This window comes from Pseudoalteromonas sp. Angola-4, from assembly GCF_028599265.1.
Taxonomy (GTDB): domain Bacteria; phylum Pseudomonadota; class Gammaproteobacteria; order Enterobacterales; family Alteromonadaceae; genus Pseudoalteromonas; species Pseudoalteromonas atlantica.
Genome location: NZ_JAQREK010000004.1, coordinates 115343 through 173013, shown reverse-complemented (window position 1 = coordinate 173013; position 57671 = coordinate 115343). Strand labels below are relative to the sequence as shown.

Below are 57671 nucleotides of genomic sequence, written 5' to 3'. Positions count from 1 at the left end.
CCACGTTTGGTTACTACACAGCTAGTACATCGGCAAACGATTGGTGGAGTTTAGGTAATACGGCTTACCACGTACTAGAAGCCGGCGGCGAGTCGCTAACTGGCATTGAGTGTAATCAAAGCACTGATGGCTGCGATTTTAACTACGATATTAGCTCAACAGGTGATGCGCGCACCCATGCGTTTTATGTAACAGCTCAATACAAATTTGCCGACGACTTTACATTAGATGCAGGCGTGCGCCACGAAAGTCATGAAGTAGAATACAGTGTTGATGAAGACCTTGATGGAATTATTACCAAAACAGTTAACTATGATGAAAGTAAAACATCGTGGACAACGGGGATAAACTATTCAATAAACGATGACATGGGTGTATTTGCACGCGTAAACCGTGGTTATAAAATGCCTTACTTTGACGACTTTAGAGATAACTTTAGCGCTTATGAAGGCGGCGAAAAGCTAATTAAAGAAGTAACCCAAGGCGAATTTGGCTACAAGCTAATTTCTGACTCTACAGACTTTTACGCTACCTTGTTTGTTAACGAAGTTAAGGGCGATACATTTGTACGCCGCCCTGGTGTACCTGCAGAAATTTTAACAAACGAAGCGTACGGTGTTGAGCTTGATTATAACTTTAATCATCAGTCGGGTTTTTCGGTTAATTTAAATACCACACTACAAGAAACTGAAATTACGCAAAGCCCAACCAATGAAGGAAATGAATCTCAGCGTCAGCCAAAGTGGCAAGTGCGTATCACACCTAGCTACGACTTTGAGCTACAAGGTATGTATGCCACGTTATATGGCACACTGTCGGCTGTTGATGACCGCTTTGGTAACAACGAAAACACGGTGACTCTTGATGGCTACGAAAAAGTAGACTTAGGTTTAATTTTAGAACCTATGGAAGGCATAAAACTACAACTGGCCATTGATAACTTAACGAATGAGCAAGGTATAACAGAGGGCGACCCACGTAATGCCGATGCCCCAAATGGCCGCTATATTATGCCACGCACTACGCGCTTTAGTGTAAGTTATGCGTTTTAAATACTCTTAATAATAAAGGGAGCTTGGCTCCCTTTATTTTATTTTTTCGTTTAGTTTATTAAGCGCCTCTACCGAAAAGCCCCTATCGTAAAAATGTAAAATTTTACCTTTGCTATCTATTAAAACAACGCGAGTATTGTTTGGGTTTTTATTACCTGTAAATTTTTGCACAGCTTCACCATCTTCATAAATAGTGATTACCCCGCCCCATAGCTCTTTTGGTATACCCTTGCGCATACCGCTGTCTATAAATGTACTAAACATACGCGGGGCCATACCTGCTATGGTAGGCAGTTCGTAAGTGGGTAATGTAACTCCTGTCATATCTAAGCCAATTAACCAACGGTCTATGTCAAATTGGCTATCTTGTTTATAGCCTATGAGTAACAAGGTTTTATCGGCTTTAAAATTACTCGGTATGGTTACGCTTTTCTCATCTAGGCTTTGGCCGCTAATGGTAGGAAACTGCTTACCGGTAATTTGCTGATTTGGGTATTGGGCTGAGCACGCACTAAGCATTAACACCATAAATGCACTGGCTATTATTTTAATCATTTTAAAACCTTACACTGTTATAAATATCATACTGATACGTATATGAGGTAAAACACGTTTAAACCGTTTGCAATTTTAAATACGCTTTAAACTCACGAAGTGCCATAGGCTTGGCATATTTCCAGCCTTGGCCATAATGTACGCCAGCTTGTTTTAGTATGGCTTCTTGCTCATTTGTTTCTATGCCTTCTGCTACACAGGTGTAGTTAAACTTACGTACCAACGCCATAATATTGGGGATCATTGAGGCCTTTAAGCCTTGTGTTGTTATGTCTTGTACAAAGGTGCGGTCAATTTTAAGCTGATGAAAGCTCAAGTTTTGTAGATTTTTTAAGTTAGAGTAACCCGTACCAAAATCATCTATCGATAAATTAAAGCCCGCCTCAACCAGCCTTTTAAAGTGGGCATGGGCAACTGTTGAGTCTAAGTATTCGTCTTCTGTTATTTCTAAACAAATAATAAAGCGCGAATCGGTGAGTGCAGGTATGTCTTTTAAAAGCGCAATATTGCCTGTTTCTACATCGTAGGGAAAAATATTAATAGAAATTTTAAAATTGCGCGGTAATACCTCAACGGTGGTTAGCTCATGTAGTACTTTTTCAATCATGGCTTGGGTAAAGCGCCACGTTAAATTGGTTTTTCTGATAATAGGAATAAATTGATCAGGAAATAAAACCCCGTATTTATCTTCAAAACGGGCCAACGCCTCACAGCCAACCACTTTACCTGTTTGCAAACAAATAATGGGTTGGTAGGTCCAATAAAATGAGCCTTTTTTAAGGCCTTTGCGCACACGCGTAATAGTTGAGCGCCTAGCCGCTAAGCTATAGTCAATTAACAGTCCACTTGATACACCCGCTAACGAAATTAAAATAAGCGAAATAATCAATAAAAATTGATTATCAGCAAAAAATTGGCTCCACGGAAGTTGTGCGGCTGCGCAGTACCCGGGGTTATTAGTACTGCATTTTATAATTGATTCATAAGGTAAAAATGAGTGATTTTTTACCTGCTCATAAACCCCTTTAGCCCCCGCTAAATGAAACGCCTCGAGCGTGTTTTTATAAAGTACTTCCCACTGAGGAGAAACAATTACTTTATCGTTAAAAGCGCGCGTATCGACTATTAAATTGTAATTACCTTGCCTTACAATTATCACTTCCATTGCTCGACCACTAAACAAAAGCAAATACAATTGCGGTTCGTACCTTACGCGCACAGGTTTATTATCGTATTTATCAATTCGAATATAGTCGGGAGGATTATCGGTAATTGTAGCTGCCAGCTTTCCTGCACCGGTGGTGCAAACCAGCTCATTATTTGTAAAAAAGCCAATATCTATCACGTATTGTGCATCAAACAACGCGCGGCGCATTTCTATCAATGTATTGTTATTACATTGTTTAGCGTTTGCGTTATTTAGGCGGGTTAAAATTTTTCTACGTTCTGTTGCGGCAGCATCTATGTGTTGAACAATATAATTTGAATCTCGCGCTAACTGCCTACTTAGCTTTTGTGCAGCAAAGTACATCAGTGTGCTAGCACATATAATAAAAACCACGACACCGCTTAATACTGCAATTAAAGACCTACGTTGATATTGTTTCATAACACCTTTTTAAAGAAGCTGTGTGTGAGTCAGGTGCAATAATAATTGCATATCTGGGCATAAAAGCAATCAAGCTTATAAAATAATTAAAGCAAATTACGTTTTTAATTTATTGATTTGTTTACATTATAATTGCAAAACCAGGTGGCTGAGTATATCGCTAAGCTGCTTATGGCCTTGGCTATTTAAATGTATACCATCACTCCCTAGGGGGCCGTTAAGGTGTAATATATCAACGTAATTAAGCGCGTGCTCGTGTGCTACACGTTTAAAGAGAGCGTTTAAGGGTTGTAACTTTTGACTACAGTTTAAATAAATATGGCTTAATCCATGCTGAGGGTTAATAAATAAAGGACCAATAACAATTATGTTCGGTAAGTTAGCAGGCGAGTAAAATTGCTTAATAGAGCCAATAAAATGCGTAAGGCCGGTGGCTATATCTGCTGGGGGTAAGTTAAAACGCTTTTTTAAATCGTTAGTGCCAAGTGCAATAATGAGCGTGTGTAAAGCGTATTGCTGCAAATCGGGTTTTAAATAGCGAATACCATTAAGCTCCCCCGTAAAAGGCGGGTTATTCACAAGCGTACGGTTTGGCTGCCCCGACTCTATTACGGTAAAGCCACTGCCTAGCTGTTGCTGTAACCGCGCCGTCCAACGGGTATTTTCATCATAGCGCTTACCTGTTTCGGGGTTTAAGCCCCACGTATTAGAATCGCCAAAGCAGAGTATATTTTTTGTTATTTGCGTCATTAAAATGGATTAAGCGTATAGCCTTGTTGTTGAAGTTGTGCGTGCGTGGTCATCGCAGAAAGCGACATTTTTACGCCATCAATAAGCAATTCAGGCGTTACTTTAAAGTGAGTTGCCGATTGCCCGCACACATACACCTGAGTGTTATTAGCAAGTAGCTGCTCAATTAACGCTTGGTTTTTATTGTCAGCACTAAAGCGTTTTTTATATTCGCTATTAGCTAACACATCAACACTCGCGCTGCCGTGCACAACTAATGCAAGTTGAATGTTTTTAAGCTTTACACCATGCGCTACATGCATGTTAATAAAACGCGCTAGCGAATTTATTGAGTTATTTTGCTCGCCTTTTTTAGCACCATCGGCAACATCAAATGCTATTTTAAATACCGTTGAGCTATTAATTTTGTCATGCTCGGGTACATTATAATAATTACCAAACCCGTTAATTGGTTGCTCATTAGCATTAATAAACGGGCTAAAAAGCAGCACTAACCCTAGTAAATATTTCATAAAACAATCCTGTGTTTTTAAGCGTATTACTAAACTACCAGAGACAACCAAAAAAGGCTGCAATTTAAGCAACCTTTTGGGTACTTTTATGGTGATGATTAATAAACTGCATACCTAAATAACTAAACGTATTTTTAAATTGCTCTACAAAACACGCCGGCGCTTCAGTTGATGACGCATTAGAAAGCACTGAAAAATGCTTACTACGCAGCGTTCGTAATTTTGGTTTTAATGCTTCATCGTCCATGTAGTCGGTTATTCTATCAATAAATAACTTCATTTGTACCGTGGTGCTGTACCAATAAACGGGTGAGGCAAACACCCAGTGGTCATACTTTAACAGTGCTTCAAATACAGCGTAAAAGTCATCGCTTTTATAGTTTTTGTTATAACAGTACGGCGCTATTTTATAATCATCTAAACATATTATCCTTACATCGTTTTGTTCAGCAAAGCTGTTAACGTGTGCCTGCGTATTACCATTTTTACGTGCGCTTGAATAAATAATAACAGTGCTCCGCTTAAGTTTTTGTTGCATTTAGTTAGCTCCTTTTTTAATGTTGAAAGAAGCTTAAAACCTCAACTTATATTGAGGTCAACTGGAAATTTAAAACAATGCCAATAGATCAAAAAAAACTAACCGAGGCTAACCTAACCGTAGGTTATGTCGCCAAGCGCAGCGGCGTAAAAGTATCAACCCTACACTTTTACGAAACAAAAGGACTCATACGTAGTTGGCGAAATAGCGGCAACCAACGCCGCTATAAAAAAGATGTGCTGCGCCGTATAGCGGTAATAAAAGCCGCACAAGCCATGGGAATAACACTTGATGAAATTAAACACACCCTGGCCACATTACCTGAGCAGCGCACTCCCACACAAAAAGACTGGTCAGCCCTTTCAAAGCAATGGCAAGCACAGCTTGATGAGCGCATAGCGTATATGCAGCGCCTACGCGACCGCGTAGATGGCTGTATTGGCTGTGGGTGTTTGTCTATAAGTAAGTGCCCTATTTATAACAAAAACGACCACTTAGGCGAAAACCAAAGTGGTGCTATTTTGTTAGAGCGAGATTGAGATTTAAGTTAAGGTTAATCTAGGCCGCTAAGCCCTTCTCTTGCAGCTCTGTATAAAGCGCCTAGGGTTGAGTCGAATACAGATTTTATAAAGCTATAAGTCAGCTCCACCGCTTTACTAATTACTTTGCCTGCAAACACTAACATATGCCCTAGTAAACCTAAGGTTTGTGTTGCAAACGAGGCGGACGCTTTAGCTATTTTATCAAGCGTTCGCGCCAACATATCGTAAAAAGTGAGCCCAGTACCAATAGCTGCTTGGGCAGCAACTGCGCTGTAGTAGCCAGCATCTTTTAAAAGGGTAATCAGTGCAGCACCTAGTTTATCTGCCCAATGTGAGGTAAATGATGCTTGATTTCTGTCTTCAAATTTTAAACGCACAGGCATGTTTAAAAAGTTATTAGCTTGTATAGTTAAGTTGTTCCAATTATTGCTATTGGCAGTGTTTAAGTAGCCAGGCGTACCAGCAAGAGTATGAGCAGCACCTTTTAAACCTTGTCCACTATCTAAACGTATTTCTTGGCCATTGTGCGGAGCATGCGAAAAAGGCCATAAAGGCACTTTAGCCACTGGGTCAGCCCCATGTGTACAGCGATAAATTTTATCGATTCTGGATGTTGCTGCGCGAGAAAAGTTTTCAAGCCCAACACGTGGCGAACCAAACGTATATAATTTTACAGGAAGTGAATACTCAGCTTTGATCCAATCAGCAGAAAGCGTCGCTAACGCACCACCCAAGCTGTGGCCAACTAAATGAACGCAACCCGTTACTTTATCTTGAATATTCGCTGCTATAAACTCTTGCAGCGCAGGCTTCATACTATAAAAGGTCTTATTAAAACCAGCATGCACCATACTGCCATTTGACCCACCACTCACACCAAAGTGCCCATCGGTTAATCCATCTCTTAGCGAGTTAGTCCCCCGAATAGTTATAACCGAATCGCCCTCATACGCGCCAAGCCCATGACCTACTAAGGCAAAGCCCGTGCTTAAATTAAATAAATGAGAAAAAAAGCTGCCCGTTACCCCTTGTACTGCGCCAGGGTTAACAGAAAAGTTAAAATTGTCGCGCAAAGAGGCATGAAGTGTGCGATTAAGTAAATTAGTGGTTTTAATACTTTTTGCTTTATAAGCAAGGTTTGCTAATTGTACGGCTTGAGTGGGTGTCAAAGTATTCATATAAGTTCCCTTTAAATAAATAGTTAAAGTTTACATGATGTGTATATCGCAAAAGTGTGGCTTGTATCTTCTTTAATTGGAATATCATAAGTTTGTGGCTCTTGGCCAATATCACACTCTAAGTGTGCAAGAAGCGCTTTGAGTGTATCGCTATCTTCATGAATTGAAACAAGTGTGTACCACAAAACAATCCCTTCTGGCGTGCCGTTTTCTAAATAAATATGTTGAACCAGCGAGTCGTTATCAAACATATTAGAAGGTTTACCTGTTTTTATTGTTTTTTCTGTGAAGGTAAAATAACCCTGTTCATCTGTTGTGGTTTCATCAACGTATTCATCGCCATAGGTAAGTGAGCGCATCACTTTAGTGTTTGCAACTGGCTGCCCATTATCTAATAACTGCCCTTTTACTGGAGCCGATAAATAAAATTCTTGTTTATTAAAAAAGCCAAACATATCTGCACAAGCCTGTGATGTAGTAAAAAAAACAACGGCAATAGAGACTATTACCAATACAAAAATTTTTAAGCGCGATAAAAACAAAGCAAACTCTCTCCCAAGGCCTAGCTATAAACTACTTAATATATATGGCTAATTAATTACACCAGCCATATTTATACTGAAAAAGTAGGGGTCTAATTAGGTACAATTATACTGCATGTTTTTTAATCAAAAAACAATCACTAATCTAATTATAAAATAGCGTATATATTAATTTACCAATGCCACTAAACATGATGCCGCCCATAAGCAAAAAAGCATACATAATACTAATAGCACCGGCTGAAGGATCGCTCTTTTTATCAATTTCTATGCATGCCGTACACACAACAAAAAATATAAAAAAGTTAGCTATCACACCTAAAATAAAAGCATTGCCAAATAACGGTGATACGCCAGCTAAAACTGCACCCAAAATTAACAGCGAGCCTGAAATTGAATGTTTATCAAACCGGCTTTCAATTATTTTTATAACTAAAGTGGTTAGCATAGATAGTGAAAAGTATAGCGTTGGCCAAAACTGATAATATAAATACCCCCAGTTTAAAAGCTCACCTGAAGTTGATGAAAAAGCTTGCTGGCCTATGTCGGCCGCTGAACCATTCGCGGCATTTTCGCTAAAAAGGTACCCTATCCCACCGATAATTAATTTTATAAGCCAAAAAAATAAAAAACTGGCAATTGTAAACCCGATAGCGTCATCCCTTGTTAATCGTTTTTTAGCTTTGCTTTTTACAATAATGGCGAGCATTAAACCTAATAGGCATACAGTTCCTAAATAAAGTACCGCCTGCCAAAAGTCATCAGGATAAAATACAGCTAACCCTGGCGCTATAAATAGATACATAGCATCTTCGTTATCTAGGGAACGGTTTCGGGCACTTTGCTCAGACTCTTTAAAAAGAGCTAAATATACAAATAAAGGCTGTAAAAACAGCATTAAAATACTCGTGGTAATAAGGCTCATACATCATCCTTAATGAGAAAAACAAATGCAGCACACGTGCTGCATTAAAATTAAAAATGTGGGTGCTCAATAAAAAAGAGAGGTAGGTATTAAAGGTTTATTTTTTGAAAGTATGTTTTAAGTTTTAAAAGCCCTGACTCAAGTTCAAATTTTTGTATTTTAGGATTTTTGAATTTAAACCCATTAGAAATATGGGTATTAATCATCGTCGCCATACCCTCAAACCCAGCTGGTGCTGTGGCAACTAAATCGCTCAACAAGGGCATGATAAGCACTTGATGCTCTTCTATTAAAGTTGGGTTTTCGTATATATCGTAAACAAGGTTAGTTAATGTTTGTTGGTTTTGTTGTTCCATAATAATTATAAAACACCTGAATTTTGGCGTTTATAGCTCCTTTTAATTATGTAGAATTGAAATGTGGATTTGTTAGTTAAATTTAATAATATAAAGGTCTTATCCTTAAAGTATGCATTTCAATTCAATCACTGCGATTACAAATGATATTTATAGTTGTACTTGAGCATAAATGAAAACACTCGCTTTTATAGTGAGTGTTTTCTCCATGTTAATATGTAGTGTCAAACGATAAAATTAAAATTGCTTAAGAAGCGTATATGGCGCATCCGCGGCTAGTCGTGTCACAACATAACTATAAGAAGAAGAATAACTTCCACGTTCGACTGCATTTGCCATATGCAACACAACATCCTCAATGCCATCTTGGTTATAATCGCCCTTCGCCATTATCGTTAACCTTTGGATACCACCACTGTTGTCGTAATAAATAGCTTGATCATCATTGACAGTTTCCATTTTTTGGATATGGCTCATTTCTTCCCAGCTATTCGCTTTTGCTAAGCGGCGCTCATCATCATTTGAAATGATTAAAGACAACTCAGGCGGCAGTTTTTTTGGTAATGCTGCACCGTGTTTAAATGAACCTAAAAAGCTTTCATTTGAAGGCTTTAACTTCCCCATATCAGCCCACGTAGTACATATTTTATTAGTAGCTATTAGTGCGTTCTGTTGTTTATAATCAGAGGATTTATAGCCCTCACGTAACGCTTTTGATAAAACTTTACAACTATCAACTTTAATAGCTGGCTTTCTATCTAAAACAACTTCATAGGAATAAAACCAGCTTTTACTAAATAAAGCGTTAACCTGCTCCCGCGTTTCTAAGACTTCCGGTTCCATAAAATATCCGTCAGTTTTATTCTCTAAACTATATGTTGGAGCTATTTTATTTTCTTTTATATTTGCACATGCAACGCTAGAAATACCAATACATACAAGTAAAATAGTTTTTTTTATCATTTTGCACTCTTGAATAAGTTTCGTACATAAGTATTACGTTCAGTTGATACATCTTTTCTATTTGATTCAATGGCTGCTTGGTTAAAATCACGAACTTTCATATGTTTATTAAAATTAGGAAACTTGTCTTTAAGTTCTGGCATACCTAAATTAAAAATCATATCAAATAGCGCTAATTTTACATCATTGGGATAACTTGAAAATTCTGATGCGCCATATATGCGCTTAAGCTCACTTTCAAATATTTTGATATGCTGTTCAACTTGTGCTTCCCTTACTGCCTCTGTAGTTACCAACTTTGTGAAAGGCTTGTAAAAAGCAGCTGCTTGACTACCAAAAGGTTTTGATTTAATGAGTTTAAATTCTTCTTCAATTTGTTTTACCGATGCTACGGCTCCAGTATCACGAATCGTAAAAGGAACTTTTTTTGCCGCTTCAACATCTTTTAATAAATGACCTACGCCCACGGTTACATACCCTTTTGTATCTAAATACATATGAGGAACATTACCTTCATATTTCATCATATTTTGTTTTAGTTTCGTTTTTAAATTGCCCGATATTGGTACAACAACTACTACTGCAGCACTAGCTAACTTTTCATTAATTTTACGAAAAGTAGCATCATTCGGATATATTTTTCCATCGGGTCGAACCATGTTTAAGACTTTGCTTTGGAACAACTTAATAGCAGCAATAGTTTTTGAGTTTTCTGGACGAGGGTTTAAGCGACCATCGACAATTAAAGTTTGAGTAGGCGGGATGAGTTTTAGTAATTTATTTAACGCGGTTTGTACCGTTTTTACATCACTTGAACTGTTAATCCCACCCAACCCAACAGAATGAGTTATTCTGATTACTGCCATCGAAACATCCTTTTCTTTAATGTTATATTTTTTAAATTAAAATTTATTAGTAGTAAATCGACACCTACTATTTAAAGTGTGTCTCCTAATTATTTGTTATTTGAATCGTCTAAGACAACCTCAGTACCAAATGGCACCATTAATGTTTTCTCTACCATCTGCTCTACTTTTTCATCGTTTAATCTCGATAACGAATAAAATAGTTCTTGATTAACGTGTTTTGGAGTAGAGCCTTCATCTTTATCAAATGCTAAAAATGGATTGCTATCGCATACTTCTGATACTTTAAAATTAAGTAAACTATCAACGTATGACTTTAAATCTTTAAAACTATAAAGCTCTTTCAAAGAAGCAAGGTCGTCGTACTCTTCTTTATCTTCAGGAAAGTCAAATAAAAATACTCCCTGAGTCGGCAAGGAATATTGCTGACAACAAAGTTCACAGTACCAAGTCAGAGTATAATGTTCAGCACTGACACCAATAATATATGGTTTTGGAATTATTTCGCTTTCTTTATCAATAAATTCATGTAAATGACTACACACTTTTTCACTTGAATTAATAGTAAAATTTAATTTTTTGCCTGGTTTCATCTACGACTTCCCAGTTTAAAAGGTTTAAGTCTAATAAAAGTGTTACTAGACTTAATTATAATACTCTACGTATTTATTAATATTACGTTAAAACTCAGTCAAACTTAGGACGAAGTTTCTCTCGCATTTCGAACATATTACTAGGTGTAATAGCCCACCGGTTTGGATTATCAAATTCAAAGTCTACTTTAAAGCGCTTTGTTTCATTCTCCATTTGAAACAATAGTTGATTGAACTTTTCACCGCATTGCTGATAAATATCTTCTCTTAATTGCTCTAAAGTATTATCTAATAGCAATTGTTCATCTTCAATTGAAGCTGCGGCAGGTGTAATCTCTTCACCATCATATAAAAAGCCGGAGTTAGAAGTACACCCCTCGCCAAACTCAAAAACAAAAGTAACTTCCTTCCACTCATAGTCAATAAGATCAGAACAGCGCAAAAATAATTGCGCAATATCCATGAGTGCTTCATCTTTTATATTCACATTTAACCTCTACATTTTTTGCATTACTTCTTTTGGGACTCGCACATAAGTTTGCCCATTTTGGTTATTAAACTTATGACGTTTTTTATATACCCTTTTTTTACTTTTAGGATCAAATACTTCATATTCACTAATTACATCAGTAGGTCGAGCTGTTCCAGGGGGCTCAAGCGAAACCTTTAGTTTGACCTCATATCCAGCTTCGGTCCAATCTGCCCACTCATTTTCCATCGACTTATAACTACCTCGATTAAAGTTAGAGTTTTGTGGAAATAAGTTTTTCTCTCCTTGATCACTCATAAAGCGATGGCCAACTAAATGACCGCCATCATCATCAGCTAACCTAGCCTCACCACCAGCTTCACTTTGTGCTTTTTTCTCTTTAGATGAGCGCTTACCATGATAAGTAGATTTTAACGTTGCCTCAACTGAAATAGGCCTACCTTTACTATCAATCTTCCAAGTTGCTTTGTTATCTTCAAACTCTTCCACAACTTCAGAAACCTCTTCTTCGCCAACTTTCCCATTCATCATATCACGTGTAAATTTACGGACCGATTTATCTCGAATAGAGGAACTTTTTGGCGTACCTTCTATCCCACCTGCCTCCAATACATCGAAAACATGCGTTAGGCAGCTTTGAGTAGCAGCATCATATAAAGGAGTTTGTAAATTATCAGGATCACCATCAGCAGCATCAAGAGCTATTTCACTATTGAGCATTAGCTGTCTTTGTAAATCAATCGCAGCAATCGCATTTGGTAGTTTTATTGTAGCTTTTTCTATTAATTTGCCAGCAAAATCTTCCTCTTCATCGTAGCTATCAATAAGAGTTCTACTACTAATACCATTATCATCAGTTCCACCTAGTTGATGAGTTTTAGTAACCTCAAATTTAGTTTTTATCTGAATAGCAAAATGAGTATCTTTGCCACGACCTATTCTTAGGACAGTCGCTACCCCTTCCTTACAACTCAACCCAAACGGATCCACCCAATTAACCGGATTCGGTGCATATTGATAATGATTTATTCCACCCACTAGGCCAATCGGATCTTGGTTTATAAAGCGTTGCTGCTTGGGGCTGTAGTAGCGATAACGGTTGTAATGCAGGCCGCTCTCTTCATCTAAATATTGCCCTTGAAAACGGATTGGCTGAGTGAAGCTGCTTTTTGTATTAAAGTCGGCTTCTGGCTCTTCATAACCATACGCATCGGCTTGGTTTTCCCAAACGACTTCTGCTTTGTTGTTGGTTACAAAACGTGGGGTGTTCAGTTGGTCTAGGTGGTAGTAGTACACCTCGCCTTTTTTAATCAGCGCTACTGGGTGAAATTGATTTGGCAGGTTGATATACCAAGTATATTCACCGTGTTGGTATTCGCCGATTAGCTGGTCGTTATCCCAAATGTAGTCAATTTTACCGTGCTCGGTGTGCTTAGCAATACGACGACCGAGTGGGTCGTAGTCGTATTGGGTGAGCGTACCGTTGTTGTTAAAACAGCTTAACTGATTAAACGCGTTGTATTCACGGCGGGTTTTAATGCCTTTGCCGGTTTCGCGTATTTGGTTACCGAATTCATCGTAGTAAAAGTCGCTGTCGCCAAAGTGTGTTAGGCGGTCGGCGTCGGTGGCACTGTTTATTGTGGTGTTGTTAGTACTTTCATTGTTTGCTACTGAGTCAACGTTGCTACTATTTTTACTACTACTTCCACTACTATTTGGCGCTAACTCGTTATATTCGCTATGGGTGGCGTGTGTTAAATCAATAGAAGAGCTGGCTGTATGCTCGTTACTGGCTGCATCATGTTCTATACCCTGCTCGCCTGTATCTCTAAGGTCTGCATCGCTTGTGTTTGATTTAACTGTTTGGCTTTGCGGGTTACCAAAGCTATCCCACTGGTAGTGTGTGATTGTATCAGCACCTGAGCTTGCCAATGTTTGTTTTATTAACTGACCCAAGCTGTTGTATTCAAAATTGATGTTTTGGCTGCTTACGCCTTCGTTTTTACGGGCAATGAGCTGGTTGACGCTGTCGTAGTTGTACGTACAGGTATCGAATAATGCTTGCGCTGGATGTGTAAGCTGTTGCTGCGTTAAACGGTTGAATACATCAAACTGTTGGGTAAGGGTTATGCTGTTACCAAACTGCTGGGCTTTAATATTACCTTGGCTGTCGTAGCTTAATGTTACAAGCGGCTTTGCAAGTTCTACCTCTTTGCTGTTGGTTTGCAGTAAGTTAATGCCGCTTAGCTGGCCAAACTGGTTGTAGCTGTATTTAAGCGTAGTTGAATCTGGCAGGGTAAGGGTTTGCCTTCTGCCGTATTCGTCGTAACTGTACTTTAAGGTATGCGCTTGTTGCTGGTTATTAACTTGCTCGGCGCACAATAGCCGCCCGCCTTTATCAAACTGCTGCTTTAAGGTTGATTGTGCATTATGTGCACGCGCAATGTTACCTTGCTTTGTGTAGCTGTAGTAATTGGCGTTATTAATTATATGTGAGTCGCTTGCAAGGCTTGCATGCTGTGCAGTTACACGGCCAAGGCTATCGCGCTCTATTTTTACATGACGTTTGTTGCTTTGCGTTACTGAGGCTAAGCGGTTACAGGCATCGTACTTATACTGCTGTAGCGTGCCGTCAAACCCGGTTATTTGTGTTGGGTTTTCGTTCGCGTCGTAACTTATGCGGTATACGTGGCCGTCGCTTCGCTCTATGGCTGTTAAGTTTCGCTCTTTGTCGTAGGTTAAATGCAGTGCGCTACCATCGGGCTGAATAACACAATGCGGTTGGCTTAGCCCTTCAAAGTGTTGCTCTGTGGTATCGCCTTTGCTGTTTTGCGAGCTAATTAATCGCCCTGCTTCGTCGTAGCTAAAGTATTGATGCTGCTTATTTTCAGGCTCGTTTTCATCAAAGGCAATTGTTTGTGTAAGCTGGCCATGCTCATTGTATTTATATTGGGTGAGTAAGCCTGCGTTATTCAGTGTGGCATTTACGCGGCCTAAGCTGTCGTAGCTGTAACGTATTAACTCATCGTTATGATGCTTTGCTAATAGCTCGCCTTGCTCGTTCCAAATAAATTTGGTGATTTGACCATTTTTATTAATATGCTGGGTTAACTGGCCGAGCTTATCGTAGCTGTATAACGTGGTGCGGCCATCACCAAAGGTTTCGCTTTGTAATAAGCCAGCCACACTGTATTTACGCGTAATGGTTTGGCCATCAGGTAAGGTAGTTAATACACGTTGCCCAAGTTGGTTGTAAGCAAAATGGGTTTGGCTACCATCTGGCTGCGTTATTGTTTCTAATTGGCCATAAGGTGTATAGCTATAGCGCGTTGTGCTGCTATCGGGCTTTATTTCACTGAGCTTTTGCCCTTGCGCATTGTATGTATATTGCCAAACGTTGCCGTTAGGGTCGGTATGTTTTACCAATTTACCTTGTGCGTTATGTACAAAGTGCTCTTTGTGGCCTCGAGAGTCTATACAGGTTGTTTCACCGCGCTCAAGGTTGTATTCAAACTGGTAGGTATAGGTATTGTTATCGCCCCACTGCTTTATACATTTAGCGCTGGGTGAATAGCTATCCCACTCAAAATGATGGCTAAAGCCACTGGCTCGGGTACGCTTTGTTAATAAATTAGCGGCGTTATACGCGTAGCGCTCAGTTTCGTTTTGCTGATTAGTAGACTGAACAAGGTTTTTGTTTTCGTCGTACTCATAGCTTGCAAGTAATGGCGATAGCAATTGCTGTTTGTTGTTTTTATCGGTGTAGTACGCTGCTATTTTGCTTAACAAACCTTGCGCGTTGTAGCTAATTATACAGCCACGTACTTTGTTTACTTCTATACGGTGTAGGCGCTCTTTTGCATCGTAATAAAACGCGATGCTTTGGCCTTTTTCGTTAATTATTTTTTCAAGCAGCCACGCGCTTTCGCCTGGTTTAAACGTAAGGTGTTGGTCATCTGGTGTTACAAGTACTTGCTTACCATTTGTTTGGTAATGTAGCGCAAGGTTACTACTTAACTGATAGCTCGATTGGCCAGGCTTCACCTTTTCAAATTTATGCTTAGCGCCGTGCTCGTCTTGGTACTCTAACCAGTAAGTGCCTTTTTGTTTAGGGCCCACTTTTGGTGGCGGCAAATAATGCTCAGTAAGGCTTGCCATAAAGTCATGGCGCCAACCATTACCCATTGTTGTGCACACATCAGCATGAGATGAGCGATACAAACGTCGCCATATTAATTGGCGGCTGCCTGCTAGGGTAAAGTCGATAAGCGGGAGGATTTCTTCGCCAGAGAGCATTGAAACCGGGTCTGAGCGGCACTCTTGATTTGTAATGGGCTCTTCGCTTGCAGTGTTATTACTTGCACCCCCCGTATTTTTAGCGGGTGCTTGCGATGCGCTTTTACCTGATGCAGTTGAGCTTGATTTATTGCTCGACTTTTTGCCCGCTGAGCCACTATTAGTATTATCGCTTACTTGAATGGCCGACTTTGCTTTTTGGTGGTAACACGTTACTGCGCCACTTACTAAGGCCTGGGTAAGTACGCTTGCGGTTTCGCGAGCTGATGCGCTGCGTGGGCAGTTAACGCCAGCACTATTTAATAAATTAATTACATCAAGACGTTTGGCAGCGTCACCTGTTAACGCACCACCAATTTGAGCTATTTGTTGTTTAGCCGTTTCAGGGGTGTTTGCCACAGTTGGCGCATAACCTGACGGCGTTTGGCCTTTGCCAGCAACTAGGCAAATGGGGTAACTCGTTCCTTGTAAAACAACCGTATTACTTTGCATTAGTTGTGTACTTCCTCACTTATCCATAAGTATGATGCTGCGGCCTGATATTTTGATTGTTCTTGAGAAATCACTAACGCGTGTTTAAAGTGATTTACAATAGCCGGGCTTGAGGTCAATTGATATAAATTGACGAGTCCTTCAAGCGCACCAATTTTACCTAATTTGTAATTAGGTAATTCATAATGTGTATGCTCATTAATTAAATTACTGAGCAATTGTAAATTAGTCAGCCAAACATCACTTTGCTGATGTATGCCGTTGCCAGGTGCAAATATAAGATCTATATGGTCTTTATTATCCTGTGCAATTTTTGAAAATATACCGCCTAGTTGGTCGTGCTTTATAAAATCTATTGAAGGAGCAAATTCATGACTAGTTTGCATCCAGCCAATTTGAGCCGTTTCAATAGTCGCGAGTGCACCACCTACTCCTAAGTATACCCACTCATTGTTTTTATCGGCTTTATAGGTAGCATCAATGGCAATCACGTTTGCCTTATGCCATTTTTTTTGCACCGCCAACTGCACTAACGTATTAGCACCAACAGCGCCATAAAATAATAAGTGCTCTACATGCTCAGGGAACAACTGTTTAAAACTTTTTGCTAAAAGCTGCTTTAGCTCATCTTGGTACGCAAGTGCTGGCAATAACCATACAAGTGGCAAGTTTGAGTCTTCTACTTTAGCAAAAAGCTCTTTCGCTTTTACTATGCAATCATAAATACAGGCATTCCATGATTGCCAAGTAATACCGTTAGGTGGGTTTGGAGTATCTGCATATAGCAGTGTATCTATGTCTTGCGACAAAGGCGTAGAAAAACAGCTTACGTTTACATTAAACGCCTTCATGCTTGCGCCTCTGCTTTTACATTTTTAGCCATCGATTTGTAGTAGGTATACAAATTAAATATTGCTTGGCTATAACAGTCCATTGCCGACATTTCTATTGCGTTTAACCTTTTATTAAGAGATTTTCCAGCTACAAACCTCTGCAAGCAAAGCTCCTCCTCGTATTTAGGCCAGTTTTGCTGTAACTGCTGTTTAAAAGCCACTAGTGCTTGTTGTTCAGCATTAAATGCATTTACTTGAATGTCATAGCTTACGAGTAAATCGAGCTTATCACCGAGCATTCGCCTTATTAAGGCAATAATAGCTGTTGGGTTTTCTACTTGGTTTAACGACATACACGCTAAGGGCACTAGCTTTATATAGCCACTTTGTAATAGCACATGCAAAGTGTCATCTACTGTTAAAACATTGCTTGCGTAATTACTTAATGCGTTTACTTGTTCCCAACTTAGTGATAATAAAAAAAGCGACATTAACGGTGAATTAACAAGCTTACTTTTACATAGCTCATCAAACACATGTTTTAGCACTTGTATGTTTGCATTAGGGTTGAATGCGCTGATAAGCGCCACTGTTTCGGCTGGTGTTGCCTCTTGTTCGGTGCTATTAGCCAATGCAAAATAAATAGTGTTTAAGTCAATTAATGCAATTAAATTAAAGCTGTGTTGCTGTAATAAAACTTTATAAATAACAGCCTTTGCTAAGTCATGCAGGGATGGGCTGTTGAGCAACGAGTTTATAAAAGCCAGGTTAATTGTTTGCGGTAAATTAGCCATAACCTCTATACATGCCTGCGCAGTCACATCAAGGCTTTGCTCACTCGTTACTAACGTATTAATTAAAGTTAAATCGGGTTGTGTAAAGTGTTGCGGAGTATTATTTTTTTTAGCGGTTAACCACGTTGTTTCTAACAGCTTTTTTTTAAGTGTTTTTACATAACCTACAGAAGTAAACGGGCAGCACTGCGCCTTACTAATACTGAGCAATTGTGCTTGATGATTACTTATGTAAGTAGACAGCAAGGTTAGCCACCTATTAATACAGTAGGGTTACCAACAACAATTTTTCCGCCGTGGGAGCTATCATCACCCATTCGAGCTGCGGGTTTACCGTTAATTTTTACGCTACCAGAGCCTGACTTTATGCTGTCAGGTGGGCCAACACACACTAACATATCGCCTTTACGTGCTGCGGGCATGCTACCTATTAATACATTAGTTGAGCCTACCACAACAGGGCCGCCAACATGCGGGACTGTACCTGTGGTTTTAGGGCATACATGCATATGACCAATTGTAGCTGCGGGCTTACCCATAAAGACTCCTTGTCTTATTTACTTTTTGACAATAAAACTAATCAAATAAAGGAATAATTAATAATTTACTTTGAGAAACTAAACCCGATAATGTATCAACTAATTCTGCCTTACTATAATCCGAAATTGATACCGGGCTTTGTAATGCGTACTGATATAAAGCGGCTATGGTATCCTCACTATTTAAAGCATTATGTAAATTACTTAAAAACTGATTAGCATAATAACCATCCATAGCTTTTAAATGCGTTAATGCAGGATTTAGCAATGGATCATCTGGCCTATTTATTGGTAAACAAATTAAATACGGCAAACCATAACGGCAATATACAACGTAACCATTATTATTAATGCCGTTTCTATGCCCTGTATAAAAGCTATTTATTATTTCCATAACTGCACTAATTTAATTTAATCATGCCGGCAGATAAAGTAATGGCGCTACCATCAACTTTAACGTTACTGCCTTTAATGTCTATATTAGTGCCTTCTATAGTTATATTACCGCTGCTGCTCATTTTAATTTGTGCAGAGCCTGTTTTAATTACTATTTCGTCACCGGCTTCAATATTAAGTGTTTTACCCACTTTTAACGTGTCGTTTTCACCTATATCGTCACTGCGATTTTTAGCCACTTTTAGTGTTTCATTATTGCCAATATCAACTTTTCGATCGTTGCCAATTTCAATATTATGGTCGTGATCTGTTTTGTCGTTTTGGTCATTTTTTACGTAAAGCTGCTTATCTTTTTCTGCTTGAATATAAACCAGCTCGCTGCCTTTTTTATCTTCAAACCTTAGCTCATTAAAGTTATCGGCTCCGCCTTCTTTAGTAGAGCGTGTTTTAATACCACTTTGTGTTTTTTCACCAGGTAATGCATACGGAGGCATTAAATCTGCGTTGTACACTGCTCCGCTAATAATTGGTTGGTCTGGGTCGCCATTTATAAAGTCTACAAGTACTTCTTGGCCTACCCGAGGGAAGAAAAATGCCCCCCACTTTTTACCTGCCCAATTTTGCGCAACACGGATCCAACACGAGCTTTTTGAATCTTTTTTACCTTCTCGGTCCCAGTCAAATTGCACTTTTACGCGACCATATTGGTCAATCATTATTTCATCGGCGCTGTCGCCAGTTACGATTGCCGTTTGCACACCGTTTATAACTGGTTTTTTCTTATTTATTTGCGCTCTGTAGGGTATATCTTTGGGTACGCATTCAAAATGGTTCGAGTACACTTCTTCTACTGACGACTGCTGAGAGCCAGACTGATTAGGCACCGTTATTGACGTCATCATAGAGGTAATAACAAATGTTTTACCTTCAAGACGTGGGTCTTCATGCTTTTTAAAGCTAAAGAGTTTACCCACTGTAAATGAACGACAATCACTGCGACCACTAGAAAGCTTCATGTCTCGCTGTAATGACTCAAGCTGAACAGATGCTAAATTAGCTGCGCGCGGGTGGCATTCTTGCTCGCCCGTGTATTCAAAAATTTCTGATACTGATTGCGTCGGTAACTCTGGATTAGCTTGCTCACCATCTGGGTAGCGTGATGGCTGTTTAAAATCGTAACCAACGCGTTTAAAGCTGCCTGGCGCAATACTTAAACCGCCCTGCCAACGTGATACATGAGATTCGCTTAAATGGCCAGTTGAGTAAACTACCTTTGCTTCGTCGCACACTTCATAAGCGGTAATATCATCAGCTAATACCAAGGTATGGTTGCTGTTGGTATGCTCAAAAAAGTAAAAAATACCTTCTTGTTGAAGCAATCGTTGAATAAAGTCAAAGTCTGACTCTTGGTACTGAACACAGTACTCGTATTTAGGGTATGTTTTGCTGGTTTTATCGCTAAAGGCAACATTGTGTTGGCCAAATAGGTCAGCAAATATTTCTTTAATTGTTTTCTTTTGGAATATTCGGCTGTTTTTACGGTTGCGCATAGATGCTGCAAACGGGACGATAGTTGCTTGGTAATCTATATAGTTTTTTTGTTCTTCTACATCAGCTGTACGGCTGCCGTTTGAAACCAAATGGCTTACTATTCCATGATAGTAACGCTCACCGCCGCCTTGTGCATTTTTTACCTTAATAGATACTGGCTTTCCAACCAAATCTTCATGTGCTATTTGCTTGCCAATTGTGTACATATTGGCAGACATAACAAATAAGTCTGACATTGCCTCTTGGGCAACAAAACGAGTTAAATAGAGGGCATCTTTACCAGCAGGGGTGCTAATCTGAATTACGTTGTTATTTTGTGTTGCTGTTTGCATTCCTTGCCTTTCCCATCCTAAAGATCAAAAAAAGCTCTGAGCAAAAGCCCAGAGCCATTATAAGATAACAAATATTACATTTGTTGACCTTTAACACCGCTGTAACCGTATACAAGTGGAGCAGTAATGTTATTTTTGTCGTCTGTTGGAGTAACAGTCATCATCATTTCTGTGTAGCTGATAGTGATTGTTTCAATAGGACGATCGTTTTGTACTGACACTGAATAGCTAGAAATCATCGCATCTGTAAGTTCGATTTTCATGATTTCTTCAACTTTATCACCTTGTTTAGTGATATGGAAAATAGCTGGTAAGCCTTTACCAATTGTCGCTTCTTTGAAAAGATCCGGAGATGCTTTATCTTGAAGTTTAGTGATAGTAACGTCGCCAAGACGAGTAGAGCTAGACTCACGGTCCATTGCTGTACCAGTTGCTGCGCTAATTTCACGGCTTACGTTCCAATCTAAAGATAATACTGTGATTAAATCTTTGAAAGATTCAGCTGTAGTTTCGCCTTTGATTGAACCGTATTTTAAATATGTATTTGCTTGCATTTGATAATGCTCCTTTTAATTAAACAATGTTATCCATTTAGACTGGATTATTTACTTTGGTTTCCCAAAAATTCCTTTGAAATCATTATCTTTAATACAGCAATGAAAAGGCCTTCAGATTCCTTTCCTTAGATGAAGACAATGTCTCAAAATTCCATGTAGTGATTTAAGGCACCAAAATTATAATACCCTAAAAATAAAGAAACAACCTTAATACTAAGTTAAATTAAATAAACTTTAATTTAACTCAATATTAAATTCATTATCTTTAACTGATAGCGATATACTATTTATTTTTTTGTCATCAATCATGCTAGAAAGTAAAACTTCCGACAACAAAGGTAATAATTTATTTTGCAAAATGGTATGAATGTTCCTAGCACCGGACCCTGCATTTTGACAATTATCAATAATATATTCTATTACGTCATTTTCATATTTAAGCTCAGCATCGTAATGCTTATTAACGCGTTTAATTATTTTATCAATTTGTAGTGATGCAATTTCTGTAAGAATATCGTCACTTAGTGGAATGTAAGGTATTACATTAATACGCCCTAAAAAAGCAGGTTTAAATGATGCGAGTAAATCATCTTGTAATGCTTTTAATAAACCTTTGATACTAGGTTTACTTTCTTCGTCTTCAAATAAACTCATGGTGGTATCAGTTCCCACATTAGAGGTCATAATAATGATTGTATTTTTGAAGTCGATATCACGGCCTTCACCGTCTTTAATTGTACCTTTATCAAACACTTGATAGAAAATATCTTGTACACCAGGGTGAGCTTTTTCCATTTCATCGAGCAATACTACGCTGTACGGTTTTCTTCTTACGGCTTCGGTTAATATGCCACCTTCGCCATAACCTACATACCCAGGAGGTGAACCAAGCAGTAGTGATACTTTGTGCTCTTCTTTGAACTCAGACATATTAATAATGGTGACATTTTCTTCACTGCCATACACTTCTTGTGCAAGCGAAAGTGCAGTCTCGGTTTTACCTACACCACTTGGACCTGCCAACATAAAAATGCCGTTAGGTCGGCTTTCATCTGCTAGTTGGGCGCGAGATGTTTGCACTACCTTAGCGATTAAATCTAGCCCATGGTCTTGCCCTACAACACGTTTTTTCATTTGCTGTGCAAGGTTTAAAATGCCATGTATTTCATCTTCGTGCATTTTACCTACAGGTATGCCAGTCCAATCTGATATAACCTGTGCAATAAGCTCTTCATCTACTTGCCAATGAACCATATTATGTTCAAAAGCAGTTAACTTTTCTTTACTCTGCTTAAGATTGGCTAAAATTTCATCTGATGAATTTTCTTGTTCTGAGTTAATAGACTCGAGTGCCTGATTAAGCTCAGCTACAATTTCTTTTTCTACTTTAAATTGCTCAGTTAACGGCGCTAACTGCTTTTCAATAGTTACAAGTTCAGTTTTAAGTGTATCTAGTTGCACTGAATGATCTAAACCTGTTTTTTGTTCACGGTGTAGCATCTGCACTTGTGTTTCTATTTCGCTTAATCGATTTACAAGTTGCTCTATAGTGTTTGGTGTAGATGCTTGGCTCATTGCCACCCGCGCGCAGGCTGTATCTAATAATGCCACCGCTTTATCGGGTAGTTGCCTTGCCGTAATATAGCGATGCGATAAGTGCACTGCACTTTCGAGTGCTTGTTCAGAAATAAATACTTTGTGGTGTTTTTCCATTACGGGCACTAAACCACGTAACATAGCCACTGCTTTTTCTGGCGTTGGCTCTTCTACTTTTACCACTTGGAAGCGGCGTGTTAGAGCTGCATCTTTTTCAAAAAACTTTTTATATTCAGCCCACGTTGTAGCTGCAATGGTTCTAAGTTCGCCACGAGCAAGTGCCGGTTTTAATAAGTTAGCAGCATCGTTTTGGCCTGCGGCTCCACCGCTACCAATCATTGTATGAGCTTCATCAATAAATAAAATAACCGGGTTAACTGAATTTTTCACTTCGTTAATTAATGATTTAAGACGATTTTCAAACTCGCCTTTCATACCTGCGCCAGCTTGTAATAGTGCTAAATCTAAGCTGTGAATTTTCACATTCTGCAGCACGGCAGGTACATCTTTTTGTGCAATTCTTAAAGCTAAACCTTCAACTACGGCTGTTTTACCTACACCCGCTTCACCGGTTAAAATAGGGTTGTTTTGACGGCGTCTGGTCAAAATATCAACCATCTGGCGAATTTCGAAGTCGCGTCCTAAAATGGGATCTATATTTCCGGCTTTTGCTTGAGCAGTTAAATCAACAGTAAATTGGTCAAGGCTCGGGGTTTTAGAGTTTGTAGCCGATTGACTAGCCGTGTTTTGTACTGAGTGATTACGCTCTTGCGATTGAGCAACTATTTCCGGCCACGCATGAAGTAACTGCCCTGGCTCTATTTTATTAAATAACTTACTGCAACGGGTTACTAAGCTCGATAAGGTATCGTCTTTTACAAGCGTATAAATAACGTAGGCACTGCGAATTTGATTATCTGTAAACTCAATACTGGTACTTAACCAAGATTGCTTTAATAAGCTAGTAACATGTACAGATAAACTAGGTGATGACTCACTACCGGTTTTAAACGCTTCTAAAGATTGATTTAAGTCTTGTTTTACTTTTTCAATATCAATGTCAAAAGAGCCAAAAATAAGTCTAACATCATCTAGTTGTTGCTCAATCATGGCAAGTAACCAGTGTTCAAGCTCCACTGTAAAGTGGCTTCTGCTATTACAAATTGCAACCGCCGCCTCTAGGCTTTTTCTGCAATCAGGGCTTAGTTTTTCAACTAATTTATTGAGTGTCATCGAAGACATACAGTGTTCCTTTTAATTTTAATTATCCCTTAAACGATAACTTAGTAGGGTTAGATTTTGATTTGTTATTTTGTACCGCTAAAAAAGAATTTGCGCCTAATTGGCAGTCATTCTTAGCCAGCTGAGCGGCGCCTAAATGCTGAAAGTCAGTTTCAATAACTAAGCGGAACTGGATTGAGTTTCCAACGTAGTCTTTAGTAATTTTGTTTGCGAGTTCAAACAAAGCCCCTTTGGGTAAAAGAAGTTTTGCTTTTTTTGGATCGTTTGATTGTATATGCACTTCAATATTAGAAGAGACATCCCAAACCTTTTTACCTAGCATGGTATCTACACCTAGCTGCGCATGCTGACCTTCAAATAATACTTGGCTTGCAAGGCGTGTTTGCTCTTGTTGGTGAAGTTCATGCCATTGACCAACCATTTGTTTTATTTTTACCTCGCAACCCAGGTATGAGCTAAGCACACTTTGTAAATCAAATGCGTTACGAATTTTTCGACTGTACAAACCCGAAAAATGCAACTGATGCTCATTATAGCCACCACTTAATAGCCCCAATATTTTGGTATATGGGTCTTTATTTTTGTCATTGTTTACATGGTTTAATGAAGGCTTATATTTTTTCCAAGCTCGGTAATACAAAGAGATCAGACGATGATTAAACATGTCGTAAAAATCGCGCATGGTCGTGTCTTTATAGCGCAGCCTTTGCATAACCAGTTCACTATAAAATTGCGGTAATGCACCAGAGCAGCCAGTTAACCCCATAAATGAAACCTGCATATTGACCTTGTGCAGACCATCTTCAAAGCCAGTTTCTTCTAGCTTAGTAATTGCATTTCCCGGGTAGCCAAACTTTTGGGTGGCCGTAAATTTTATTAGTTCTTGCTTTGGGTTGCTATCGTAACCGACGTGGCGATAATCTAAGCCACGCTTTTTAAGCTGGTTTTCAATAATGAAAACCGCTTTATAAAAATCGACTTGAGAAGCTTGGGCAATCAGTTGCTTTATCATAGTAGTGGTCTATCACCTACGCGCGCAGGCCACTGATAATATATTTGCTCTTGCTCTTTTAAACGCAAGCTCAAACGTGTGTAACTATTTATAGCGGCAAACTGAGCAAAGAAATGATCCAACACTGCGGCAAAAAAGAACATGCCACTGCCCGAAAAATCATCGTTAGCAAAAGTAATTTCTATCTCGCTGCCAGTTACAAAACTTACCCTGCCTTTTTGAATAACACGCGCGGTTGCAGGCTCAATACTAACGCGATATATATTATCTATTAGCCCTTTGGTTTGAGGCGATGCTCTAAAGTCATACAGACGAAGTACTTCTTTTAATTTATTACACGCATCTTCACCGCTAAACGTATCGAGTGTTAAATGATTAACAAGCTGCCAGCGCGTTGCATCGGCTAATACGGGTCTAACTGCATGTGTAAAAGGCGCTAAACAACGAATTTTTTTAATTACATCGCCGCGCTCTGGCATCAGTAACCCAAGCTCATCGTCGCCAAATGGCATACTCGCAGGTAAATTACGGTTGCTACAATGTGCGCGTACAGTGAGTACAGAGTTACCTTCACCATATTCCATAGCGCTGTTTTCAAATTTGGCATCTACCAATGACATAAATGTCTCGGTGCCAGACTCTACATAACCGCCCGCCCACGACGCTGTTTCTCTTCTTATATGCCAAAATAGGTCTTCGTGACCTTGATAATTTGGATGAGTTTGACCATAAAATGGCGCAACGACTTGTTTATTACCTTTGTGATCAAACGCTATAACCTCTGAAATACCAATCACTTCAGAAATTTCTGAGTCCATATAACGCGGTGCAAGTTGATACTCGTATTCACTTATCTCAGGGCGAATTGGCTCAAGTTCTTGTTCAAATAAGTTAATTATTGGCGTGCACCCGAGTAAAAACATATCCTCATCAACCTGTTTCTCAAGCTCACTTGACTCAGTATCAAGGTATATATAGATATCACATTTGTTGGAGTTTTTAGGTAATGCGCCGCGTATGCCTTCAAGTTCAAAAAAACGAAACTTCTCAGGAAAAGTGAAGTTTTCAACCAATAAACGATAACCGGCAGCAGAGCGCTGAGAGTAAGGCACAACCGCTTCGTGTGTTTCAAACCCGACCGCTTTTAATTGGTTTTTTGATAAGTATTTAATGCCTTCTTCGCCATTATCTATGGCTATACCAATGCTGTGTTTGAATAACAGTTCGTATACTTTAAGGGTATGGTGCCACTGCCCGTTTATATATACGCGAAGTTTTTCTAAACCAGTTTCTGCAAGCGAAACGCCCTTGTATTCACCGGTTAGCTCTAACTTAAATATAGACTTTGCCTTTTCATGCCAACGCGGCTTAGGCGCTACAAAAGGGCTGTTATCAAACTGGGCTTTAGTGATTTCAATGGGCCAAAGGTAGGTTTCGTAACAGGTTTGAAACTTACATTGCTTCATAGAATCAACGTTAGTTTCAACTTCACTTGCTCTTGGGATGACAACACCCGTGGTTGAAAGGTTTTCGGCTTCTAATTTTACAATCGACATAGAAGGGATAGGTGCCTGATAATCTGGTAGCATCTGCCCTAATAAAGCATCCGTTAATTCAGGAAAACTGTCATCTAGCTTTTGTCTAATATTGGCTGTTAAAAATGCAAACGATTCAATAAGCCGTGATACATGAGGGTCTTCAACATGATCTTCACTAAGCTTTAAACGCCCAGCTACTTTTGGGTATTTCTCAGCAAAGTCTTTACCTAAATGACGCACAAATGCTAATTCACGATTGTAATATTTTAATAATTCATCGTTCATAATGATGCCTCAATAATCTTCATACCTAAATTTACGGGCTCTACCTCAGAATCAAAGCTTATAAATTCTGGCTCAGGATCAGCGTATAAAAGCGCATTAATACGCAAGTTTAAAACGCGATTAACCGGCACTTCTTCATCAGTAAATACTTCAACTTCTAAAAATCGTGGCTCAAATTTTAAAATAGTGTTTCTAACTGTCTCGCATAGCAGTGCTCGACCTTCGTGAGAACTGACCGACATACTTGAAAAATCAGGTAAACCGTACGATAAACACGATGTAGCAAGCTCACTATATTGTGTAGGCCACGTGTGCCATTGAATTCGGGCGTTAAGCAGTGCTTCTATATCTCTGCGCACATTTTTACGTAGCTCACTTATAGTGATCCCTTCGGTACGCGATGGTGCATCTTGAAAGTCAGGCTCATCATCAATGAGCCTATCTAAAATAGATGCTTGAAGCTGCTGCTTATGTTCTATCATTATTGCTCAAATATAAATTATGCTGCTTCTACAGCATTAATTTTTAAATTAGGAATTGTGATGGCTTCATCATTTACAAACAGCATTTTCATGCCTTTACCAATAATGAATTCATCTTTGAGTTCAACCCAGTCCGAAACCTGACCTAATTTTTCAAGATCCGATTCAGCATTGGCATAGACAAGCGGTAAATGTGCAGTGCCTGAAGGGCCTTCTTTAATCGTTATTTCAACGCGTAGCCAAATGCTTTCTAATACTGAACTTACAGGCTCTACTTTTATCGATTCAATTTCATCAAAATTTGCCAAGTAAAATTCGCCATTTGTGCCTAGTACTTCTAAATAAGGGTTTAATGTATCGTCCAAATCGCGTGCCACTGACTCTGCATCACTTAACGTTGTAACTCTTAACGTTTCCATTTGCGCAGAAAGCTCAGCAGCTTCGTCTATTTCGCCCTCTAGCAATGCCACATGCATTTTTAAAAACAGCGTGTCTATCTCATCAGCATCATGAAATAATTTAGGGATCCCTTTACCTTGGTAAAAGTCTATTCGTGATTGCTGGGCACGGATCAAATGTCTAAGATTTACAGCACCTACAGCAAACTCAGGATTTTTTTGAACCATAAAGTCGAGTTGTTTGTCTGCTTTTTCTAGATCACCATTTATGCAAAGTAATTCTGAATAGATACTTCTTATATCAAAATTTAAAGGCTCGTCTTGAAGCTCTGTAGCACACAAAGATAGTGCTTCAGTTAGTTTTCCCTCGCGAATCAAGCTATGTATTTTCTTCATGGTTATTCCTTTATTTTGTGGTGAGGACTGAGCTCTGTTATTAATTTAATGCTCGAGACCATTTGATCTAATTGAAAATGGGGTTGTAGTTGTAAAACAGAAAAAAAGTGACCTGGATTTGCTTTGTTTTCACTTACTTTTATACGCGCATTACTCAGTGGATATTTACTTCTGATTTGCTCAGATGCTGAGTCTGACGCCGTTGTATAATTATTGATCCACGACTGTAAGTCGCGCTCGCACGCATGCGCATTTATGTATGAACCGACTCTATCGCGGGCAAGTATTTTTAAATAATGTGCAAAGCGAGATACGCATAAAATGTATTGCAACATAGATGAAAGGCGTGCATTTATATTAGCTGCACTGGATTCGTAATTTTTTGCTTTTTGTACCGATGCATTACTATAAAAAACAATATGTTCAGTATTAGTTACTGATGACGTTGGAATAAATCCAAGTTCAGAGAACTGCTTTTCAAATTTACTTGTTACCAATAAATCCAATGGCGGTTTAGCTTCTTTTTGGTAGGTATCGTTTGCAAAGCTATCTTTTGCAAGTCCTGTGACTAGCCCTTTTGACACTTTACCAGGCTCTATCCCTCTAATATGCCCAAACCATCCGCTATCACAGTAAGCCCTAATTATTGTTGATACAAACTGAAACGCAGCATTACCCCATAACATATCTGTTTCGGGGTTTTTTATTTGTTCTTTAAAATAAAAGTCTTGATGGCGTTTACCATCGTTACTGTAGGGCGCTCTGACTAAAACGTGCGGTAACGTTAAACCAACAAAGCGTGCCTCTTCCATTGATCTAAAGCTTTGCCATTTTACATATTCAGGTTGCTCAAATTGATTGAATAAATCTGCGTAGTACCCTAGGTCAGAAAAGTTATCTGCGCCAAAAAGGTTTGGAGACGCTGAACATATAAATGGTGAGAATGCAGCAGCTGCAGTGCGCGAGATTTCTTTAATAGTATCAATATCGTTATAAATAGTGCCATTAGATGACATATTACTAATTTCGTAATCGCCAATTACTACACCAAAAGGCTCGCCACCGGCACTATCAAATTCACTTTGATAGAGTAACTGAAAAAAGTAACTTTGGTCGAAATCTATCGCTTTGTTTACATCTTTAGAGAGGGTTGCCCAATCACAGTTTAATACTTTTATTTTTACTTTATTTTCTTTGTCGTATTGCTCTGTTTGGAGGGTTAACCACCATAAATTACGCCAGCTGGCTTCTAACTTTTGAAATCGTGTAGCATGAATAATGCTATTTAGCTGTTGAGAAATTAGCTGATCAAGTTCAACAATAATTCGTTGTAAATAAGGACCAAGCGATTCTTTTGTCCAAGAGATAGGTGAATCAGAAGAGCCTTCAAGCCACAATAACAGTGCCTTGTCTAAGTTTTTTTCGTTCAAAAACCTATCAAGCAAAGCATCATTATCGCTAATTCTAGACTGCGACTTTTGGTGAAAAGCGTAGTCTTGATTTATAAATGAAAACTCTTCGTGATTCATTTTACTGCATTATCCTTAACGCTAAAGACTAGTTAATTAACCAATCTCTGGAATTTTAGCTACAAGACGTAATGAAGAGGTAAGCTCTTCCATTTGTAGCCAAGGTCGTAACCATGCCACTGCGTTATAAGCGCCTGGCTGACCTGGTATTTCTTTAACTGATACTTTTGCATCGGCTAATGGGTAACGTGCTCTAATATCTTGGCCACCACCCTCGGTCGCATTTACATACGATAGAATCCAGCGGTTTAACCATGACTCAACATCTTCCGCTTCCATAAAGCTACCAATTTTATCGCGCGCCATCACTTTTAAGTAATGTGCAAAACGAGACGTCGCCATTAAGTATGGTAAGCGAGCTGAAATTGCAGCATTAGCTGTTGCATCAGGCGTTGAATATATTTGTGGTTTTTGACAGCTTTGGCCACCAAAGAAAACAGCGTAATCGGTATTTTTGTAATGACACAGAGGTAAGAAACCAAGTTTACTTAGCTCAGCTTCACGACGGTCTGTTATGCCAATTTCTGTTGGGCATTTAAGATCCGGATCGCCATCATCACTTGTGAAAATATGCGTTGGTAAGCCTTCAACTTTACCGCCACCTTCAGCACCACGTATCGCAGTACAAAAACCGTATTGCGAAAACGCTTTGGTCATATTAGTGGCCATTGCGTAAGCTGCATTACTCCAGCAGTAGTCGCTATTATCAGTGCTTACTGAACGGCCTGCTTTTGGTTCAACTTCAAACTCTTCATAGTTAAACTCTTCTACAGGTTTAGAAGCTGCACCGTAAGGTAAACGTGATAAGAAGCGAGGCATAGTTAGCGATACAAAACGTGAATCATCGCTGTCTCTGAACGAGCGCCATTTTGTGTACTCTAATGATTCAAACACTTTTTCTAAATCACGAGGTTTAGTCAACTCTTCCCAGTTATCAAACCCAAATAAAGACGGTGAAGAAGCGGCAATAAATGGACAGAAACCAGCTGCTGCCACATTCGACATTAGGCTTAACGTTTCCACATCTTCTGGGTGGTTAGTAAATTCAAAGTCACCCACAATTGTGCCATAAGGTTCGCCACCAGGAGTACCAAACTCAGACTCGTAAATCTTTTTAAATGTTTGGCTTTGGTCAAACTCAACTGCTTTGCTTAAATCTTTATGTAGTTCTTTTTTCTTCATGTTTAAAACACGAATTTTAAGCGTTGAGCTCGTTTCAGAGTTCATTACAAGGTGGTGCAAACCACGCCAAGAACCTTCTAACTTTTGAAACTCTTCGCTGTGCATAACAACACTAAGCTGCTTTGAGATTTTCTGATCGATTAATTGAATTGCTTCATTAAACGTCACAGTCATGTTTTTATTCCATTGAACTGTGCCTTTTAATGCCTCTTCAGTTAATGTTTTAAGTAGTTCTTCTGCACGACTTGCATCAGTTTGCTTAGTGGCGCCAATTGCTTGCTCTAATAACGATGAGCTTGCCTCAGCTGTTGACTCTAATTCAGTACTTAGTTGCTCTGCACTCATTTTTCAGTCTCCTCTAGCTTAAGTTCCTTAGCAATAGAATCAAGGCTTGAAGTATTGCTTAATACTTCTTCTAAAACATTTTCAAGCTCTTCTGAACGGTCAATCTTAGTCATTAAATCGCGTAATTTATTACGTGTTTCCATTAGCTTACGTAATGGTTCTACCTGATTAACAACTGCTGCAGGCTCAAAGTCATCGATTGATTTAAAGCTAAGGTTAACTTCAAACTCAGAGTCATCATCGCTCAGTGTATTTTCTACAACAAGTTTTAATGAAGGGCTCATGCGTTTTAAAACATCGTTAAAGTTTTCGCGGTCAATTTGAATAAAGCGTCTGTCTTTTAATGGTTTTAATGCTTCAGTGTTATCACCTGAAAAATCACCCATTACACCAACAACAAATGGTAATTCTTTTTTTACCGCAGTCCCTTCAGTTTCAACATCATAAGTGATGTGAACGCGAGGCTTACGTACTCGTTTTAATTTATCATGGATACTCATAGAGAACTCCTTTTACTTATGTTTCAGTTTCGCTGATCTTAATGCCAGACAACTTAAAGTACCCGGTCCTAGCATCACTATCTGTTATTAATTCATTTAATAATTCAGGCAGCGATAATTCGCTCCATCGAATCACTTGTTCTATCGTGTATGACATTGGAGAATGCGGTTCGGTTTTTCTAAAAAACGCCGCTATTTCTTTAAGCTTATTTATCGCATTCTCACGAGAATCAATTGCTTGGTTAATGGCCTTTTTAGGCGCTTCAACAGCATCTTGCTCTTCATCGTTTTGAGTGAGTTGCTCTTGGGTTTGCTCAGAGATGAGAGCCTGTTCAGCTGCAACAAGTTTATCCGCTGCAATGTGGTTAACGGCCGCCAAACTTACTTCAAGCGCTTGTTTAATATTTGAGGTAGGTTGCGGCTGCCCAGTCACTTTATCCATCACATCGCTAAGCTGGGCAAATTCAGTAATTGCCTCTTCTATATCTTGCTTTAAGTTGACAAAAAATTCAGTGCTTGTCTCCGCAGCGCTTTTTTCAATTAATTCAAAATCGACCGCGCCTTGTGCTAGTTTTTTCTCTCTTTTCTCATCATTTAACCTTGAAATATCATAACCTTGCTGATATTCCCAAAATGTAAAAGGGTCTAAGCTAACACTGTCAGTTAACAGTATGCTTTTGATGGGGATAATAAGAGTCCCCTCACCTGCGGAGCCATTTAATCCGCCAAGAGCCGATACTTTGTCTGAAATTTCATCGTCTGCATCGAGGGTAGGGTATAGCGCGTCGAAATAATTATCTAATAAGTGGCTAGCCACTTTAAAGCCAAAGGCAAGCCCTTTAAAACCGTGAATTCGGCATAAAGCTTCAATAAACCATGCTAAATACTCAATGTCTTTGCTTTGTGATTTAATTGCGCTACTGCATTGCTCTAATAAAGGTAACCAGTCACGAGCAAGTGATGAAATACCTTCTTCGTCTACTAACGCGTTTCTTTCAGCGGCACGAAGTTGGTTTCTTAAATCTTTTAAGGCGTAATAAGTCGACGTAGGAGAAACATCCGAGCGAGGGTCTAAACCTGCGATCTCAGTTTCAGAAATAGGGGAAATATACTCTTCAAATACAAACATTCCGTCGTCCTAATAATTATCCATAAAACTCCAATAAAGCGGAGCGGATTTCATATTACATTCTTTATATTAAAATACAAGTCTAGTTACAATTGTGTTTAAACCAAAACAATTGCAAATATATAAACAATAAACTTTCAATATAAATAAATTAACACTTAAAATTATATAATTATTAATAAATAATTATTTAGTAAAAAGTGGAATTGTAGCTTCATCTTGAATTTTGTATGTTTCCGATTTGCTACTAAAATTTTCATGACCATATTTAATTATAATACAGGTAACATTATCGCGTGCACCTCTAACTAAAGAAGAATGCATTAGCGCCATACCTGAATCAATAATACTATTAGGTTCTAATGACAAACATATTTCTTCATCAGACAATTCGCCTGTTAAGCCATCTGAACAAAGCAAGAAAATATCATTAGTATTTACTTCACCTTGTACTACATCTACTTTAACTTCGTCTGTAACGCCCACTGCACGGGTAATCACATTCGAAAGAGGATGCGTTTTTGCTTCCTCGACTGAAATTACGCCCTCATCGATAAGGTCATTTACTTGGCTATGATCCCGCGATACTTGCTGTAATTGGCCATTTCGCAACATATATGCCCGGCTGTCACCTACCCACAAAACGTAATATTGATTATCTTTTATAAATAAGGCGGTTACTGTGCTGCCCGCCGTTTTACTTCCTAAGTACTGAGCGCTGTAATCATTTAATTGGCGATTTGCATCTTCAATAGCTGAAACAATATGAGAAACGCTAAGCGTAGCTAGTGTCTTTTCTTCAACTTTTGCTCTAATAACATCTACGACTAGTTGGCTTGCAACTTCACCCGCTTCATGTCCACCCATTCCATCAGCTACTACCCATAAGTTATGGCTATTAATTTCAACATGAGAGTCTTCATTTAATTGCCTAACTGCACCGCGATGAGTTATTGCGTAACTTGTACTTAAATTGCTAATCACTATTTTTTACCTGTGTGTAATTCCATTCCCAATGTTTCCATCGGCCATCTAACATAGCAGCAACTTGGTTAACAGGCGGCAGTCCTGAAGTAACAAGCATCATAGGCTTTATATTGCATGAACCGTGTGTCCACCAAACACTATAATCACCATGCTTTTTATATAAAAGTGCATGTAGGGCGTCTTTTAAAACATCACTTGATAGCTCATCACCTGAGAACTCAAATGCTTCACCCTCTTTATTTTTGTCACTAGAGGGAGAAATACTAAGCTGCTTTTTAGGCGCTATAAGGGTGCTTATCGATTTAGCAACGTCTTTTCTCCACGTAAAAAGGTCAACAGAGCTATCGAGCACTTTAAGTACAGTGTCTTCGTACTCTAAGGAGAAAACGCCCGAATTTAATACTTCTATCGGCGCAACTTCTAATGTACTGGCCACTGTAAATGGGTAATGGCGCCCTACTGCATCCATACTCGGTAATAGGGTTCCCATTACGCCTTTATCGCCAACAATATTTGGCGATAAAGCAAAATGCCATACAGGACCTGTTAGGTAGTTATCTTGCCAATTGTCGCCTAACTGTTCCTTGCTTACAGCAATAGCTGCTTGCAGCCATTGCTCCCAGTGCTCTGAAAATTCTTTCGAAACGCTGTCTTGAACAAAGTCCCCCAAGCTAGGGACTTTGCCGAGGTAGCCTATATTTATAATCGGGTCGGACATGAAAACTTCTCTACACTTTTATTCCAAAATGGATGCCTAATTGATTTTGGCAATAGCTCAACTTTTGCGTTGTTACCCATGAGAGAAAAATGTAACTCTAAATCCTCACGTGTTTTAGCTCTTTTAGCGCTTAGCTCATCTAGCATGCGATAAAGCGACCATTCACCTTGGTAAGTCGTATTAATTGGGCGGCCACCACTTGGCGGCGTAAACTCAATTCTTGTGGTACTTTGCCCTGATGAACCTGGCCATACAAAGTTAGTAATTTTGATTGGGCCATGACGATATGACATGGACTGGCCATCTATTTCCACTCTAAATTTAGAGACAGTTTGATCTAATTCAACGGTTCTTAATCCAAACTCAATTCTAGGTGTTGCACTTCCACCATCGAAGAATACCGTTTGAATTTGATGGGCTAGTTCAAACATGGCTAAAGTATCAGCGCTTATGCCAATGTCTTTTTCAAACTTCCACGGACTCGAACTCATATCCACACTTGGCGCTACATAGTTAGTGAAGAAGCTATCAATAGTGCCATCTGGTCCAAAGAAGCGTGTAAAGTCTTTCATATTCACTTCTTTTTGTGCATAAGGAGAGAAAGGGTATCGGCCCACAATAGCTGCGTTGTACTCACGTAAAACTTGGCTTTTCCAAATCTCATTTAAGTGTCTGTTAGCGCTATTTTTAGTGATATTACTGGTATCTCTGCTTATATCTAATAACCAGCTATTAAATGGGTAAGGTAGATCACGGCTTTGGAACTCAAGTTGGCGAATGAAACTTGGTTTACTTTTTCCACTGATTTGATCTTTTATTGATGACTTTAACTGATCACCTCTATCAAGCTTAGTTAGATATACATTAAGCTCTCTGAGGTTTTTCTGAATGTTATCTAATTGCTGAGCATCAATATTTATAACATCTTCAAACGCTTCTTCAACCTGATAACCTGGCAGTTTAATGTCAAACTTAGGGGCTTCGTCAGGTAAAAAACGCTTAATTCTGTTAGCTTTAGTTTGCATTGCAATTTCAGCGGCATTAGCGGCAACTTTACCCGCTGCTTTTTGATTCTCTGACACCGGCAATTTGGTTAGTTGCACATTTTTTTGCACAGCCATAATAATGTTTTTAATCGGTGCTTCTGAACCAGCAAGTACATCAGTAATATTCACCCCCTCAGCAGGTGAGCTGTACTGATTCAGGCTTAAATCGTCGATAAATGATTGCCAAAAGAAGACATAATCTTGGAAATAACGCTGCTCTAATTTCTTTTCAATCTCTTCTTTAGAAATATCATAAGTGCCCGATGCTTCCTCGCCATATACCCAGCTGCTTGCCATCAAATTTCCAAGCATTTTACTTTTTTCAACATTAAAAATGCCGTGAAAACCGTTAAAGGTATATAAACCAGGGATACTTCGAGTCAGCTCGCCATTGTTTCTGAATGTGAATTTTTGCGCACTTTCAAAACTAATAATGTCTGTTAATCTAAACGGCGGAATGCTGCTATCAAGGAAATCAGCTTGTAGGCGTTGGTATGCTCTTTCGGCTATTGGTAACTTAGTTAATTCAGCTCTAGCTATACGCACTGCTTGATTATCTATTTTGGTTTGACTAACGCCAAGCTCTAATAAGGCAGCAATGTGGTTCATTAACTGGCCGCGAGTTAGCGCATTTTTATCACCCGGTAGATTTCTTTCTAGGTATGCATTAAACCAAGCCGAAATATCTTCACTTTCAAAGTACTCAGGTTGGAATAGCATTAAATAGCACTTTAGCGTCTCGTATAAATAGCTAAGGTGCTCTGGGTGCGCTTCCATTTCTTTAATTAACGTATTTGCGATATAGGGTTCTAAATACGTTTGTAGAGACCTGTTATAGGCTTGTGTAGATGACTGTTTAATTTCATTAAGCTTATTAAAACCTATTGACTGAGATTCATCGTCATCAACTAACGCAGGGTTGTTAGCTGGTAAGTTTCTTAGCGCATTGAGCCTGTCGTTTAATACTAATAAGTTGCTTCTATCAAACGAGGCGGCATCTAGCTCCTGATAAGTTTCAATGGCTTCATCTGTAGCAGCCATTAGATTATTATTCCATGCAAAGCTAAAGTACCACGAAATAGAAAAACCAATTACCGCAATACTGGCTAAAGAAATACTACCTACTCTGAGCCATTTGTTTTGCTTATCGTGATGTTTGTTAGTGCTGGCTAGGTTTTGCTCAGGGAAAATTACACCTTCTAAAACATTTTTAATAAAGAAGCTTTTCGATTGATTTATATAGCTAGAATCTGCTGAGTTTACGTCATTTAAAAAGCTAGCTGGCTTCCCTTCTTGAGTTGCACTGGTCAAATATACGCCCCTAAACATAGGGAGTTCTTCATAAGCGTTAGGGGTAAAAATTTCTTTTAAAAATGCATCGCCCACACCTTGTAGCACACGAAGCTGTCTCGGAAATTCAAAAATTTTGGCTCGTATTTCTTCATTACGCTCGTTAATCAGCCTACGATTAAGCATTTCTGTCAGTTTTGAAATTAATGCGTGAAACTCTTTGTTAAACGCTTCAACTTGAGTGTCTTTATCTAGGTCTAACTCAAAAGTAACACCCCAAACTTGCTCGCATTCCTCTTCTGTAAGCTCGCCAAAAAACTCTCTAAAACCTTCAATTAAGTCAACTTTAGAAAGAATAACGTATACCGGAAAAGTCATACCCAACTGATTTTGTAACTCTTGTAAGCGCTGTTTAATTGCGCGGGCATGCAGATTACGCTCTGTTTTAGTTTGACTCATGAGCTCAGAAATACCCATGCTGATCATTACACCGTTAATGGGGCGTAAAGGGCGGTACTTGCGTAAAAGCCCTAAAAAGCCCTCCCATGCGCGTGAGTCATGTTTTGCGTGGCTACTTTGTGTAGTGTATCGTCCTGCGGTATCGATAAGTACAGCTTTATTAGTGAACCACCAATCACAGTTTCGTGTACCACCAACACCGTGGACTAAATCAACACCTAACTTATCTTTTAACGGATAGTCTAAGCCTGAGTTATTAATAACCGTTGTTTTACCGGCACCAGGCGGGCCAATCATAATATACCAAGGTAATTGATATATATTTTTACCTTTAAATAGCTTTACATCTTTGAGTAAGTTGATGGCTTCATTCATGCGATTTTTTAACGTGGTGATCTCTTCATTCACCTCGTTACTGTTCGACTCATCGCTTTCAATTAGTTCATCGGCCATTTTCTCATCGCGTTTGCTTTGTTGCGTTAAGCTATAAATTTTGGTGATAGCAAACACTAAAATAACAAACAAAATAGTTAACAGGCGTGCTGCTACACTCTCTAAAGGGATAAAGTCAGCAATCGCAATAAGCGGACCGCCAAACCAAATTAATAAAGATAACGCCAAAAAGCCGATAATTAACATGGCTGTTTTAGAAGTAAGTACGTAAGTAATTTTTTTTATTTTGTGTGAAAAACTCATGTCAGCCTCATTAAAATAATAAATCGATTTCAATTCGTCGGTTTAGTGACCGAGAAGCTGAATCTGAATTGCTGGCGATAGGCTCTGCAGCACCTTTACCTTCAGGCCATAAACGGCCACTTAGATTTGTACTTTTAGCCATAGAATTAGCAACTTGCGTTGCACGGGCTAAAGAAAGGTGCCAATTTGATGGGTATTTATCAGTCCGAATAGGCGTATCGTCGGTATGCCCAGTAATTAAAATACGCCCTTTTGTTCCTTCTAAACTAAGTGCTAGCTTTTCTAAAATGGGTTGAATTGACGGTAATAATTTAGCATCGCCTTGATTAAATAGACTTTCGCTGTTTATTGAAATTCTTATGCGGTCTAGGTTTTTCTTTACTGTCACAATCCCCATCTGAATTTCTGTTTGCAGTAACTGCTCAAGTACTAATAGTTGCTTATCTTTTTTATCTACACTTTCGTTTTGCGCTATAGGATGAATAACAGCCAGCTTATCGTTAAGTGAAGTAACGCCGTCGTTTAGTTTCATGTTGATAAATAAGTAAACCATTAACAGCACTAAGCCCAGCACTGAAAAAATCACCCAAAGCGGAACTTGATTTCTAAGCTCTACGCCAGCGGCAACACGCTGCTTCCAATTAGGTGAAAGTTTATTGTTCAATGGGCCATCTAATTGATTTAAAAGGTGATACATTTGAGAGCGATATTCTTCTATTTTAGTATCGCCACCGTTGTCTAGCCTGTATTTACCTTTAAAGCCTAAGTTTAAACAATGGTACTGCAGCTCAATAAATTGTTTGTGTTGTTCAGGTTGAGCTAGTGCATTATCAAGCAGGGTGTAAAAGTATTCACCGCCAAACGTTTCTTTATGAAACGTCGATAGTAAACTCTCATCAGCCCACTCCATTGAGCTCCATTTAGAATTTAAAACTGATTCATCTAAAATCGCGCACAAGCAATAACGCGAGTTGGTAATGACATCTTTAGAAAGCCCCTGGTTACGCACTTCAACTTCAAAGCGTTTTACAGCCTCAACACAGCGATGCTTTAAAGCAGCAATATTTGTCATCTCTTTAGCTTGGCTAATCGAAATTACAATTGAAAAGCAATCTGTTGCCGCTTCTAAAAGTGGGTTTTTAAAAATTGAAACTTTAGACGTATTAGCAACACTGCTGGCAACAGGCTCAACAGACATCACTGTTTTATCAGCATCGTTATCTACATTAGGAGTGTTTGAAGTGTCACGCCCTAGTCTACCAGGGCGAGGTTTTATAATGGTTTCGTCCATTGAAACTCTTCCTTTAAAAGTTAGGTTCTAATTGCCCAAAGGCTTATTTGTAGCTCTGGGTAATTGCCCGATAAGTGGATAGCGATACCACCACTTGAACGAAGTTTTTCCCAATGTTCACCCTGCTTGTTTAACTCAAAGTAATGAAAACCTGCATGGTATGGGATTTGGCGCGGTGCCGTTGGTAAGTTACTAATGGTAATACCAGGAATTTGGTTATTAACTAAGTCACGTATGGTTTCTACACTACCAATCTTAATTTGTGAGGGCAGTATTTTGCGCAGCTCTTCGTGCGGTACACTTGCTTTGATTGCTAAAACAAATTGTGCCGAGTTAAGTACAGATTTATCTTTTAGTGCGCCAAACGAAATACCAAACTTGCTTTGCTCTAATTTAATTTCTGTCGCAGTTTGTTCAATAACATGACTTAAAGATTGATATAAGAAATTAACTACTTCAGAAAATACTTTGCCCAAATTTTCATGATCGTACTTAGGCAGCTTTGGTACTCTTTTATTCGCGGTACTAAAAGTAGATAGCTCGCCAGCAAGCTCAATAAGACGGGTATAAAATACATTTGGGTGGAGGTTATTCACGCTAAGTAGATTGTCAAAAACAGCATCGTACTTATTAAGGGTTTGCAGCATGATAAAGTCAGCAACAGAGGTGCTCCCTGCATAACCTTGACATAAACGCACAGAAATACTCTCTGCGCGCTGTTTTATCATAGAGCCTATTTCTCTTACTAAACCAAGTAACGGCTTGCATTGACCTACTTTTAAAGAGGCAGGTATGTATTTAGTGTCAAGCTTAATGCTGCCTTCGCTGCTTACTTCAATAATGCGCGCCACAGGTAGCAAAATATAACCAGCGTGATCATCTGATGAAAGCACAAGTTTGCTATAAATTTTAGCAACCTGAATTACCTCTTGAGATTGAGCTCCCAAAGAGTCATCACTAACTGTTAGATCATTTAGCTTATAGCGCGTGACGATATTTTCATCCAGCGCTGAAATATTAATACCACTGCTTTTTAATGCAGGGATGGCAAGGTATACCACCTCATCGTACACGTCTTTATTAACCACTAATGGCTCAGGTAAAGGGGTTGATTGCGGCATTTCAATTGGGAGTAAATCAGGCGTGATAGCACTTAAAGACTCAAGAGCAAACTGCCCTGAGCTCAATAATTGTGTGTCTATACTTATATCAAGTATGCCCCACGGATCAGATAAATTCCCTTTGCATAATTGATTTATTAAGTTAGAAAAATGCTTATCTGATTGTTGAAAGTGTTGCGGCCTTAAGAACATCCCTTCAGTCCACGCAACACGAGTGTTATCACCCATTTTACAAATCCTTTTTATCGCTCTCTCATGTATGTAGCAATTGCTTCAACATTTACATCTATATCGTCATAGCCTGTTGGGTCAACCTCAATAACGGCTCTCCACCTTGCTTGGTCGATATCTCTATAGGCCACAACAACACCCACATAACGGGTATTTCTGTTAAGGCTCATTTTGTATTTTTGTACTGAGTTTGGTTGTAGCTCTAACTCATCTTTTTTAAGTAAATCTGGACCCAGTAGCTTTTCAGGCGTTTCGTATAAGCTAAAAAAGTCCTGCGTATCAAAAATTGTTCGTGAACTAAGTTCAAATATTTTCATAACAACTGGCGACGGTCTCTCTGATGTGTCTGGATTTACATCATTAGAAACATTAATAATTAAATCAGTTGAAGGCGGCACTATTTTATTTACGGTGGTACACCCAACCGTCAAAAAGAGTAGGCTAATGCTCATAAAAAAGAGCTTAAGTTTAGACATTATTTACTTTCCTTCCTAAAACGTTTCTTGAGTTTTATCATTGTAAGCCTTCAAAAAATCGTCAGATAACGCCATAGCGCCTTTAGCATTAACATCATGCGCTAGCTCTTCATGAAGGCTTTGGTATATCTTCCAACATTTTGCTTCTGACTGGCCTGGAATAATCTTTAATACATTAGAGTTTTCATTTACTTGCTGGGTGATCTGCTGGGGAGAAACCTGCTCTAAAATCCCTTTAAGTACACCATCAGCTCCTGCTAATAAAGCATGTTCATGTCTTCGTGTATCAGTAAAACTTTCTTTAATCGATTCACGAGACGACAGGAAGCTTGCACTATTTCTTATGAATAAATTCTGAATAACATCATCAATATCAGCAGAAAATTTTATAGGATTATTTTGCTTTGTTTGAAACATGGTTTGATTCAAACGTAATTGATTTTTTACCAATGCTCGTTGTCTTAATGACTCCATCAGCTCGTTTAATAATAAATTTAAACTTTGCCCCATTTCAAACCACAACTCTGGTGTATTAAGGGCATTTTGAAGCTCAGTTTTAACACCTAAACCTTTTAAAAACGCCTCAGATAAAGCGGAATTAGCGCTTGCGGTACTAGCGTGTGTTTGCGCTTGTTTTACTGGCTGCTTAACGGGTTCTGGTGTTTTTTGTGGCACAACTTTAACGGGTTGTTCTGCCACTGCAACATCATCAAAATGGTTTTGCGGTGAGACTGACACATCAGGGTTCATTAAATGTGATAACTCATCCCAATTTTCAGGAATTTGATTATCAGGCTGTGCCATGTTTTCTTCTTTCATTGAAACAGCAGGCATTGACTCATCTAAAATAGATTCATTTAAAAATAAGTCACTTGAAGAAAAATTATCTATTTCAGGTGCCGGGGCACTATTTCTTAGTGCAAAGTCATCCGTATTTGGGCGTGCTTCAGTGTATGCTGTCGTAGATTGAGAATCAGCTAACTCGACTTCAATTTGAAAGTCCCCCACAGTAATCACATCACTGTGCGCTAAACGGTGTTTATTACCTTGACCAAGCGCAGACACGCCAAAATTAACAAACGTTCCGTTAGTCGAGGTATCGTATAAGTAAAACGAATCCCCTTCTTTTTCAATACGGCCGTGTCGGCTAGAAATTATTTTTTCAGGATCAGGCAAGTGCCAATCGCACGCTTCCGAGCGGCCAAAAATAAGAGAGTGTTTAGTTGTTTTAGAAGCTTCAATTTCAGGCGAGAGTCTATGATAACTAGTTATATTTAGTATCAGTTCCATTTGATAAGTTAGTCCCATAAATCTACATTTTTATTAGGATAAAGTAGAAGCGAAACTATTGTCAACATTGAAATTAATATATAAAAATATACACATATATTTAATTTTGAAGACAATGATAAATTTAATAAACCTAAAAACATGAAATCCAATAATTAAATTACCGTTTGAATGTTCCTTTTTTCAGCACACTGCAACAAACTTAACCCTAAGCAAAATAAAGTGAAAATTACCGATGAATGTACCTTTTACGCCTTTTACAGCCCTTTTAAGCACGTTATTTTTTAAGTTTAAAAATAAAAACAAATTTTAAGTGAGTTCAAACAGGCGACATAATTAATTTTGTATGAAACTTCTACGCTAGAAAGATTGCTAAAGTAATCTTTTTTTGTAAAAATACTGCCGTTATCAAAGGGAGAATTGATAAAAACGATAAAAATTCACCTTTGCAATTATTTATATATACACAATAAAAGGATTTATAATGAGCGGTATCAATAATTCTAACGATAAAACTCAGATAGCGTCGCTTGATTCAAATCTCAAAAAACCCCAAGCTAAAAATAAGCTCAATCTAATTGGCAAAAAAATATCTGCTCGTTACTTGGTTGAAGAATTAATTGGCCAAGGCGGTATGTGTTATATCTATCGCGCAAGGGATTTATTTTTAGAAAGCCCAAGCCGCCCTGAAGTGTTTGTGGCGATAAAGGTGTTACTCGAAGAGTTTTCACAATCAGAAGAGGCCATCACTCTCCTAAAAGATGAAACCACTAAAACACAACAGTTAGCTCACCCTAATATAGTTAAAGTCTATTCAGCAGGTTCAGATGGCGATCTTCACTATGTAACAATGGAGCTTGTTGAAGGCGAAACACTTGAGCAAATAATAAAAAGAAATAAACCCACTGGCATGGTGTTTAAAAAAGCCAAAGTGATTTTAGAGCAGTTAGCTGATGCACTGATTTACGCGCATGCACGCGGTGTTATCCACAATGATTTAAAGCCATCGAATATTATTTTTGATTCTAACGGCAACTTAAAAGTACTTGATTTTGGTATTGCAAAACATAAAACCATTGAAGATGCCTATGCTGTTCAAAACCAACAAAATGCCGCAGTTGTAGGTGGTTACACCCCCACCTATGCAAGCCCGGAGCAACTTAAAGGTGCAGAAGCATCAGTTAAAGATGATGTATTTTCTTACGCATGTATAGCGCTTGAACTATTAAGCAGCAAACATCCATTTAATCGCGTAGCAGCTGATAAGCTAGCAAAAGATGCCACGGCCAAACGCCCTAGTAACTGCCCATTATGGTTGTGGGGTAGCTTAAATAAAGCAATTGCATTAAACGCTTCTGATAGATTAAGTTCACTCGACCCCATTACTGCTAAATTAAACCATAATTACAAACCAGCTATCGCACTAGTAGCAAGCTTAGTGATTGCTACAGTATTAGCAGGGCAATATTACTTATCTAACGATAACAATGTAAAACAGCTCGAAGCAAAATTAGACAATGCTCAGGCGATAAATCAGCAAGTAAAAACGTGGATGTCGTGGAATGGCCCAAGCATACTCGATAAGCTTTCTGAAATACCGCCGCAATACGAAGTTTTAAAGCAAGGCTTATTGCGTGTAAATCAAGAGAGTGTTTTGCAAAGCTTTGATGGTATGGCTAATCAACTAAATAATAGTGGTGATAAGTTTAAGAACTTCGACGAAACAATAGATGTATACACTCAGGCACTTGAATACTACCCAGATTCAGAAAAGCTTTCTGTGCAACTGGAAAGCATTTTAAGAGAAAGACAATCTATTATTTTTGATATTACATCGCGAATTAATTTACTTTTAGAGCAATCTCGTTATAACGAAGTTGATAACAATAGTATTCCTCAGTTAATTATCGATTTAAAACAGGTCGATGACACGTACGTCTATCAGCCTTCACAAATTCACTTTGATAACTACAAGCTAGCGCTCGACAAAGCTATACAAGAAGACGACGTTATTGCACAAAAAGCGTTATTAAACGTAGGGAAAGCCATCTTTACTAATACGCAAAAAGAAGAGCTGCAATTTGCTGAGCTGCTCAAAAGAGAGTCGGCAATCGATGCACTCACCTTGTATCAGGAAAAAGTAAATAAAGGCCAGCAAGCACAATTTCCAACTGCAGATGCTGTTGTATTTTATCAGCCACGCTTTAATCGCTACACAGAAAAGCTGGAAGGCATTGAACAATACAAAGAACTATTAGAATTTGAAGAGCAGATTAACGTGGAGTCAGTGGATTTACCATCAGACTTTTCGCTTTTGGTTTCTTTAAAGCAAGAGTTATCTAAACGATACATTACAATGGCGAATACCTTAATGAAGAGAAAAATGTATCGTACTGCTGAACAACTAGTAGAGCGAAGTGAAGCCATTACTCAATCACTTGATAATGTTTTATTGTAACTTATAAACAGTAAAGCAAAGCGATTGTGGCTTTGCTTTTACAATACACTTTAAAAGTTGATGAACACTTAGTTTTACCGACGAAAGTCAAGGACGACGAGTTAAGCTAACGCTTGTACTCCTCCATGATATTTCGCAATTTTAATTACTATAATGATTTATGGAGTACCAATGAAAAAAATAACCGCACTTGCAGCATTACTCATCTTAAGTGGCTGTGCAAACACTTCAAATATGAATGAAACTGAACAAAAAGTTGAAGACAATGTTGCCGATGTTCAGGCTGAAGTAGCCGAAGTGGTTGCTCCAATCTCACTTACCGTAATTACTAACCCTAATGACGCTCGCGTACGTATTATGAATATCAAACCGGTATACCAAGACGCGATCGAACTAAAAGAAGGTGAATACGATGTTGAGGTAAGCAAACCAGGTTACCAAACTTATCGTAAGTGGGTTGTGGTTGATAAAAAAACCATACTTACAGTAGAGTTAGATGAAGTAGCCAAAACTGAAGCTGCAAACTAAACACCGTGTAAAATTGTATTTATGCCTTTAAATACACATTAATTTAAAGGCATAACTCTCATGTTTCCTGCAAAAAATGTAATAGCCCCTATTACACTCACATTCCCAACAATACACAGCCATAACACCACTATAAAACGACGTTTTTGCGATTTATGCCTAAGCCATTGCTGTGCAATGAGTGCGCCGGGCCAACCGCCTAGTAACGACAGTAACTGAAGCGTGCGCTCGGGTGTGCGGTTTACTTTTTTATGCGCTGATTGTTTAGCTTGTCGTTTATCCCATGCGTACATTATAAAAGTAAAAAAGCTTAAACCTGTAAAGTAACTTGGTATATAAATGCTCATATTATAAAGCCAATGAGCTTGCCATACTGCGACCAAAAAAAGCAGTGAGAAGGTGATTAATGTTTTCTTTATCAATTCATGATCGCCTATACTAAAAAGAGTTAAACCAAAATAATAAGAGCCAAATTATGACATACTTTAAAGCCCTATTTTTAGTATTATGCTTATACACCTTTAATAGTTTCGCCGCTGATACCCCAAGTAACCTTGATAAAGAACTCGCTGTATTTAAACCTTATTTAGGTACTTGGCAGGCCGATTTTGACGTACCTAAAGGTGCAAAACCTGTACAAGATGTTGGCCACTGGGAGCGCGCATTAAATGGTAAAGCTATACATACCAAGCACTCTATTAATGAAGGTGAGTATGGTGGGGAATCAATGATTTTTTACGACAGTAAAAAAGAGTCATTGGTGTTTTACTATTTTACTACCGCAGGTTTTTACACAAAAGGCACCATGAAAGTGCTCAGCCCTACCCAATTTGTAGCGTATGAAGAGGTAACTGGCAGTAAAGAAGGTATTACTAAAGTGCGCTCGATCAGCGAGCTAAAAAACGATACGTTTGTAGTTTCAACTTCTTATTTAAAAAAGGGTGAGTGGACTAAGCCTGAGCAGCGTACTTATACACGCAGCACTAAAGCTGTTAAATTTAAATAATGGCCATTCGCTTACAATACAAAAAGGCAGCCTAAGCTGCCTTTGTTATTTATAAAACCGCTATTATTTAGCAAACTTTTTAAATGGTTCGTCAACTGGTGTATCAGCAAGGTGGTTAGTGTAGTTGCTCATTACTTTTTGCGATAAGCCTACAACAATTTCTAGTAGTTGCTGTTTACCGTAACCTGCTGCAAAAAACTTTTCAATTTGCTCATCGCTAATTACGCCGCGATCGCGTGTCATTGCAAGTGTGGTTTCACGTAGTGTTTCAAGTTTTGCATCTGCAAGTGGTGTTTTGTTTACTAGGGCATCAACAATATCTTGGTCTACATTCATTGAAGCGGCAATTGCGCTGTGTGCTGGTACACAGTAATGGCACTCGTGCTCAACATTAATTGTTTGCCATACCACAGTTAGCTCTTCTGCGTTAAACGAGGTGTTTTGAAATAACTCGTGCAGTACTTGGTAACCTTTAAGTAGCGTAGGCGCTTCGGCCATTACGGCGTGAAGGTTAGGCAACATGCCAAATGCTGCTACTGAATCAGCCATAAGCGATTTTGATTCTTCTGGTGCGTTGTCTTGAGTATATAACGTAAATTCTGCCATGTTCTGCTCCAATAAATTAATGTGTTTGAGTAACCTAGTGTCAGGTTAAGTAACTTCGAGACACATACTATTTGATTTTGAGCGACTGTTCAAGTTAAAATTGAGCATACGTTCAAAATAGTTGAGATTAAAATGGCAAACAAAGTTAAATTTGAGCGCGATAATGTAATTCGCGTTGCAAGCCAATTGTTTTGGGAAAAGGGGTTTAACGCCACCTCAACCCGCGATTTACAAGAAGCCATTAACATGCGCCCAGGCAGTATATATGCGGCGTTTGGCTCTAAAGAAGGCCTATACAGCGAGTCTTTAAAAGACTACACAGTACAAATGAAAAGCCAAATTGACGGGTTTTTAGCAAGTTCTGACTCTGTTTTAGGTGGTTTGCGTGCGTTTGTAGAAAACGTAATTATTAAAACCAAAGACTGTAGCCCAAGTGCTATTTGTATGTTGGTAAAAGCAAACAGCGAATTTGCAGAAAAAGACGCCTCGTTATACGAGCTAAGCTTAGACCTATCAGCAAAGTTTGAAGCCTACTTAACCACCTTGTTTGCTCAAGCCATTAAAAATAATGAGCTAAGCAGCAACCTTACCGCGCTTGAATACGCGCAGTTTTTTCAGGTACAGTTTACTGGGCTGCGTGGCTATTTTAACCGCCCAGGGGTTGAGCAATTAGCGCAGCCAATGATCAATCAAATGTTTGCCTTGATCAAAAAGCTATAACGTTTCGTTTTACTAACTTCTAAAAAGTCTCAACTAAAAAAAGCGGCTAATTCGTGTGAATTAGCCGCTTTTTATATTTGCTAGGGTTGAGCTTTACTTACGTTTTAAGTTTATTAAGCTCGCTATCTTGCTGCGCTACCAATGCATTAAGCGCTTCACTGCTATCGCCCGCTTGGGTAGATAAATCAGCAAGTTGCGATGCAGCATCAGAAATAAGCGTAAGGTTACGGTTTATCTCTTCGGTTACTAAGCTTTGCTCTTCGGCGGCGGTGGCAATGTGGGTAATTTGATTAGTAATTTCATCTACTTTTACTACCACACTGTGCAGCGCGTCAAACGCCACTGAGGTTTCGTCTACTGCGCTTTGCGCGCGTACTACGCCTTTTTCAATTACGGTTGATGCATTACCTACTTCTAACAATAAGCTATCTATAAGTTGGCTAATATCATCGGTAGATGAGCGTGTTTTAGACGCCAGTGCACGTACTTCATCGGCAACTACCGCAAAGCCTCTGCCGTGCTCGCCAGCGCGTGCTGCCTCAATGGCGGCATTAAGTGCAAGTAAGTTGGTTTGCTCCGAAATGGTTCTTATCACATCTAAAATTTGCGTAATATCTTTACTACGCGAAGCCACTTTTTCAACCGCTTGGTTGGCTTCTTTTATTTCTTCAGACATGGTTTTCACTTGGCTCATAGCCGATGACAAGCTCGACTCACTGCTAACCACTAAACCATTTATTTCATCTGCTTGTTGAGCAGATTGCTCAGAGGCTCTGGCAACTTCAAGTGCGGTGGCGCTCATTTCGTTCATAGCGGTCACTACGCTTTCAATTTCTTGAAACTGCGATTGCACATTATGCTTGGTATCAATAGCGATATGCTGTGCTATTTCGCCTTGCTGTTTTGTTTGCGACGATACATCTTTAAGCTCTGCAATTAAGCCACGTAACTTAGCTAAAAAGGCATTAAAACCACCCGCAAGCGCAATTAGCTCTGCGTGGGTATCTACATGGAGCGTATGAGTTAAGTCACCTTCTGAGCTGGCAAGGTTATCTACACGTTGTTGAATTTGCTCAAGGGGTGCAACCACAGTGCCTACTACTACTTTCATAATAATAAAAGCGATTAAAGCAATAACAGCACCGGTTATTAAAATAACAACACCGAGCTGATTGGCCGAGTCACTCATGTTTTTAGCTAAGGCATTAGGCCCCTCTAGTGCTAAATTACTTGGCACTTCAATAAGTAGGCTCCACTGAGTGTTAGCCAGCTTAATGTTAATTGGGTAGTTAACTAAATACTCGCTAGGTGTTTTAAAAAGGCCATGTTGCCCTTTAAATTTAACCAGCTCACTGTAAGTATTGCTACTAACCGCCTCTTTAAATGGGCGGCCTAATTTAGATTTATAATGACTGCTGCCTACAATTAAACCTATATCACTTAAAAGTGTTACTTTTGCTTGGCCGTTATAAAGTTCGCTCGAAAGCTTTTCGGTTAAGCCCTGAAACGTAGGGAGCGTTAAATCAACGCCTGCTAAACCAATAAAGCGGCCCGATTTAGTAATAGGTACGGTTAAAGAGGTAAGCATAACCGAATCGCCAGAAGGTATTTCGTAAAGGTAAGGTTCCATAATACAGGGCTTAAGTGTATCTTTTGCGCATAAATACCAATGCGCTTCACGAATACCAAATTCGTTTAACGAGGTCAGGTATTTATCGGCAGCGTTAGCTACTTTTTGCTGCTCAATAATGCCGTTTTGATCACGCGTTATATATACCTCTAACGTGCCATCGCCATTAACTGAGTGTTTATATCCTTGCTTAAATTGCGCGTCTTGCCCATCAAAGGCATCGGCTTCAAACTGCGAATAAATTGACGATAGAAACCGATTTTTTTCAAGTATAGAGCGGTTAATGCTCACTACCGTGTCGCGGTTTAATGTTTGAGTATTAGCCGCATCACCAAGTAATGCAGCTAATGAGTTTGGAATTCGGTAAGCTTCGTTGATAAATCCGGCAATTTTCTCGCCGTAAGCAGCCGCGTTTGCGTTAAGCTTTTGCTCAACTTCGGCCACGATATAATCTTCAGATTCTTTAGCGAGCGCCTCGCTGTTTGATGACATTTGCCACCATAAAACCCCAGAAAGTACTAATACTGTTAAAAATGTACTCCCTACTGTTATCCATAATAACTTTTTTGCTAACGTGAGTTCTCGCACTTAAATTACCTTTTGTTAAAACACCCCTACAGTTTAATATACAAACTGCATCAAGCCATCAATAACATAAAATAATTTAAGTTTTTTGAACAATTAGGCCTAACGCTTGGCCAAAATAGCAGTGGTTATCGTGGCACCTATGAGTAAAGCAACGCTCACCCACAAACACGCTACAAAGCCATAAACCTGAAACACCCACCCCGAAAGCACCGTGCCCAGTAAACGCCCCATGGCATTGGCCATATAATAAAAGCCAACATCAAGCGATACACCATCGCTTTTAGCAAAGCTGACAATTAAGTAACTATGCACTGATGAATTAACGGCAAATACACCGCCAAAAATAAGCAAACCTATAATCAGCGTAGCATGCACGGCCACATCAAGCTGCATAAAAAGAGCTAATAGTGCTGTTACACCACTTAGCAGCAACACCCATAAATAGGCATGTTTAACGGTATCAACGTTTGAGTTACTGGTGCCGGTAATACGCGGCGCTTGCGATTGCACACCACCGTAGCCAATTACCCAAAGCGCCATAAAGCCACTTACCCACCAAAAATTCCAGTTAAACTGCTGGGCTAAATAAATAGGTAAAGCCACTACAAACCATACATCACGCGCGGCAAACAAGCATAATCGTGCTGCACTTAATAAATTTATTGCACGGGATTTAGAAAATAGCTCTTTAAACTTAGGCTTATTTTTAGCCTTGCCCATGTCGCCTTTTAAAAATACAACGCTAATAATCCACGCAATAGTGAGTAATAAAATTAGGGCTTTTAAAGCACCTACAAAACCCAGTACCGTAAGGAGTAAGCCACCTAAAAAAAAGCCGACCCCTTTTAACGCATTTTTAGAGCCCGTTAAAATAGCCACCCATTTGTAAAGCTGGCCTTGGCCGCTTTCTCCCTCGGGCACTAAGTGTTTAATGGCGCTTTTGGCGCTCATTTTATTTAAATCTTTTGCTATGCCGCTAAGCGCTTGCGCCGCCATAACATAAGCTACGGTGAGCCATTCATTTGGCGCACATAACATGGCAAGCGCCATTATTTGCAGCGCCAAGCCAAAGTTCATAGTTTTATTAAGGCCTAAATGAGCCCCTAGCCAACCGCCCACTAAATTGGTGATCACACCAAAAATTTCGTAAAACAAAAACAGCATGGCAATGGCCAGCGCACCATACCCTAACTGATGAAAATGCAGCACCACCAGCATACGTAGTGCGCCATCGGTTAAGGTAAATGCCCAGTAATTACCAGTAATTATTAAATACTGTTTTATTGCTGTAGGTAAATTAGCGAGTTGCTCAAACATGGTTAACGCCCTTAAAACCTTTAATTAATGGTTAAACCAAGTCACTTTTAGCAACTTTAAGCATAAGCTCGGCAGTACGATTAGCGTAGCCCCATTCGTTATCGTACCAAGCGTATAATTTAAGCTGGGTATTATTAATAACCATGGTAGAAAGCGCATCAATAATGCTACTGCGTGGATCGGTTTTGTAATCAATCGATACAAGTGGTTTTTCTTCATAACCTAATACGCCAGCAAGCTCATTTTTAGACGCTTGAGCAAACCATTCATTCACCTCAGCGGCAGTTACACCACGCTCAAGCTCAAATACACAGTCGGTAATAGATGCGTTAGTTAACGGTACGCGCACGGCATGGCCATTTAACTTACCTTTTAGCTCAGGGAATATATGCGTAATGGCTGTTGCACTACCGGTTGTGGTAGGTATTAAACTTGTCCCGCATGAACGAGCACGACGTAAGTCTTTATGTGGCGCATCAATAATAGTTTGGGTATTGGTAATATCGTGAATAGTGGTCATTGAGCCGTGCTTTATGCCTGCTTTTTCTTGCAGTACTTTTACAATAGGCGCTAAACAGTTAGTCGTACACGAAGCCGCAGTCACAATTTTGTGCTCATCTGGGTTATATAAATTATCGTTAACGCCCATAACCACATTTAAAATGCCGTCTTCTTTTACCGGAGCGGTTACCACAACGCGCTTAACACCTTGTGCTAAATATTGATTTAACAGCTCAGTGGTTTTCATTTTACCGCTGGCTTCTATCACTACATCGCAATCAGACCAATCGGTATCGCTAATGGTTTTATTATTGGTAACTGCAATAGTGTGTTTGCCTACACTAAAGCTATTCTCGTTTGCTGTAACGCTGTGCGCTAAACGCCCGTGCACTGAGTCAAACTCTAATAAATGGGCATGTGTTTTAGCATCGCCTGCAACATCATTTACTTTAATAAATTCTACTTCTGGCCACTCTAGTGCTGCGCGCAGTGTTAAACGTCCCATACGGCCAAAGCCGTTAATACCTACTTTAATTGTCATAATAAATACCTTTAGTAAAGTTATATCAATTTGCTTAATTAACAGCAGCTTGCTGCACGCTCTGGGCGATTACCCATAGCATTGAGTCGATTTAAATCGTCGTTATAAAACGCAGAATTTTCGTTTTTGGTTTGTGCTATTACGCTAAGAGCCCACTCCGGCAAGGCTTTATTAATGCTGTAATACACCCATTGATTTTGCTTACGGTCGCTCAATAAGCCACATTGCCTAAGCTGCGCTAAATGGCGCGACACTTTAGGTTGGCTAAGTTCCAGCGCTGCAACAAGCTCACACACACACAGCTCTTGCTCATGGCTAATTAATAACATGGCTTTTAAGCGTGTATCGTCGGCTAAGCATTTGTAAAATTGTAGTGGGTTGAGTTGTTCCATAGCATCCTCGTTTAGTTAGTGTGCATACAATAAAACAAAATGAGAATATATGAAATAGTGAATATACGATTTTTCGTATGTTTATTTAAAAGCCCACTTCAATTAATGTGATCTCTAGTAAATTGCAGCGCACAAAAAAGCCCAGTGGCAAACCCCTGGGCTTTTGTAGCGTTTTAGTATGGGCATACTTGGTGTGCTTTATCGCTGCTGCCATTTAAAGCCTTATGCTAACAAGGTATTTACGCAGGTCTGTGCGATAAAAAGATGCCCTACGCTTTGCTCTACTTCACGAGCAAATTCTAAATCAATAAGCAGATACGTTATACATTGTGCCTGCACAGTAGCTATTGAGGTAATTACCACTAAGTTGCAAAAGAAAGCGCAAGATGATCAAGTAATGCTCGTATTCTTGCCGGTAAGTGGCGGTTTGAAGCATACACTGCATTTAGCTCCAATATGCTTGCTTCGTAGGGTTCGAACAGTAACTGCAATGAGCCGTCTTTTACGTAAGGCTCTGTCACGTATTGCGGGCCCATGCCTATTCCCAGCCCTTGAGAAGCCATGTGGGTTACTGCTCTGGGGGAGTTAGAAGCAAAATCGCCGCTAACATTAACGGTGAACGTATTGCCATCTTCCTTGAACTTCCAGTTTTCAGGGTCGTTTTGAGAAGTTTGCAATAAACAATTGTGTGTTGCCAGCGCACGGGGATGGCTTGGTTTGCCATTGCGCTTTAAATACTCAGGAGAGGCAAAGAAAACAATACGCATATCCATCAATTTTTTTGCGATCAGCGTTGAATCTTTCAACGGCCCAAACCTCACAGCAACATCCACACCTTCATCGATAATAGCCACGTACTGATCAGACAGGTTCAACTCAACATTAATTTTCGGATGCTTGGCTAAAAATGGGGCCAGTGCATCGACTAATTTAGTACTGCCAAATGCGGTAGGTGCGGTTAAGCGAACCGTGCCAGACAGATCAGACTGCCGATGCTGAATGACATCTTCTAGCTCTTCAAATTGTTCCAACAAAGGAACGCATCGCACAAAATACGCCTGCCCAGTTTCGGTCAACGTAACACTGCGCGTAGTACGGTGGAACAACAAAGCACCGTGTTTTTGCTCCAGCTGAGCAATGTATTTACTCGCCAGTTTAGTGCTTATGCCTAGTTGCTTAGCACCACCTGTGAAAGATTTTTGCTTTGCCACCGCAATAAACGTGCGCATGCCGTCAAGTGTATCCATAAGAGCTCCTTATATTGCTTCGTGTAATGCTTTGCCCAATTTGTGAACATTCTGTACATAGTTATTCCATAAATCAACATATTGTTCATAAGAAACGCAGCGCCTAATATTTACCCATGTCACGACAGGTCAGTGGCTAACAGCAAAAGTCATTAGTTAACGATTAAATAAGGTAAATATCATGTCAAACGCCATTAAAATTCACGGTTTTCCATTATCCGGTCATGCCCACCGAGTAGAGTTATTTGCGAGTGTTGCAGGCATAGCCCATGAAGTTATTTATGTAGACTTACCCGCGGGGGAGCATAAACAAGCCCCCTTTTTGGCTCTCAATCCATTAGGTGTAGTACCAGTAATTGAGGATTCTGACGTGGTAATCCACGATTCAATATCAATCTTGATTTACTTGGCACGCAAATACGCACCTTCATATATTCCGCAAGATCTTGCCAGCGAAGCTGAGATGCATCGTTTTCTTGCCATGTCTGCAGGAGAGATATCCTACGGTCCTGGTGCAGCGAGGTTAATTAATGTTTTCAACTCGCCGGTTGATCCTGTTTTCGCTAAAGAAACAGCAGCAAAAGCCCTAACAAAACTGGAACAGCAACTCAATGGCAATGACTTCTTGGTGGCTAATAAAGTGAGCTTGGCTGATTTTGCGATATACAGCTATGTCGCCCACGCTCCCGAGGGGGATGTATCTCTTGACCCATATCCGAATATACGTCGCTGGTTATCTAACGTAGAAGGGTTAAGCGGTTTCGTTCCTATGCAGGCTACAAAAGCGGGACTGGTAAAGTAAGTATTTGTTAAAGCGGCTCTGCCTTTCAATGAATAGGTTTGAGCCCGACATTCTTTTGCATCACCAGTTTAATATTTTTGGCAAATGCTTTTCCGGCGCACTGCGCTAATGGAGTCATTATGAACACACACATTACTTCAAGTGCTTTTCACGAAGGTGAACAGCAAATGCAAAGACGTGCCGGAAGTTACGAAAAAATGCGTACTATTGGCCGCCGCGCGATCCGCGAATTTATGCCAGATCAGCACAGGCAGTTTTTCCAACAACTGCCGTTTATGGTGCTGGGTAGTACATCAGATAAGGGGCAACTTTGGGCGTCAATTTTGCCTGGAAAGCCCGGCTTCGTGCAGTCCCCTTCCCCGACTCAGCTCACAGTAAACACCCCAATTTTATCAGGTGATCCATTAGCAGCAGCAATCACACAAGGTGCTCGATTGGGTTTATTGGGGTTAGAAATGTCGACCCGGCGTAGAAATCGCGTCAACGCTTGTGTTACCAGCGCAGCGAACAACCAGTTTGCTTTAGAGGTTGAGCAATCTTTTGGCAATTGTCCGCAATATATTCAAACTCGCGACCTTCACTTTATCCGTTCGCCAGATGCGCCATACAAGGCCCCGCGCGCTGAAACGTTTTTTGAACTAAGTGATAGCCTAAAGGCCTTTATCCGCCAAGCGGATACGTTTTTTGTTGCCAGTTCTGCGGGTCACGAACCTGCAAACGAAGTAAACCGTCAGGTATCTGCCCGTAATGCTATGGGGGTTGATGTGTCACACCGTGGTGGCATGCCAGGTTTTATAAAGGTTGACGAAAACACCCTCACCATTCCTGATTATGCAGGAAATAACTTCTTCAATACGCTGGGAAACTTCTTAGTCAACCCCAAGGCAGGGTTATTGTTTGTTGATTTTACCAGCGGCGATGTTTTTATGTTAACCGGCACGGTTACCTTGCTGGCGAGTGACTCACCGATAATTAAAGGGTTTCAAGGTGCGCAGCGCGGCTGGCAATTTACCCTAACCCAAGGGGTGACATTAAAAGCGGCACTGCCATTTCGCGCTCAATTCGACAGCTATTCTCCCAATTCTGAAGCAACGGGTACTTGGTCACAGGCAGAAGCAATCGTTAAAGCACAAGCTAAACGCAACCAGTGGCGCGCATTTACCGTCAGTAAAACCGAAGACGAGAGTAGTACAATCCGCTCATTTTATTTACAGCCTAAAGATGACTCTCCCGTACTGCCATTTTCCCCAGGGCAACATTTAACCCTGCGTATTAAGCAGCAAAATACTGAAAACTGGCTTGTGCGCAATTACACTGTATCCAGTGCCCCAACGCAAAGTGGTTATCGTATTTCAGTAAAACGTGAAGAGTATGGTCTGGTATCAAGTACCTTGCATTCTCGAATATCGATTGGCAGTGAAATACAGATTAAAGCACCAAGCGGCCATTTTTTTATCGATAACACACAACAGCGCCCAGCCATTTTAATAGGTGCGGGTGTGGGCATAACGCCAATGGTAGCCATGGCTAATGATGCAGTTAATGAAGGTATACGCACTCGCTATATCCGCCCAATGGCAGTTATTCAAGCGGCCAAAAACAGTGAGCAACGCGCTTTTTATGCAGAACTGAGCAACATTGCTAAGCGAAGCGCTGGGCGTATTCAGTATTATTCTGTGTTAAGTGATATTCACTACGCTCAGACAGAGAGTTCTGCGGCGTCGAACAATTACACTTCCCAAGGGCGAATTAGCCAAAGCTTGGTAATGGACGTACTCAATGCAATGGCCACAGAGCATAGCGTCGATTTCCCATCGCTGTTCGACAAAGACTTTTATCTGTGTGGCCCCCAAGGTTTTATGCAAAGTATGTATGACTTACTGATCGGCATTGGGGTAAAAGATCAAGATATTCATGCCGAAGCGTTTGGGCCATCATCTTTACTTCGCCAATCAACAGATACCAGCAACCACGCTGAGCTAGAGGCTGAATCTGCTGTGATAAAGTTTGCCCACTCGGGTATTGAACAAAGCTGGAATAAAGGTGATAGCCCCTTGCTAGAGGTGGCCGAAAGCAAAGGACTTACGCCACCATACAGTTGCCGCAGCGGCCAATGTGGCTCATGTGCGGTTAAACTAAAAAGTGGTGCTGTAACGTATCGCACCAAGCCAAGTGCGCATATTGACCCATCAGACGTATTGTTATGCTGCGCTGTGCCAGCGAAAGATTGCGACACTGTTATATTAGATTTGTAGCTCAATTAAACAGGCTAATATTCAAAGTCACTTATTGATGAAACCTATACAAGTTATTCAACGTTACTTTACCCAAAGAGGATTTAAACATGAGTACACGCCCACCACTGCCCCCTTTTACCCGCGAAAGCGCCATCGAAAAAGTGCGTCTAGCAGAAGATGGTTGGAACAGCCGTAACGCTGAAAAGGTATCACTTGCTTATACAGTGGATACCAAATGGCGTAATCGCAGCTCTTTCGTGAACAGCCGCGAAGAAGCCGCTGCATTTTTAACAGGAAAATGGGAAAAAGAATTGGAATATAGGCTGATAAAAGAGTTATGGGCTTTCACTGAAAATCGTATTGCCGTGCGTTACGCGTATGAGTGGCACGACGACAGCGGCAACTGGTTTCGCTCCTACGGCAACGAAAACTGGGAATTCGATGAAAATGGCTTAATGCAAAACCGCTTTGCTTGCATCAACGACTTACCCATCAAAGAATCAGAGCGCAAATTTCACTGGCCCCAAGGGCGCCGCCCCGACGATCACCCAGGACTGTCGGAGTTAGGGTTGTAAGCACACCCAATACAGACGATAAA

Annotated in this window: 52 protein-coding genes (1 of these 52 cut by a window edge); 9 read left to right on the top strand and 43 right to left on the bottom strand. The window is 39.7% G+C overall.

The features are described from left to right. Positions 1-1052, top strand: the final stretch of a protein-coding gene (locus PSH48_RS07670; protein ID WP_273611279.1) for a TonB-dependent receptor. Its footprint begins 1198 nt before the window's first position; 1052 of the gene's 2250 nt are visible here — the last part of the coding sequence; its start codon lies beyond the left edge, outside the window; it ends in the stop codon at positions 1050-1052. A 33-nt stretch (positions 1053-1085) separates the two neighbouring features. On the opposite strand, the gene PSH48_RS07665 is transcribed toward PSH48_RS07670, so the two are convergent. The 5 genes from PSH48_RS07665 to PSH48_RS07645 all read right to left on the bottom strand — a co-directional run bounded on the left by PSH48_RS07665 (position 1086) and on the right by PSH48_RS07645 (position 5016). Continuing rightward, positions 1086-1607 carry a hypothetical protein gene (locus PSH48_RS07665; RefSeq protein ID WP_273589165.1) on the bottom strand — a complete coding sequence of 174 codons (522 nt, stop codon included), beginning with the start codon at positions 1605-1607 and terminating at the stop codon, positions 1086-1088. A gap of 58 nt (positions 1608-1665) precedes the next feature. Then, complete coding sequence (locus PSH48_RS07660) at positions 1666-3216, bottom strand: EAL domain-containing protein (RefSeq protein WP_273611278.1); 1551 nt, start codon at positions 3214-3216, stop codon at positions 1666-1668. A 126-nt stretch (positions 3217-3342) separates the two neighbouring features. Continuing rightward, positions 3343-3966, bottom strand: a complete 624-nt coding sequence (locus tag PSH48_RS07655) for a GDSL-type esterase/lipase family protein (protein ID WP_273611277.1) — start codon at positions 3964-3966, stop codon at positions 3343-3345. Continuing rightward, the gene (locus PSH48_RS07650; protein ID WP_273611276.1) at positions 3966-4478 is read right to left on the bottom strand and encodes a DsrE family protein; all 513 of its coding nucleotides are present in this window, start codon (positions 4476-4478) and stop codon (positions 3966-3968) included. The genes PSH48_RS07655 and PSH48_RS07650 overlap by 1 nt, the downstream gene beginning before the upstream one ends. A 64-nt stretch (positions 4479-4542) precedes the next feature. Beyond that, a complete protein-coding gene (locus PSH48_RS07645; protein WP_138576565.1) occupies positions 4543-5016 on the bottom strand; it encodes a flavodoxin family protein in 474 nt (157 codons plus the stop codon). A 77-nt stretch (positions 5017-5093) separates the two neighbouring features. On the opposite strand from PSH48_RS07645, the gene soxR reads away from it, so the two are divergent. Further along, positions 5094-5555 (top strand): redox-sensitive transcriptional activator SoxR, encoded by a 462-nt coding sequence (gene soxR, locus PSH48_RS07640; RefSeq protein WP_273611275.1) that lies wholly within the window; start codon positions 5094-5096, stop codon positions 5553-5555. A 14-nt stretch (positions 5556-5569) separates the two neighbouring features. On the opposite strand, the gene PSH48_RS07635 is transcribed toward soxR, so the two are convergent. The 31 genes from PSH48_RS07635 to tagH all read right to left on the bottom strand — a co-directional run bounded on the left by PSH48_RS07635 (position 5570) and on the right by tagH (position 42500). Then, positions 5570-6736, bottom strand: a complete 1167-nt coding sequence (locus PSH48_RS07635; RefSeq protein ID WP_024032855.1) for a lipase family protein — start codon at positions 6734-6736, stop codon at positions 5570-5572. 23 nt (positions 6737-6759) lie between these two features. Further along, positions 6760-7278 carry a DUF6795 domain-containing protein gene (locus PSH48_RS07630; RefSeq protein ID WP_024032856.1) on the bottom strand — a complete coding sequence of 173 codons (519 nt, stop codon included), beginning with the start codon at positions 7276-7278 and terminating at the stop codon, positions 6760-6762. Positions 7279-7423: 145 nt separating this feature from the next. Continuing rightward, positions 7424-8203 carry a hypothetical protein gene (locus PSH48_RS07625; protein ID WP_096042759.1) on the bottom strand — a complete coding sequence of 260 codons (780 nt, stop codon included), beginning with the start codon at positions 8201-8203 and terminating at the stop codon, positions 7424-7426. An 89-nt stretch (positions 8204-8292) separates the two neighbouring features. Then, a complete protein-coding gene (locus tag PSH48_RS07620; RefSeq protein WP_096042758.1) occupies positions 8293-8559 on the bottom strand; it encodes a hypothetical protein in 267 nt (88 codons plus the stop codon). A gap of 237 nt (positions 8560-8796) precedes the next feature. Further along, entirely contained in the window at positions 8797-9522 is a 726-nt protein-coding gene (locus tag PSH48_RS07615) for a hypothetical protein (RefSeq protein ID WP_273611274.1), read from the bottom strand. Then, positions 9519-10388 carry a hypothetical protein gene (locus PSH48_RS07610; protein WP_273611273.1) on the bottom strand — a complete coding sequence of 290 codons (870 nt, stop codon included), beginning with the start codon at positions 10386-10388 and terminating at the stop codon, positions 9519-9521. Before PSH48_RS07610 ends, PSH48_RS07615 begins: the two co-directional genes overlap by 4 nt. 89 nt (positions 10389-10477) lie before the next feature. Beyond that, positions 10478-10981: a hypothetical protein gene (locus PSH48_RS07605; RefSeq protein ID WP_126009391.1), complete on the bottom strand. Its 504-nt coding sequence runs from the start codon at positions 10979-10981 to the stop codon at positions 10478-10480. Positions 10982-11075: 94 nt separating this feature from the next. Next, complete coding sequence (locus PSH48_RS07600) at positions 11076-11468, bottom strand: hypothetical protein (RefSeq protein ID WP_126009393.1); 393 nt, start codon at positions 11466-11468, stop codon at positions 11076-11078. Positions 11469-11477: 9 nt separating this feature from the next. Further along, positions 11478-16259 (bottom strand): RHS repeat-associated core domain-containing protein, encoded by a 4782-nt coding sequence (locus tag PSH48_RS07595; RefSeq protein ID WP_273611272.1) that lies wholly within the window; start codon positions 16257-16259, stop codon positions 11478-11480. Further along, entirely contained in the window at positions 16259-17110 is an 852-nt protein-coding gene (locus tag PSH48_RS07590) for a hypothetical protein (RefSeq protein WP_064387130.1), read from the bottom strand. The genes PSH48_RS07595 and PSH48_RS07590 overlap by 1 nt, the downstream gene beginning before the upstream one ends. Continuing rightward, complete coding sequence (locus PSH48_RS07585; RefSeq protein ID WP_273611271.1) at positions 17107-18132, bottom strand: hypothetical protein; 1026 nt, start codon at positions 18130-18132, stop codon at positions 17107-17109. Before PSH48_RS07585 ends, PSH48_RS07590 begins: the two co-directional genes overlap by 4 nt. A 2-nt stretch (positions 18133-18134) precedes the next feature. Continuing rightward, entirely contained in the window at positions 18135-18425 is a 291-nt protein-coding gene (locus tag PSH48_RS07580; RefSeq protein ID WP_024032867.1) for a PAAR domain-containing protein, read from the bottom strand. Positions 18426-18462: 37 nt separating this feature from the next. Then, positions 18463-18819: a hypothetical protein gene (locus PSH48_RS07575; RefSeq protein WP_024032868.1), complete on the bottom strand. Its 357-nt coding sequence runs from the start codon at positions 18817-18819 to the stop codon at positions 18463-18465. Positions 18820-18826: 7 nt separating this feature from the next. Beyond that, positions 18827-20704 carry a type VI secretion system Vgr family protein gene (locus tag PSH48_RS07570; protein ID WP_064387133.1) on the bottom strand — a complete coding sequence of 626 codons (1878 nt, stop codon included), beginning with the start codon at positions 20702-20704 and terminating at the stop codon, positions 18827-18829. Between the two features lie 74 nt (positions 20705-20778). Further along, entirely contained in the window at positions 20779-21258 is a 480-nt protein-coding gene (locus tag PSH48_RS07565) for an Hcp family type VI secretion system effector (protein ID WP_024032870.1), read from the bottom strand. 237 nt (positions 21259-21495) lie between these two features. Then, positions 21496-24099 carry a type VI secretion system ATPase TssH gene (gene tssH / locus PSH48_RS07560; protein ID WP_273611270.1) on the bottom strand — a complete coding sequence of 868 codons (2604 nt, stop codon included), beginning with the start codon at positions 24097-24099 and terminating at the stop codon, positions 21496-21498. Between the two features lie 22 nt (positions 24100-24121). Continuing rightward, positions 24122-25111 (bottom strand): type VI secretion system baseplate subunit TssG, encoded by a 990-nt coding sequence (gene tssG / locus PSH48_RS07555; protein ID WP_126009403.1) that lies wholly within the window; start codon positions 25109-25111, stop codon positions 24122-24124. Then, a complete protein-coding gene (tssF, locus tag PSH48_RS07550) occupies positions 25108-26934 on the bottom strand; it encodes a type VI secretion system baseplate subunit TssF (RefSeq protein ID WP_273611269.1) in 1827 nt (608 codons plus the stop codon). Before tssF ends, tssG begins: the two co-directional genes overlap by 4 nt. Beyond that, the gene (tssE, locus tag PSH48_RS07545) at positions 26931-27416 is read right to left on the bottom strand and encodes a type VI secretion system baseplate subunit TssE (protein ID WP_064387136.1); all 486 of its coding nucleotides are present in this window, start codon (positions 27414-27416) and stop codon (positions 26931-26933) included. Before tssE ends, tssF begins: the two co-directional genes overlap by 4 nt. Before the next feature lie 17 nt (positions 27417-27433). Continuing rightward, complete coding sequence (locus tag PSH48_RS07540) at positions 27434-28210, bottom strand: type VI secretion system accessory protein TagJ (protein ID WP_126009407.1); 777 nt, start codon at positions 28208-28210, stop codon at positions 27434-27436. A gap of 2 nt (positions 28211-28212) precedes the next feature. After that, the gene (gene tssC, locus PSH48_RS07535) at positions 28213-29739 is read right to left on the bottom strand and encodes a type VI secretion system contractile sheath large subunit (protein ID WP_024032876.1); all 1527 of its coding nucleotides are present in this window, start codon (positions 29737-29739) and stop codon (positions 28213-28215) included. A gap of 36 nt (positions 29740-29775) precedes the next feature. Continuing rightward, the gene (gene tssC / locus PSH48_RS07530) at positions 29776-31266 is read right to left on the bottom strand and encodes a type VI secretion system contractile sheath large subunit (RefSeq protein WP_024032877.1); all 1491 of its coding nucleotides are present in this window, start codon (positions 31264-31266) and stop codon (positions 29776-29778) included. Beyond that, entirely contained in the window at positions 31263-31766 is a 504-nt protein-coding gene (tssB, locus tag PSH48_RS07525) for a type VI secretion system contractile sheath small subunit (protein ID WP_024032878.1), read from the bottom strand. Before tssB ends, tssC (PSH48_RS07530) begins: the two co-directional genes overlap by 4 nt. Before the next feature lie 16 nt (positions 31767-31782). Then, positions 31783-32895 (bottom strand): type VI secretion system protein TssA, encoded by a 1113-nt coding sequence (gene tssA / locus PSH48_RS07520; protein ID WP_024032879.1) that lies wholly within the window; start codon positions 32893-32895, stop codon positions 31783-31785. Positions 32896-33081: 186 nt separating this feature from the next. Continuing rightward, on the bottom strand, positions 33082-33879 hold the full coding sequence (locus tag PSH48_RS07515; protein ID WP_064387138.1) for a PP2C family protein-serine/threonine phosphatase: 798 nt from the start codon (positions 33877-33879) through the stop codon (positions 33082-33084). Next, positions 33872-34600 (bottom strand): type VI secretion system-associated protein TagF, encoded by a 729-nt coding sequence (gene tagF / locus PSH48_RS07510; protein WP_024032881.1) that lies wholly within the window; start codon positions 34598-34600, stop codon positions 33872-33874. Before tagF ends, PSH48_RS07515 begins: the two co-directional genes overlap by 8 nt. Continuing rightward, entirely contained in the window at positions 34582-38091 is a 3510-nt protein-coding gene (gene tssM / locus PSH48_RS07505) for a type VI secretion system membrane subunit TssM (RefSeq protein WP_273589185.1), read from the bottom strand. The genes tagF and tssM overlap by 19 nt, the downstream gene beginning before the upstream one ends. A 10-nt stretch (positions 38092-38101) precedes the next feature. Beyond that, the gene (tssL, locus tag PSH48_RS07500; protein WP_096042737.1) at positions 38102-39382 is read right to left on the bottom strand and encodes a type VI secretion system protein TssL, long form; all 1281 of its coding nucleotides are present in this window, start codon (positions 39380-39382) and stop codon (positions 38102-38104) included. Positions 39383-39402: 20 nt separating this feature from the next. Beyond that, complete coding sequence (gene tssK / locus PSH48_RS07495) at positions 39403-40731, bottom strand: type VI secretion system baseplate subunit TssK (RefSeq protein WP_024032884.1); 1329 nt, start codon at positions 40729-40731, stop codon at positions 39403-39405. A gap of 14 nt (positions 40732-40745) precedes the next feature. After that, positions 40746-41210 (bottom strand): type VI secretion system lipoprotein TssJ, encoded by a 465-nt coding sequence (gene tssJ / locus PSH48_RS07490; protein WP_273611268.1) that lies wholly within the window; start codon positions 41208-41210, stop codon positions 40746-40748. Positions 41211-41225: 15 nt separating this feature from the next. After that, a complete protein-coding gene (gene tagH / locus PSH48_RS07485) occupies positions 41226-42500 on the bottom strand; it encodes a type VI secretion system-associated FHA domain protein TagH (protein WP_273611267.1) in 1275 nt (424 codons plus the stop codon). A gap of 484 nt (positions 42501-42984) precedes the next feature. Here tagH and PSH48_RS07480 point away from each other — a divergent pair, with 484 nt between their 5' ends. Both PSH48_RS07480 and PSH48_RS07475 read left to right on the top strand, forming a co-directional pair. Continuing rightward, entirely contained in the window at positions 42985-44958 is a 1974-nt protein-coding gene (locus tag PSH48_RS07480; RefSeq protein WP_273605256.1) for a serine/threonine-protein kinase, read from the top strand. Between the two features lie 171 nt (positions 44959-45129). After that, positions 45130-45486: a PEGA domain-containing protein gene (locus tag PSH48_RS07475; protein ID WP_096042733.1), complete on the top strand. Its 357-nt coding sequence runs from the start codon at positions 45130-45132 to the stop codon at positions 45484-45486. A 38-nt stretch (positions 45487-45524) separates the two neighbouring features. Here the strand turns inward: PSH48_RS07475 and PSH48_RS07470 are convergent, their stop codons facing one another. Continuing rightward, on the bottom strand, positions 45525-45908 hold the full coding sequence (locus PSH48_RS07470) for a DUF1294 domain-containing protein (RefSeq protein ID WP_273611266.1): 384 nt from the start codon (positions 45906-45908) through the stop codon (positions 45525-45527). Between the two features lie 53 nt (positions 45909-45961). On the opposite strand from PSH48_RS07470, the gene PSH48_RS07465 reads away from it, so the two are divergent. Next, entirely contained in the window at positions 45962-46492 is a 531-nt protein-coding gene (locus PSH48_RS07465; RefSeq protein ID WP_273611265.1) for a hypothetical protein, read from the top strand. Positions 46493-46555: 63 nt separating this feature from the next. Here the strand turns inward: PSH48_RS07465 and PSH48_RS07460 are convergent, their stop codons facing one another. Continuing rightward, positions 46556-47098, bottom strand: coding sequence for a carboxymuconolactone decarboxylase family protein (locus PSH48_RS07460; RefSeq protein WP_024032892.1), 543 nt, complete (start codon positions 47096-47098; stop codon positions 46556-46558). Positions 47099-47230: 132 nt separating this feature from the next. Here PSH48_RS07460 and PSH48_RS07455 point away from each other — a divergent pair, with 132 nt between their 5' ends. Then, the gene (locus PSH48_RS07455; protein ID WP_024032893.1) at positions 47231-47818 is read left to right on the top strand and encodes a TetR/AcrR family transcriptional regulator; all 588 of its coding nucleotides are present in this window, start codon (positions 47231-47233) and stop codon (positions 47816-47818) included. 97 nt (positions 47819-47915) lie between these two features. Here PSH48_RS07455 and PSH48_RS07450 read toward each other — a convergent pair whose 3' ends face one another. From PSH48_RS07450 to PSH48_RS07430, 5 genes are all read right to left on the bottom strand, one after another. Continuing rightward, on the bottom strand, positions 47916-50036 hold the full coding sequence (locus PSH48_RS07450; protein ID WP_273611264.1) for a methyl-accepting chemotaxis protein: 2121 nt from the start codon (positions 50034-50036) through the stop codon (positions 47916-47918). A gap of 99 nt (positions 50037-50135) precedes the next feature. Then, positions 50136-51353: an organoarsenical effux MFS transporter ArsJ gene (arsJ, locus tag PSH48_RS07445; protein WP_273611263.1), complete on the bottom strand. Its 1218-nt coding sequence runs from the start codon at positions 51351-51353 to the stop codon at positions 50136-50138. Positions 51354-51384: 31 nt separating this feature from the next. Then, on the bottom strand, positions 51385-52395 hold the full coding sequence (locus tag PSH48_RS07440) for an ArsJ-associated glyceraldehyde-3-phosphate dehydrogenase (RefSeq protein ID WP_203987875.1): 1011 nt from the start codon (positions 52393-52395) through the stop codon (positions 51385-51387). Positions 52396-52433: 38 nt separating this feature from the next. After that, on the bottom strand, positions 52434-52787 hold the full coding sequence (locus tag PSH48_RS07435) for a metalloregulator ArsR/SmtB family transcription factor (RefSeq protein WP_006794425.1): 354 nt from the start codon (positions 52785-52787) through the stop codon (positions 52434-52436). Positions 52788-53149: 362 nt separating this feature from the next. Continuing rightward, positions 53150-54034 (bottom strand): LysR family transcriptional regulator, encoded by an 885-nt coding sequence (locus PSH48_RS07430; RefSeq protein WP_203987872.1) that lies wholly within the window; start codon positions 54032-54034, stop codon positions 53150-53152. 181 nt (positions 54035-54215) lie between these two features. Between PSH48_RS07430 and PSH48_RS07425 the strand changes: the two genes are divergently transcribed. The 3 genes from PSH48_RS07425 to PSH48_RS07415 all read left to right on the top strand — a co-directional run bounded on the left by PSH48_RS07425 (position 54216) and on the right by PSH48_RS07415 (position 57648). Then, positions 54216-54836 (top strand): glutathione S-transferase family protein, encoded by a 621-nt coding sequence (locus PSH48_RS07425; RefSeq protein ID WP_203987869.1) that lies wholly within the window; start codon positions 54216-54218, stop codon positions 54834-54836. 119 nt (positions 54837-54955) lie between these two features. Further along, the gene (locus tag PSH48_RS07420) at positions 54956-57091 is read left to right on the top strand and encodes an FAD-binding oxidoreductase (protein ID WP_203987866.1); all 2136 of its coding nucleotides are present in this window, start codon (positions 54956-54958) and stop codon (positions 57089-57091) included. Between the two features lie 89 nt (positions 57092-57180). Further along, positions 57181-57648, top strand: coding sequence for a nuclear transport factor 2 family protein (locus tag PSH48_RS07415; RefSeq protein ID WP_008129990.1), 468 nt, complete (start codon positions 57181-57183; stop codon positions 57646-57648). The last annotated feature ends 23 nt before the right edge of the window (positions 57649-57671 follow it).

Excerpts from the sequence above, each read along its gene's own strand:
- tagF (WP_024032881.1), bottom strand. The coding sequence starts at position 34,600 with ATGTCCGACCCGATTATAAATATAGGCTACCTCGGCAAAGTCCCTAGC.
- tssF (WP_273611269.1), bottom strand. The coding sequence starts at position 26,934 with ATGAACGATGAATTATTAAAATATTACAATCGTGAATTAGCATTTGTG.
- tssB (WP_024032878.1), bottom strand. The coding sequence starts at position 31,766 with ATGAGTATCCATGATAAATTAAAACGAGTACGTAAGCCTCGCGTTCAC.
- PSH48_RS07655 (WP_273611277.1), bottom strand. The coding sequence starts at position 3,966 with ATGACGCAAATAACAAAAAATATACTCTGCTTTGGCGATTCTAATACG.
- tssC (WP_024032876.1), bottom strand. The coding sequence starts at position 29,739 with ATGAATCACGAAGAGTTTTCATTTATAAATCAAGACTACGCTTTTCAC.
- tssH (WP_273611270.1), bottom strand. The coding sequence starts at position 24,099 with ATGTCTTCGATGACACTCAATAAATTAGTTGAAAAACTAAGCCCTGAT.
- PSH48_RS07425 (WP_203987869.1), top strand. The coding sequence starts at position 54,216 with ATGTCAAACGCCATTAAAATTCACGGTTTTCCATTATCCGGTCATGCC.
- PSH48_RS07665 (WP_273589165.1), bottom strand. The coding sequence starts at position 1,607 with ATGATTAAAATAATAGCCAGTGCATTTATGGTGTTAATGCTTAGTGCG.
- PSH48_RS07615 (WP_273611274.1), bottom strand. The coding sequence starts at position 9,522 with ATGATAAAAAAAACTATTTTACTTGTATGTATTGGTATTTCTAGCGTT.
- PSH48_RS07415 (WP_008129990.1), top strand. The coding sequence starts at position 57,181 with ATGAGTACACGCCCACCACTGCCCCCTTTTACCCGCGAAAGCGCCATC.
- PSH48_RS07580 (WP_024032867.1), bottom strand. The coding sequence starts at position 18,425 with ATGGGTAAGCCCGCAGCTACAATTGGTCATATGCATGTATGCCCTAAA.
- arsJ (WP_273611263.1), bottom strand. The coding sequence starts at position 51,353 with ATGTTTGAGCAACTCGCTAATTTACCTACAGCAATAAAACAGTATTTA.
- PSH48_RS07570 (WP_064387133.1), bottom strand. The coding sequence starts at position 20,704 with ATGCAAACAGCAACACAAAATAACAACGTAATTCAGATTAGCACCCCT.
- PSH48_RS07620 (WP_096042758.1), bottom strand. The coding sequence starts at position 8,559 with ATGGAACAACAAAACCAACAAACATTAACTAACCTTGTTTACGATATA.
- PSH48_RS07465 (WP_273611265.1), top strand. The coding sequence starts at position 45,962 with ATGACATACTTTAAAGCCCTATTTTTAGTATTATGCTTATACACCTTT.
- PSH48_RS07590 (WP_064387130.1), bottom strand. The coding sequence starts at position 17,110 with ATGAAGGCGTTTAATGTAAACGTAAGCTGTTTTTCTACGCCTTTGTCG.
- PSH48_RS07650 (WP_273611276.1), bottom strand. The coding sequence starts at position 4,478 with ATGAAATATTTACTAGGGTTAGTGCTGCTTTTTAGCCCGTTTATTAAT.
- PSH48_RS07635 (WP_024032855.1), bottom strand. The coding sequence starts at position 6,736 with ATGAATACTTTGACACCCACTCAAGCCGTACAATTAGCAAACCTTGCT.
- soxR (WP_273611275.1), top strand. The coding sequence starts at position 5,094 with ATGCCAATAGATCAAAAAAAACTAACCGAGGCTAACCTAACCGTAGGT.
- tssL (WP_096042737.1), bottom strand. The coding sequence starts at position 39,382 with ATGGACGAAACCATTATAAAACCTCGCCCTGGTAGACTAGGGCGTGAC.
- PSH48_RS07575 (WP_024032868.1), bottom strand. The coding sequence starts at position 18,819 with ATGGAAATAATAAATAGCTTTTATACAGGGCATAGAAACGGCATTAAT.
- tssE (WP_064387136.1), bottom strand. The coding sequence starts at position 27,416 with ATGATAGAACATAAGCAGCAGCTTCAAGCATCTATTTTAGATAGGCTC.
- tssJ (WP_273611268.1), bottom strand. The coding sequence starts at position 41,210 with ATGTCTAAACTTAAGCTCTTTTTTATGAGCATTAGCCTACTCTTTTTG.
- tssM (WP_273589185.1), bottom strand. The coding sequence starts at position 38,091 with ATGAGTTTTTCACACAAAATAAAAAAAATTACTTACGTACTTACTTCT.
- tssC (WP_024032877.1), bottom strand. The coding sequence starts at position 31,266 with ATGAGTGCAGAGCAACTAAGTACTGAATTAGAGTCAACAGCTGAGGCA.
- tssA (WP_024032879.1), bottom strand. The coding sequence starts at position 32,895 with ATGTTTGTATTTGAAGAGTATATTTCCCCTATTTCTGAAACTGAGATC.
- PSH48_RS07475 (WP_096042733.1), top strand. The coding sequence starts at position 45,130 with ATGAAAAAAATAACCGCACTTGCAGCATTACTCATCTTAAGTGGCTGT.
- PSH48_RS07435 (WP_006794425.1), bottom strand. The coding sequence starts at position 52,787 with ATGGAACAACTCAACCCACTACAATTTTACAAATGCTTAGCCGACGAT.
- tssG (WP_126009403.1), bottom strand. The coding sequence starts at position 25,111 with ATGATAAAGCAACTGATTGCCCAAGCTTCTCAAGTCGATTTTTATAAA.
- tagH (WP_273611267.1), bottom strand. The coding sequence starts at position 42,500 with ATGGAACTGATACTAAATATAACTAGTTATCATAGACTCTCGCCTGAA.
- PSH48_RS07540 (WP_126009407.1), bottom strand. The coding sequence starts at position 28,210 with ATGAAGAAAATACATAGCTTGATTCGCGAGGGAAAACTAACTGAAGCA.
- PSH48_RS07480 (WP_273605256.1), top strand. The coding sequence starts at position 42,985 with ATGAGCGGTATCAATAATTCTAACGATAAAACTCAGATAGCGTCGCTT.
- PSH48_RS07660 (WP_273611278.1), bottom strand. The coding sequence starts at position 3,216 with ATGAAACAATATCAACGTAGGTCTTTAATTGCAGTATTAAGCGGTGTC.
- PSH48_RS07430 (WP_203987872.1), bottom strand. The coding sequence starts at position 54,034 with ATGGATACACTTGACGGCATGCGCACGTTTATTGCGGTGGCAAAGCAA.
- PSH48_RS07565 (WP_024032870.1), bottom strand. The coding sequence starts at position 21,258 with ATGCAAGCAAATACATATTTAAAATACGGTTCAATCAAAGGCGAAACT.
- PSH48_RS07455 (WP_024032893.1), top strand. The coding sequence starts at position 47,231 with ATGGCAAACAAAGTTAAATTTGAGCGCGATAATGTAATTCGCGTTGCA.
- PSH48_RS07420 (WP_203987866.1), top strand. The coding sequence starts at position 54,956 with ATGAACACACACATTACTTCAAGTGCTTTTCACGAAGGTGAACAGCAA.
- PSH48_RS07605 (WP_126009391.1), bottom strand. The coding sequence starts at position 10,981 with ATGAAACCAGGCAAAAAATTAAATTTTACTATTAATTCAAGTGAAAAA.
- PSH48_RS07625 (WP_096042759.1), bottom strand. The coding sequence starts at position 8,203 with ATGAGCCTTATTACCACGAGTATTTTAATGCTGTTTTTACAGCCTTTA.
- PSH48_RS07645 (WP_138576565.1), bottom strand. The coding sequence starts at position 5,016 with ATGCAACAAAAACTTAAGCGGAGCACTGTTATTATTTATTCAAGCGCA.
- tssK (WP_024032884.1), bottom strand. The coding sequence starts at position 40,731 with ATGGGTGATAACACTCGTGTTGCGTGGACTGAAGGGATGTTCTTAAGG.
- PSH48_RS07440 (WP_203987875.1), bottom strand. The coding sequence starts at position 52,395 with ATGACAATTAAAGTAGGTATTAACGGCTTTGGCCGTATGGGACGTTTA.
- PSH48_RS07595 (WP_273611272.1), bottom strand. The coding sequence starts at position 16,259 with ATGCAAAGTAATACGGTTGTTTTACAAGGAACGAGTTACCCCATTTGC.
- PSH48_RS07460 (WP_024032892.1), bottom strand. The coding sequence starts at position 47,098 with ATGGCAGAATTTACGTTATATACTCAAGACAACGCACCAGAAGAATCA.
- PSH48_RS07610 (WP_273611273.1), bottom strand. The coding sequence starts at position 10,388 with ATGGCAGTAATCAGAATAACTCATTCTGTTGGGTTGGGTGGGATTAAC.